Raw genomic sequence first — 57671 nt, forward strand, 5'->3', positions numbered from 1 at the left:
GCTAATCCGCGATGAACCAATTAAAAGCCCAACGATATCGTTGGGCTTCATTTATAAAACTTTAACCTTCAAAGTGTTACTCATCTGGCTGCTTGGTTCTAAGGTCTACATACGGCCAATAATGATGTCCAACACGAATCAACAATGTTGCCGCGGCCAAGATAAATGCCGCTAAAGATAACCAAACGATCAATACCGCATCGAGTTCTTTCATGCCCAAAGTGATGTAACGAGCAATCGCCATCATCGCGATATAGATCGGGTATCGCACTGGAATCTTACCGTTCATCACAAACTGCTGAACCATCGCCAACACTTCTAAATAGATGAACATCAGCAGAATGTCGGTCAATTGCACTCGGCGTTCAGCGAAGACATGCATGAACTCTTCGACCATCGCAAACAAGGTCGCGAGCGTGATCGCCACCAGCAATACCGCTTCCATAATGTGGAATACTTTTAAAAACGGCTTACTAAAAGATTTAGGTAAGTGAGAAGGCATAGTCACTCTTCAAAAAATAATTAATCCAGTCTCTACAATAGCATGCATCAATATAAGTCGCGTACTGTCAAAGCACCGACTTTAGGCTAACGCCATCAACTCATCGGTAACCAACATTAAGAAGCAACGGTAAAAAGCAACAAATACAAAAATGGCCCCGCATTCACTGCAGAGCCATCTGTTTGTCTTTTACTTAGCGACTTCTTAGTGACTAATTAGCCTTAAAGCAGAATCAGGTAAGTTAAGAACACCACACACAGTCCGTAGATAAGCGGGTGTACTTCTTTGCGCTTACCTGCCACAACCATTGTGAATGCGTAGCTGATGAAGCCCATCGCCATACCGTTCGCAGGAGAGAAGCTTAGCACTGTGAACATGATAGTGAAGAAGGCTGCAATGCGTGACTCTTTCTTTTCCCAGTTGATCTGACCAAGACGACCTACCATGTAGATGCCGACTACTACCATCGCAGGCGCAACCATAGCTGCTGAGAAGATAGAGAAGATTGGGTATAGGAATAGCGAGATTAGGAACAGACCAGCCACCATGACTGCTGCCAAGCCCGTTTTCGCACCTTGAGAAGAAGCGATGCCAGACTCAGAGAATGCGGTAATTGATGTGGTACCAAGAATAGAGCCAATCACAGTACCGCCCGCATCTGCTACTAGAGCCGATTTCGCGTTTGGCACCTTACCGTCTTTATCGATGATGCCCGCATCACGGCCAACGCCGACAATGGTGCTCAAGCCATCAAAGAAATCGACAATCAAGAATATAAGTACGATGAACAGTAGGTCGAACATTTTCTCTGGCGTGAAAGCAGAGAAATCAAAGATAGCGCCGAAGCTGCCTGCCATGCTTGGTGGCATAGCAATGAACTGCTCTGGGATTGGTGCGTTTGAAGTGCCCATGAAGACGTCAGCAAGAATCGTCAACACGATAGCAGAAACGAATGAGATGAACGTTGCTAGCTTGATGTCACGAACCATACAACCCAGTGCGATGAAGATGCTCACGTAAGCGATGATCACTTTTGGATCAGAAATGTCGCCTAAGCCTACCAATACGAATGGGTTAGAAACGATGATGCCCGCATTCTTAAGACCTAAGAAAGCAATGAACAGTCCGAGAGACACGGTAATCGCCAACTTCAAATCTTCAGGAATCGATTCAATCATCGATTTACGAATATTGGTCAATGAGAACGCAAGGTACAAAATACCAGATAGGAAGATACCGAACAGCGCTTCATTCCAAAGCACGGCAACAGATCCACTTAACAGCAGACCTTTGAAAAAGCCGTTCATACTCATGCCCGGCGCTAGCATTACAGGGTAGTTGCCCCAAATGCCCATAATTAGGGTTGCGATTGCCGCAGACAGAGCCGTTGCAGTAAACACGGCACCTTTGTCCATGCCTGGAATATCACCCAAAATTGCTGGGTTAACCGCCAGAATGTAACTCATCGCCAAGAAAGTAATGAAACCCGCATACAGCTCAGTGCCAATCGTGGTTTTTCTTTCAGTGATTTTAAACATCGAATCAAGCGAGCCAGAGGTGTTCTGGGCTTTCAGGGTGGAATCGGTACTCACAACAAAACCTTTGCAATAAATTAAGAATTTGGTGATTCAAATGCTGTGAGAATAGAGAGGTCTCTACACTAAAAACTGTAGTCACCAAGGTAGGCTCGGTAGTAGAAACATCTAGTCCATATCACTAGATATATACAGCATTTAATCGTTTGCGCGGATTGTAAGGATTGAGATTAAAACTTCAACAAATTTTGTCCAGATCACATAAAAAAGTACCGATGACGAGTCATTACATTTATACAAAGATCTTTGAGAAGATCATTTGCTGATAAATAACGATCAAGCCAGTTGTTCTCAATCATCTAAATATGCTACTCTTCGCCTCCATTTTTCTGACCTAATTTTCACCAGTTGCTTCTATTAGTTTTACTCGTTATCTCTTTATAGACGTAACCAACGGCACAATTAGTAGATGCGCCATCGGAACAAAAATTAGAGTCAGTGCTATCTTTTAAAGTGTAGGTTTATTGCCTTCACTCAATCCAACCAACAGTGGAAATATACAGATGGGCAAAGGTACTCTTTACATCGTATCTGCACCTAGTGGCGCAGGTAAGTCGAGCTTGATCTCAGCAATGCTAGAAACCAATCCAACCTACGCAATGAAGGTATCTGTTTCACACACCACTCGCGGTATGCGCCCTGGTGAAGAAAATGGTGTTCACTACCACTTCGTAGAGAAGCATCATTTTGAAGACCTTATTACTAAAGGTGAATTCCTAGAGTACGCTGAAGTGTTCGGCAACTACTACGGTACTTCACGCGTTTGGATTGAAGAAAACCTAAACCGCGGTATCGATGTATTCCTAGATATCGACTGGCAAGGTGCTCGTCAGATCCGTGAACAAATGCCTCAAGCGAAGAGTGTATTCATTCTTCCACCATCAAATGGTGAACTAGAGCGTCGTTTGAATGTTCGCGGTCAAGACAGCGACGAAGTTATTGCGAAACGCATGAGCGAAGCAAAATCAGAGATTTCTCACTATGCAGAATATGATTATGTGATCGTGAATGACGACTTTGATGCAGCCCTAATGGACTTCAGAGCTATCATTCGTGCGGAACGCTTAAAAGAAGATAAGCAAGCAGCGAAATACAGCGGCATGCTTACTGCTTTATTAGCGGAATAATCTAGATCCCCTAGATTTTCTATTGAGATAAGTATACGGTGATCTAGAAAGTATCTAGTTAAACTTGTATACTTTCTCGTCATCAAAAATTTATTAGTTAATTACTATTTGGAGTCCTCATGGCACGCGTAACTGTTCAAGACGCTGTTGAAAAAGTTGGCAACCGTTTCGACCTAGTTCTTATTGCGGCTCGCCGCGCACGTCAAATGCAAACTGGCGGTAAAGATTCACTAGTGCCTGAAGAAAACGATAAGCCAACGGTTATCGCTCTTCGCGAAATCGAAGAAGGTCTTATCACTAAAGACGTACTAGATGCTCGTGAACGTCAAGAGCAACAAGAGCAAGAAGCGGCTGAACTTGCAGCAGTAAGCAGCATCGCTCACACTCGTTAGCTCATATTCGCAAAAAGCGTCATTCGAACTAATTAACCTTCCGGGCCTTTAATTTGTATCTATTCGATAGCCTCAAAGACGTTGCCCAAGAATACCTAACAGAGCCTCAAATTGAGGCTCTGCGTCAATCTTATGTGGTAGCGAGAGACGCCCATGAAGGGCAAACCCGCTCAAGCGGTGAACCATACATTATCCACCCTGTAGCTGTTTCAAGAATCCTGGCAGAAATGCGTCTGGATATCGAAACCCTGCAAGCTGCTCTGCTTCATGATGTCATCGAAGACTGTGATGTCACTAAAGAAGATCTAGAGGAAAAATTTGGCAATACCGTTGCTGAATTGGTTGATGGTGTATCTAAGCTGGATAAGCTTAAATTTCGTGATCGCAAAGAAGCGCAAGCAGAGAACTTCCGCAAGATGGTTCTCGCCATGGTGCAAGACATCCGCGTTATCTTGATCAAATTAGCTGACCGTACTCACAACATGCGCACGCTTGGGGCACTTCGTCCTGACAAAAAGCGTCGTATTGCTCGTGAAACCCTAGAGATTTATTCTCCACTAGCTCACCGTCTTGGTATTCATAACATCAAGACCGAACTAGAAGAGCTGGGCTTTGAAGCCCTCTATCCTAACCGTTATCGCGTACTTAAAAACGTAGTGAAAGCTGCGCGTGGTAACCGTAAGGAAATGATCCAACGTATCCATAGCGAAATTGAAGGCCGCCTTGAAGAGGTCGGTTTGCCTGCTCGCGTACTTGGTCGTGAAAAAAACCTGTTCTCCATCTACAACAAGATGAAAACTAAAGAGCAGCGCTTCCACACCATTATGGACATCTACGCTTTCCGCGTCGTGGTTGATACCCCAGATACTTGTTATCGCGTACTTGGTCAGGCTCACAGCCTGTACAAGCCTCGCCCTGGCCGCATGAAAGATTACATTGCGGTACCAAAAGCCAACGGCTACCAATCTCTGCACACGTCAATGATCGGCCCTCACGGGGTGCCAGTTGAGGTTCAGATCCGTACTGAAGATATGGATCAAATGGCAGACAAAGGTGTCGCAGCGCACTGGTCTTACAAAGGCAACGGCTCACGCAGCAGTAATGGCACAACCGCACAGGTTAAAGCACAACGTTGGATGCAGAGCTTACTTGAGCTGCAACAAAGCGCGGGTAACTCATTCGAATTCATTGAAAACGTTAAGTCTGATCTGTTCCCAGATGAGATCTTCGTGTTCACGCCGAAGGGTCGCATTGTCGAGCTTCCGGCAGGCGCAACAGCGGTCGATTTTGCTTACGCGGTGCATACCGATGTCGGCAACATGTGTGTAGGTGCTCGTGTCGACATGAACCCTTACCCACTCAGCAAATCGCTGAAGAACGGTCAAACTATTGAGATCATCAGTGCTCCGGGCGCACGTCCGAATGCAGCATGGCTCAACTACGTGGTGACATCGCGTGCACGTACTAAGATCCGTCAGGTTCTGAAAACGATGCGCCGCGAAGAGTCGATTACCTTAGGTCGCCGTCTACTGAACCACGCACTTGGCGAACACTCGATTGGTGATATCGGCCAAGAGAACGTTGAACATGTATTGTCTGATCTTCGTCTCGACAGTATTGAAGACTTGCTAGCGTCAATTGGTCTTGGTGAGCTGATGAGTATCGTAATTGCTCGTCGTCTGCTTGGTGATGCTGACGAACTGACTGAAGTGGAAAACAACAGCGACACACCAAGGAAGAAATTGGCTATCCGTGGTGCTGAAGGTCTACTACTGACGTTCGCTAACTGTTGTCACCCAATTCCAGATGATCACATCATTGCCCATGTATCGCCAGGTCGTGGCCTTGTGGTTCACCGTGAAACGTGTCCAAACGTTCGTGGTTACCAGAAAGAACCAGACAAATACATGGCGGTTGAATGGTCTGACGATTACGACCAAGAGTTCACTGCTGAACTTCAGGTTGATCTGCAGAACCACCAAGGTGCACTGGCTGAGTTAACTAACGTTATCTCAAAAACAGGCTCTAACATTCACGGTATTTCAACCGAAGAACGTGATGGACGCCTGTACACAGTGACTATCTTGCTGACCACCAAAGATCGTGTTCACCTTGCAAGTATTATGAAAAAGCTACGTGTGATGCCACACGCGCTGAAAGTAAGACGTCGTAAGAACTAACGTTTAAACTTGATAATAGTTTTGCCAAGAATTTAAATCCCCTTAATGCTTTATCGCTTAAGGGGATTTTTATAACCGTAATCCTAGTATTTACCGCGCTCCCTCCCATTCCTGCCTGTACAAAAATCCAGTAAAATGCTTGAATAGATCATCTCTCTTACGTTTATGAGCCTTGTTATGTCACAGCTTTTATCTGCTATCCCTCTCAACTCTTTATCTGGAGTCGGCGCTAAAGTCGCAGAGAAACTGGAAAAGGTTGGGCTTAACAACGTACAAGACCTACTGTTTCACCTACCTTTACGATACGAAGATCGAACACGCATCTACCCAATCGTAAAACTGCACGCTGGCCTTTGGGCTGCAGTACAAGGCAAGGTCATGCATGTCGATACCATTTTCGGTAAACGTAAGATGTTGGCGGTAAAGATCTGTGATGGTAACGGCACCATTACTCTGCGCTTTTTCAACTTTACTGCCGGTATGAAGAACAACTTTGCCGAAGGCAAACAAGTCCATGCCTACGGTGAAATCAAGCGCGGTAATATGGGACTTGAGATCGTCCATCCTGACTACAAGTTCTTTGCACCAAGGCAACAACCAGATGTGGAAGCGAACCTAACTCCGGTGTACCCAACCACCGAAGGGCTAAGACAAGTCACGCTGCGTAATCTTACCGATCAAGCCTTAGAGCTAATCGACAAGGCCGCAGTTAACGAGCTTCTCCCATCAGGTTTATACGACCACCAAATTACCCTCGCACAAGCACTGCATACCATTCACAGGCCGCCCCCGGGCATTGACCTAGAGCTGTTTGATGAAGGCAAGCACCCTGCGCAACTGCGCCTAATTATGGAAGAGTTACTGGCTCAAAACCTGTCTATGTTGTCTGTTCGTAGCAAAGGGCAGCAAGACAAGGCAATGCCTTTTCCTCCAGTAAACACCCTTAAAGATAAGCTACTGGCTCAGCTGCCGTTTTCACCAACCAATGCCCAAGCACGAGTGACCAAAGAGATCGAAGCTGACTTGGAAAAGCCGCATCCTATGATGCGTTTAGTGCAAGGTGATGTGGGCTCTGGTAAAACCTTAGTCGCTGCACTGGCGGCGGTTCGCGCATTGGAACACGGTCAACAAGTAGCACTTATGGCACCCACTGAACTACTCGCAGAACAACACGCGATTAACTTTGCCAACTGGTTTGAGGCAATGGGTATTCAAGTTGGATGGCTAGCAGGTAAGCTCAAAGGCAAAGCTCGTGAAACTGAACTAACACGTATTGCCAGTGGCGAAGCGCAAATGGTGGTCGGTACTCATGCCCTGTTCCAAGAGCATGTCGAGTTCAAAAACCTTGGTTTAGTGATCATTGATGAGCAACACCGATTTGGTGTCCACCAGCGATTAGAGCTACGTGAGAAAGGCGCAAAGCAAGGCTACTACCCCCATCAGTTGGTCATGACCGCTACCCCAATCCCACGAACGTTAGCAATGACGGCCTATGCCGACCTCGAAACTTCGATTATTGATGAACTGCCACCGGGACGAACCCCAATTCAAACCGTGGCAATTCCTGATACCAAGCGCGATGACATTGTTGAACGTGTGAAAAATGCGTGTCTCAATGAAGGCAAACAAGCCTACTGGGTATGTACGCTAATTGATGAATCCGAAGTATTAGAAGCGCAAGCCGCGGCCGACACTGCAGAAGAGCTGCAACGCAAACTACCAGATGTAAAAATTGGCTTGGTGCACGGCCGAATGAAACCCGCCGAGAAACAGGCGGTGATGAGAGAGTTCAAAGAGAACAAGCTGCATCTATTGGTTGCGACAACCGTGATTGAAGTGGGCGTGGATGTTCCGAATTCGAGCTTAATGATCATCGAGAACCCAGAACGTCTTGGCCTAGCGCAACTGCACCAACTGCGTGGCCGTGTCGGCCGAGGTTCGGTCGCAAGTCATTGTGTATTGTTGTATCACTCTCCGCTGTCTAAAACCGCTCAGAAACGCCTAGGTGTGCTACGTGAAAGTAACGATGGCTTTGTGATTGCACAGCGCGACTTAGAAATCCGTGGCCCCGGTGAATTGCTCGGTACCAAACAAACTGGCTTGGCTGATTTCAAGATCGCCGATCTAATTCGTGACCAACGTTTGATACCTGAAGTGCAGCGTATTGCGCGTCATATTCACGATAGCTACCCAGACAATGCTAAGGCGATCATCAACCGTTGGTTGGGTGAACGCGATGTTTACTCTAAGGCGTAGTTAACACTAAGGCGTAGTTAACACTGAGACCGTGTTCAAACGTAAAAAAGGCTTCCTCAAGGAAGCCTTTTTAGTGTGCGTTACTTTCATCAAGCAAGAGCGAGATTCCCTATTCGCTCGTTCCTCACGATAGGGAATGACGATCAAAGTAAACTTTCATCATCAAAGTCCATGGTTAGCAATTCGTCATCCTCGGAGAGGGAAGAATGACCGAGTCGGGGATCTCTTAACCGTTCCCCGAACCGAACTTATCGTCATCAAACGGACCGATGATAACTAGGGCTTAACCGGGAAACTGATCTGCGCTTTTAAGCCACCTTCACTGCGGTTATTGACCACAACAGCACCTTGATGCTGGCTAACGATACGTTTCACAATTGCTAAGCCCAAGCCCGTTCCTTCGCTACCACGAGCCGTGTCACCACGCGTGAAAGGTTCAAACAGCTTTCCGATCTGGTCTTGTGGAATACCCGGCCCGTTATCTTCTACCGTCACCCAAGCAAGCTTGTTATCCGCCGTCATACCAGTTGATACCTTGACCCAACCATTACCGTAACGCAGCGCATTCACCACCAAGTTGCTCACAGCACGCTTCATCGCGATCGGATTACCTAGCGCTGGCTTCATCGATTCTGGAATATCGGTTTCAATCTGAACCTCGTAGCCACCCTCAGAGCTCGATACCTCACGAGCAATATCATCGACAAACACCGCTTGGAATGAATCTCGGTCGACAGGCTTTAGGTAATCCATGAACTGGCTGATGATTTCATTACACTCTTCGGTATCACTGATAATCCCCTCAGCTAAGTAGGCATCCTCTGGTGACATCATCTCAGTCGCTAAGCGAATACGCGTTAACGGAGTACGTAAATCATGGCTGATACCCGCCATCAACAAGGCGCGGTCTTCTTCTAGCTCTTGGATGCCTTTCGACATCTGGTTAAAGGCTCGAGTTACCGAGCGAATCTCTTGTGCGCCTTGAACTGGCAATGGCGGTGGAATATCACCTCGCCCGACACCTTGCGCCGCTTTCTCTAGCGCTATCAACGGACGGTTTTGCAATCGGATAAACAGCCAACCACCTGCGACAATCAACAGCGCCATGATCAGACTGTTACGAAACAGTGGTGCAAAATCCTCTTCTTGCAGCTCTGATAACGGAATACGAATTAAAGAGTTGGGTAACTGCGCAATGTCCATCCAAAGCACATAGCTCTCTTTACCCAAGATCAGCCGCACTTCAGTTTCAGAACCCAGCTCCTTGGTCATCTCCTCACTCATCAGGTCGATTGCGACCGCATGGTAATACTCACCCGCCGCTTCGCTGCCCTTGGCGTGAACGGTTACCCCGAGCTGTTCAAGCACACGCTGACGCAATGGCGCATCGATCTCGATATCACTGCCTTGGTCCAATACCAGGTTTAGCTCGTGAGCCAAAATCTTATTAAACTGCTGCAAACTTGGCATCAACGCATAGTTAAACACCGCGTAATAAGAAAAAATTTGGCTAGCGACCAATAGCGTTAAGAAAAGCACTATCGACTGAGTAAAGGAGCTACGTATACGCATGGGGTACCCGAATAAAGAAAGTGTTATATGACTATAACTCTAAACCATTGTGCTGAATAGAAAACGGGCCATCGCATATTAATGAGATGACCCGTAAGATTCACAGAATCGATAAAGCTACTGTAGAGCTTATTAAGCTGAATTACACAGCTTTGCCATCTGGAACGAATACATAACCCAAGCCCCACACCGTTTGGATGTAGCGAGGTTTGCTTGGATCTTCTTCAACTAGACGACGCAGACGTGAAATCTGAACATCGATAGAACGTTCCATTGCTGAATACTCACGGCCACGAGCCATGTTCATCAGCTTATCGCGAGACATTGGCTCACGAGCATTCGTTACCAAGGACTTAAGAACCGCAAATTCTCCCGAAGTAAGCGGCATTGGCTCTTCACCGCGGAACATTTCGCGAGTACCTAGGTTCAAACGGAATTCACCAAATTCAACCACAGACTCTTCTGTACTTGGTGCGCCCGGCGCTTCAATGACTTGGCGACGCAGTACCGCTTTAATACGAGCAAGCAGTTCACGTGGGTTAAATGGTTTTGGCAGGTAATCATCAGCACCCACTTCCAAGCCCACAATGCGATCCACTTCATCACCCTTTGCTGTAAGCATCAGGATTGGTAGCGAGTTGTTTGCGTTTCGTAAACGACGACAGATCGATAGACCATCTTCGCCCGGCAACATTAAATCCAATACCATCAAGTGAAAATTTTCACGGGTTAACAGGCGGTCCATCTGCTCACTGTTTGCCACGCTACGCACTTGAAAGCCCTGCTCTGACAGATAGCGTTCTAACAGTGCACGTAAACGAGCATCGTCATCGACCACTAAAATTTTGTAGTTTTCTTGCATGTAATGGTTCCACCTATTAAAGCTTAAACCTAAGGTTAAGCATTCTTGGTAAATTGTATATTGGTATAAGACATTAAAAATGTAACATTATTGGAGAAAAAGTCGCCTAAATAATTGTTAACGTATGTTGCCTTTCTATATATTCTATCTTAGATCATCATTTCATTAAGTCAGATTTATGAAAACCAAACTTATCACCCGAGAAGGTTATAACAAACTCAAAGCAGAACATGACCACTTATGGCACGAGAAGCGTCCAGAGATCACCAAAATAGTCACTTGGGCTGCAAGCCTAGGAGATCGTTCAGAAAACGCAGATTACACCTTCAATAAGCGTTTGCTTCGTCAGATTGATCGCCGAGTGCGTTTCTTAAGAAAGTTCCTACCTGATGTCACGATCGTGGATTACTCACCTCAACAAGAAGGTAAGGTCTTTTTCGGTGCTTGGGTCGAAATTGAGAATGATGATGGGGAAATTAAGAAGTTTCGAATTGTCGGCCCAGAAGAGATCTACGGCGATGCTAAAGGCTATATATCTATCGACTCACCAATGGCTAGAGCTCTGCTCAAGAAAGAAGTAGATGACGAGTTTACGGTAAAAACACCGGAAGGCGACAAAGAGTGGTTCATTAACTCGATTCGCTACGCAGACAACGAATAACCAAACTTAATAAACACTTAGCGATAAACTGAGTGTTCAGCAAACCCAAACTCCAGATAAAAGAAAACCCCGCAAGGCTTTCGCCTAGCGGGGTTAAGTCTCTATCGCAGCAATCCGGCTACTGTTTATCTCTTCGAGATAAGGTGCTCCCTGCATCTTTCCTTGATAGTGGCTAAATCCTTTAACCAATTTCCTTTTTGTTCATCGCCATCCTAGCGGTGTCCATTCTAGCCTGTCATCCTGACTGGCGAATCTCATCCAGAGATTATCACTTCCTTGCTGACCACTCATCCTAAGTAATCAAATCTTCATCCTGAAGATACCTAGTCCATTAGGCTTTTTCCTGTTCCTGCCAACTCCCTGTCGACAAGTTAAATATTACGGCAAATGGCCGTGTTTCCTAGATAGTCTTAAAAAACATTTCAGGTGAGAAATACGCCCACAAACACACAATCAAATAAAATCAGCAACTTAGTGTAACATCAAGACGATTTCATCGGTCTAAAGCGACTTAGTCTCACATCACTTGTAAGAGATCTCGCACAAAGCGGGTATCACAAACGGAAATTCGACTTCTGACAGGATAATTACACAGTCATAGCTAGAAAAAGCGTACGCTCACCCCCATGTATTTGTCACGATATTAAATAAGAGATTCATCGGATGAGCCAAGCTATCTGTCGACTGATTGCTGAAGAACTGAATGTTCGTTCAGAGCAAGTCACTGCCGCAGTAAACCTAATTGACGACGGTAACACCGTTCCCTTTATTGCCCGCTACCGTAAAGAAGTTACGGGTGGCTTAGACGATACCCAACTACGTAACCTTGATAGCCGCCTTTCATACCTTCGCGAGCTAGACGATCGTCGCCAAACGATTCTTAAGTCGATTCAAGACCAAGGAAAACTCACGCCAGAACTCGAGCGTGATATCACTCAAGCAGACAGCAAGACTCGCCTAGAAGATTTATACCTACCATACAAACCAAAGCGCCGTACCAAAGGTCAGATCGCGATTGAGGCAGGTTTAGAGCCACTTGCCGATACGTTATGGAATGCACCACAGCACGATCCGGAAACGGAAGCCGCTAACTTCATCAGCAGCGATAAAGGCATTGCCGATACCAAAGCTGCACTCGATGGCGCACGCGCGATCATCATGGAGCGCATTGCGGAAGACGCAAACCTGCTTGAAAAGATTCGCCAACACCTAAATCGTAATGCAGAGCTTGGTGCTCGTGTTGTGGCTGGCAAAGAGAACGAAGGTGAGAAGTTCAAAGACTACTTCGAGCATAACGAAGCTCTGAGCAAAGTACCGTCTCACCGTGCACTTGCCATGTTACGTGGCCGCAATGAAGGCTTCCTAACACTGGCAATGAACGCAGACCCAGAGCAAGAAGAAGGTGTACGTGGTTCATACTGTGAGAACATTATCTCTGATCACTACGGCATTACTCTGAGCAGTGCTCCTGCGGATGCTTGGCGTAAGCAAGTGATTAGCTGGGCATGGCGCATCAAGGTTTCTATGCACATGGAAACTGAATTGATGGGCGCAATGAAAGAGCGTGCAGAGATCGAAGCGATTGAAGTATTCGCAACCAACCTAAAAGACCTACTCATGGCAGCGCCAGCTGGTCCTCGAGCAACCTTAGGCTTGGACCCAGGTTTACGCACCGGTTCGAAAATCGCTGTCGTGGATTCAACCGGTAAGGTTTTGGCAACAGAAACTATTTACCCTCACCCACCTCAAAAGCAATACGACAAATCGGCACACGTGGTTGAGCAGATGGTTCGTCAATTCAATGTTGATTTGATTGCGATTGGTAACGGTACGGCTTCACGCGAAACCGACAGCTTTGTGGCTGACGTAATTAAACGCGGCAACCTAAAAGCGCAAAAGATCATTGTTAGCGAAGCGGGCGCATCGGTTTATTCCGCGTCTGAGTTAGCTGCAAAAGAATTCCCGAACATGGATGTATCAATTCGTGGTGCGGTGTCTATTGCTCGTCGTCTGCAAGATCCACTGGCAGAGCTAGTGAAGATTGACCCTAAATCGATCGGTGTGGGCCAATACCAACACGATGTGAGCCAAACTATGCTCGCTAAGCGCCTAGATGCGATTGTCGAAGACTGTGTAAACGCCGTAGGCGTTGATGTGAATACAGCGTCTGCCGCGCTACTTACTCGCGTAGCCGGCCTTTCTAGCACCATCGCTCAGAACATCGTGGATTTCCGTGATGAGAATGGTCGCTTCGAAGCACGTACTACGCTAAAGAAAGTCGCTCGCTTAGGGCCAAAAGCCTTTGAACAGTGTGCTGGTTTCCTACGTATTATGGATGGCAAAAACCCACTGGATGCATCATCGGTTCACCCAGAAGCTTACCCAGTAGTGAAAAGCATCGCTGAGAAAAACCACAAAGACATCAAATCTCTGGTGGGTAACACCGACTTCTTACGTGGTTTGCACGCGGTTGATTACACCAATGAAAACTTTGGTGTTCCAACGGTCACCGACATCATCAAGGAGCTGGATAAGCCGGGACGCGACCCTCGCCCTGAGTTCAAGACTGCAACCTTCGCCGATGGCGTAAACAGCGTTTCAGACCTAGAACCAGGCATGATTCTAGAAGGTGTGGTATCGAACGTGGCTAACTTTGGTGCCTTCGTTGATATTGGTGTTCACCAAGATGGCTTAGTTCATATTTCAGCACTCACCGATCGCTTTGTCTCTGACCCACGTGAAGTGGTTAAAGCGGGCGACATCGTGAAAGTGAAGGTGATGGAAGTGGATGTTCAGCGTAAACGTATTGCACTGAGCATGCGTATGAAGGACGAGCCTGGACAAGACAACCGTGCTCAACGTTCAAGTGCACCTCGTACACAAAACCGCTCGAATCAAAACTCGCAAGTTGGCCAACGCCGTCGTGAAGAGCCGCAACAAAACGCTGCAATGGGTGGAGCATTCGCTGCCGCTTTTGCTAAAGCGAAAAAGTAATCCATTAGCTCATCTAAAAAGCTGATGTGCTTAAAACAGAAAACCTGCATCCCTTAGGGTATGCAGGTTTTTTTATTATGTGTTCAAAAAAGACATCGAAGCTTGGTTGACTCGTAAACTTTTGATTTATAAGACCACCAACATCTCTGATGGAGCATGAGGCGCAACAGCATGACCATAATGATACTTTATGACCTTACGTCGTTTCTCCATCTGTCCTTCCTGAATCGCCGCATCTAAAACATGCTTTGGCAGGCGGAAACGCATGGTATAACCTTTGCCTTGATCAGCACTGTATGTTTTCAGTGCCAATAAGCTGAACAGCCGATCAAAAGGGTCTTGTGGCTCTTCTTGGCTAACCGAATTGGCCTCTGACTCGTTCTCCATTTCATAACCTGGATGGTCTGAAGGATCCCAAGCCGACTGCTGCCTTCGTTTATCGTCTGATTTTACCTTACGCTCTGCATTGGTTCTCGCCAATGCTACTGCGGGAGCAATAGGTTCTCGGACTCTATTATCACGCGCAACTTGCTCTGTTTGCACATTAACGGACGGGGCGATTAGTGGCACACTCACTGCAGTTGCAGGTGACACAATCATCGCGAACTCTCCTCAAGAATCGCCCATCAATATTGCCATAACACTGTTGTACCGAGAACGCACAACAGGCATAGCCCAACTTAGCGCAATCAGCTCTGGAGAGAGTTAGGTCTGAGTATCATGCAACACGTTGGTGTTATACCAATCGTAGTAAATAACTGATCATCCTAGCTTGTTAAAATGCTCGATAACGGCGTTAGATTTTTTGATTGTAGAATAACTACTTATCGAAACTACTTGTCAAAAAAAAGCTGCCTTGTTCTCAAGCCTTTTACCTACGCTATTTTTGAACACTTACTTACTGTGATTGGTATTAGCTTATATATCGACCAAGCCGGATATATATTTAGCAATTATTTTTGTGCGAAGCTGACAAGCTCACTGCAAAAGGCATCCGCTTCGGTCATAAACGGTGCATGCGAAGACTGGGTAAATATGTATTGCTCGGTATGAGGCAAGGCTGTGCCTAAGTCTTTCGCAACCTTGATTGGCACCAATCCATCTAATCGACCATACAAGCGTAGCATTGGTACTGAAATCTCAGGCAGTTGTTCACGCAGATCGACATCCGACAGCATCTTTAATCCTGCCAATAATGAGTCAGGGTTCGGCAACGGGCGAGACAGCACCGCTTGCTTGAGTTGTTTTACATCTTGCCTTGCTGAAGGGCTGCCCATGGCTTGCAATGCCATAAAGCGTTCGATGGTGGTTTGGAAATCTTCAACCAGTTGCTCGGTGAATGCGCTTAATACGTTGGGCTGAATGCCTCGCCATAACACGGGCTCTTTTGCAGCGGCGAATTTGGGAGAACTGGCGACAGTCACCAGCTTGCTCACGTAATCTGAGTGATGGAGAGCCATGTGCGTTGCGACCAAGCCTCCAAGTGACCAACCCACCCAAATCGCTTGCTTTGGTGCTTCGGCCAAAAGCTGCTGAGCAATCTCTTCAAGATCTTGAGCGTGGCAGTGCGCGCTGTGTCCATACCCTGGTAAATCGACAACATGCACTCGAAAATCAGCTTGTAATGCATTAACGGTTTGTTGCCATACCGCACCGTTCATTCCCCAGCCGTGAACCAGTACTAAATCAGGCCCTTGCCCAGAAACATGCCAATATAACGCGTCACTCATTCTCAATATTCCCTACTTTTTCCATCAGCGATAATCCGCGCTTTTCAGTATGGTGAGCAAAAGGAACACCATAACCCAAAAGCATCACGAGCTATGTTATCCGATTGGCTACAAAAACACACACCACGTCTGGTCACACCTCAATGCCACCTGTGCAAACTTGATAAACTGCCCAGTGATACACATCCTCGATGGTGCAATTCTTGTCTCAAACTCTTTCAGCCAGTACCACGCTGCCAACGATGTGGTTTAAAAACACTGCTCACAGTAGAGCAGTGCGGACAGTGCTTATCTCAACCTCCACCTTGGCATCGCCTCTACTGTGTCGGCGATTACACCTTCCCTACAGCAGGTTACATTCAGCAAATGAAGTACGCTGATAAGTTTTGGTTTGCACGTGATCTATCTAAGCTATTGGCATCACGTATCGAATATCCTGCTCCGCTGATCACCAGCGTGCCGCTGCATTGGCGTCGATATACTCATCGCGGCTTTAATCAAAGTAAGCTGCTAGCCGACTACACGGCTCAAGAGCTTGGCGTTGAAAGTGATGTGCTCTTTCGTCGAATTCGCTCAACGGCTTCCCAGCAGGGGCTGACTAAATCCGTACGATTACACAATCTAAAGAGCGCTTTTGCGCTGCGAAAACAAGACGTTCAAGGAACTATCCCCTCTCACGTCGCGATAATTGATGATGTTGTAACCACCGGCAGTACTGTGTATCAATTATGCCAATTACTACTTGAAGTGGACGTTAAAAGGATTGATATTTACTGCATCTGCCGCACTCCTGAGCCCTCTGGATAAAAGCTGTGAATCACTACTTGTACAGCAATCCAACAAAAAAGGGCTGAATTACAAATCTGACAGGAGTAGAATGGCGCTAATAACCTACAAATCTACTCAGGTATTCGTCGTGTCAAATATTACTATTACAGAAACAGCTCAAACTCACTTTGCCAATCTGCTGTCACAGCAGCCTGAAGGTACAAACATTCGTGTGTTCGTGGTAAACCCAGGCACACAAAACGCTGAGTGTGGTGTTTCTTACTGCCCAACAGATGCTATCGAAGCGTCTGACACAGAGCTTAAATTCGAAGCTTTCTCTGCATACGTAGATGAGCTAAGCCTACCGTTCCTAGATGAAGCTGAAATTGACTTCGTTACTGACAAAATGGGCTCTCAGCTAACGCTTAAAGCACCAAACGCTAAGATGCGTAAAGTCGCAGACGATGCACCACTTCTAGAACGTGTTGAATACGCAATTCAAACACAAGTTAACCCACAACTTGCTGGTCACGGCGGTCACGTTAGCTTGGTAGAAATCACTGAAGACGGCGCAGCTATTGTAGCATTCGGTGGCGGCTGTAACGGTTGTTCTATGGTTGATGTAACGCTAAAAGAAGGCATCGAGAAAGAACTTCTTCAACAGTTTGAAGGTGAACTGACTGCTGTTCGTGATGCAACTGAGCACGATCGTGGTGAGCACTCTTACTACTAATCACTGATTTAGTGTTAGTTGTTATTTGAAAGGTTGATGCGCAAGCATCAACCTTTTTTGTTATGTGGATAAGCAAGTTAGGACTATCGCGTTCTCTCTATACTCTTTTGCTATACAACCATATTTTCACCTCGTTACCATCTTGAGTAAGGTATTCAAGTGATCGTAATCGATTCCTGCTTCAATAATTTTCGGATATGAAAACTCGGATCTAGGAACTCAAGGTCATTTCCCCTATATTAGAATGACTTTATAAGAAAGAATTCCAATGAGCTAAGGAGCGAGCGCAATGACGAAAAGGACCAAGCCAGAGATTTTGGCTAAACAAACTGTCGCTCAATCAAGACTATTCTCTATCGAGTCTCTCGACTTACGCTTTTCAAACGGCGAAGAGCGCACTTACGAACGCATGAAGCCCAGCGGGCGCAACGCAGTGATGATGGTTCCTATTACTGAGCAAGGCGATATTCTATTAGTACGTGAATATGCAGCGGGAACTGAACGCTACGAACTTGGCTTTCCAAAAGGGCTGATTGATCCAGGTGAGCAGCCAAACGAAGCCGCCGTTCGCGAACTCAAAGAAGAGATAGGCTTCGGTGCCAACAAGCTTACTCCGCTGAAGGAAGTGATCCTTGCACCCTCTTACTTCTCTAGCAAAATGACGCTGTTTATTGCAGAAGACCTCTACCCAGAAAAGCTAGAAGGTGATGAGCCAGAGCCTCTCGATATTGTGCGCTGGCCACTTGCTCAAGCCGAAGAACTGTTAACACATCTCGATTTCTGTGAGGCTCGGAGTATTACAGCCCTGCTTTTAAGCCTTCGTGTATTAAACAATAACTAGAACATTCAGGCTCGCTCTAAGAGTAAGAGAACATTTATGCCAATAACAAAAGATTTGTCTCACCTCCTACCCTCTGTCATTGAGATTGCTCGCTCTGCTGGTCAACTCATCTTAGAGATCTACGAGAAAAAGGATTACGAAGAGTTCATTAAGAGTGATGACACTCCAGTAACCAGTGCCGATCTTGCAGCACATAAGCTGATATTAAAAAAACTCAGTGAATTGACGCCTGATATTCCCGTATTATCCGAAGAAGACGCCGACATCAGCCTAGAGCAACGCTCTCAATGGGATCGCTACTGGTTAGTTGACCCACTGGACGGCACCCAGGAGTTCATCGCACGAAGTGGTGATTTCGCGACAATTATCGCCCTAATCGAGCATAACAAGCCAGTGATGGGCGTGGTATACGCACCCGTTTCAGGTGTGAGCTATTACGCTTACAGTGGCAAAGGCGCTTGGAAGATCCCAGACCTTAATGACAGCGTGAAAATCAAAACGCATCGTCACGAGCTGCCAAACCAGTCAATCGCCATGGCGATCAGCCGTCGCCAGGACATCAATCGCATCACTAGCCGTATGAGCTCAGCATGGAATTATGATTTGGTTCCTCTAGGCTCAGCAGCGCTTAAGGCCTGTTTAGTCGCAGAAGGCGCTGTGGATTGTTATCTGCGCCTTGGACCAACCGGAGAGTGGGATACCGCCGCAACGCAGTGCATTGTTGAAGAAGCTGGCGGACGTATCTTAAGTACTCAACTAGAACCGCTTTCGTACAATGAAAGAGAAACGCTAGAAAACCCGAACTTCATTGTACTCGGTGATGCAGATTTACCGTGGGTAGAAATTTTGCAAGGCAAAGACTAGGCGAGTTTGCTCCCTTTAACTGTCAGATATCCTCTAGATTCTCAGAACAAACAAAACGGGCACCTCAGTGAGGTGCCCGTTTTTTATATCTCGTAATTTAGTGACCCTTAGCCGTTTAGCTAAAAACGACCTTGATAAGTAAACTGGTACTTACCTTGGCTATCAGGATTACCCAACCATTTAAGCTGATTTTGCATCGTTGGCGGGAATTCAACACCCGGTTTAAACCACGCTGCAGATGTGTAGCGCTGGTTAGATGTTAGACTCGCTGAGAATTCACTGTCTACTTGAGTGCTCTTCTGAACGCCTTTGGCTGCAATTGTACTGTCTTCACAGGTTATGTCCGCAATCACAGGACCAAGGTCTAACGAACCAACAGGTGAATCGACTGCAGCACCAGACCAAGCCACAGTACCTTCACCAGACTGACACCAAGGTTGAGTATGAACCGCATGCTTGATCGTCAGCTCAACCTTTCCACCAATTGAAACCGGGACTGGAATGGCTGGAGCATATTTCATCACGTTAGCAGCGGGCATTGATGCGACTAAGTTTTCCGCATACGCACCACTCATGCTGTACCCAACACGCCCTTTTCCTGACAAGTTCATGTCGCTATTACGACCAAAACGAACCGCTAATTCAGCTTTGGCTTGGAAGAGTTTAGAGAACTGAAAGTCCCACTGTACTGAACCGTAATTAACACGCTGCCAGGCGATATTATTGGCGCTGCCCTGCCAAACCGTTCCTTCAACACCTTCAATATTCAAGCCACGCACAGCCGGTGCATGTTTGAGTACAAAAGAGGCCGGTAGATGCAGCAACAGACTAACCGAGAAAAAGACAATAAAGATGCCGCCAAAAAGTAAACCTAACTTCAAAGATAAACCGCGTTTCACATTAACCTCGTTTAAACTGTAGTCGGTTGACCTCAATAACCCCTGGGTTATCGGAGCGATCAATGTCCATAAACTCAACTTCGACACCCTGCTTCTCTTTCAAGTATGTCAGCCAATCTAAGAACTGATTAAAAGGCACAGGTTTCACCCAGACTTGCAGCATCTCGCCACGCGGCTGAACTCGAATTAATTCAATCTTGAAACGACGCATAGAAGCTGGCACAGATTGGTTTAAAGGTTGGCTAGCAACAATCCCACCACTGCCTCGCAGCTCCACCACTTCGTTGGCTTTATTGGTTACCCAAGTCAGCAGTTGCTTCTCACTTTGAATACGGGTCTGCGCAAGTTCAGCTCGCTGACTGAGTGGCTGGATTAGCCCCCAATAAACGACACCGACCACCAATAAAATTGAGCAACCAATCACTAATCGTTGCTCTCTTTGACTTATTGAAGTCCACCACGCTTGGAGTGGCTCAATCATATTTCTCATCACTGATCTCCTTACGCAGTTTATTGACGGGGTTTAAGGGTAAAGCTACCAAATACGGCATCACCATTACGATTCAATGGCCCTTGCTCAACGGTAAACTTCTCTTCAAGTTTCACTCGCGCAGTCTCGAAATATTGGAAGTCAGTACTTTTCGCTTCCAATCTCACCTCTGAGCGGTTGCCGTCGTAGCGAATACTATTCACTTCGATGGCTTTCACTTGTCCTAAAGTTTCTGGCAGTAACGCTAGCCATCCAAGTAAGGAATCACCATCACCCGAGCCACCATACTTCTTAGCTTCGTCGTTCATCTGGCGCTTAAGGTAGCTGACCGTCGGAATACGTTGCTTGCCCGGAAGTACGCTTCTAAAAATACGTTCACTCTCCGTTCGGTACGCTTCGGCTTGTGCTTCGTACTGCTGAACCTTTAAGACTTGCTGAGTGACGATCACCGCCACCAGCAAACAAGCTGCGATCGCTACTTTTTGCCATACACGCCAGTACTTACTGAATGAAGATTTGGTTTTAAAGGTGCCAGTCAGTAAGTTTACGCCACTTGTAATGGCTTGTTGGCTCAGTAAAGACATCACCAGTTCCGCAGGTTTAGCTTGCCACTCAATGCCACTTTGCAGTTGAACGTCATCACTTGGCAGTGCGGTGTAGCTAAAAATCGTTGGTGATTGCTCTTCGTCATCTAAGGCAACCCAATCGCTTTGTAAGAACATCGCTAGCCACGCCTCATTGATCGACACTGCTTGATAGTTGCTTTGACGCAATAACCAATGTTGGTCGATCTGCAGCGCACTGATGCCCTGATCTTCTAAAGGCAACGCTAAGGTATCAGGCAATACTTTACGAAAGATAATGTTCGCTTCGCGGAAAGTATCCAGCGCCTGCTTAAGCCAATCACGTTCCACACCACACACTGTCGCGTGCGTTGCGTCTTTCTCTAAAATAGTCAGGTGTAAGTCTTCGATATCTTGTGCGACTTCGTCTTCTAATAAAAACGGCAGCATAGAATCGAACTGGCGAGCAGCACCTTTCGGGATCTCAACACGCTTAATTAAGCATTCATTTCCCGGCAATAAAGCGATACAGCTACGCTTTTCAGCGTAAGGCGTTAACTCATCCAGCTGCTCCCAGCTAGACAGTTCGCCACTTGCTATCACTTCTTGTTGGCTTGTCGACCAAACTAACCACTGCACAGGGCTTTGTGGTTCGCTACTCAGTCGAACGGTCAGAAACTCGCTCACTGATTCCTCCAAAACGACGGCGTACTACCGTCACTGTTTCTCGATTACTACTATAGAAAAGCGTCCGTATACGTACACGTGACTGCTCAACTAATACCTCTGCATCTAGCTCAAAATAGGCGCTATCTACAGTTAAATATGCTTTCGCTTTTTTGCTGACTTCGGCACTCACACCCACAATAGCAGGCTCAGCCATAAACGCATCCACCGTATCCCAACCATCGAATGGGCGTTTGTCTATCAGCTGTTTGGCATCCGATTCACTTAAGCCGGGGGCAAACATCGCTTCCAATAACGGCGCCTGCTTTTCCGTAAGAGTATTCACATTCAAACGGAAATCATCGCTCGGCAGAGCACAAACAAAGGGGCGAACCTTATTCATCACCTCACCAGTGACTTGATAAACCGAGCGTAGCTCGGACTCATCGGCCATTAAGCCATTCGCTGCCAAATAAGATGGCTTCATCGCCTCATAAGTACTGTCTTCTACACCAGCTGAAGAGGTGGTTCGGGTATCACTATCAACAAATTCCCAGCTTGAATGTGCAATAACCTCGGCCTGATAAGGCTCAACATCTTGGTTTTCCAACAAGGTTTGCCAAACCGTAATTAAATAAGGTGTTTGGTTACTTGAAGTCGTCGCCACACCAGCCAACGCATTGAGATTAAAACATGCCTGAGCATCAACAATACGGCCTTTAACTTGACCATAATCCAACGGGTATACCTGTTCTTCTAACGCCCATGGTTGACTCAAGTTGACGGTATCACTGTCTTTGTAGCTTTGCCTAATGCCGTCTTGCACCAGCGCTTCGACACCAATGCTGTACCAGTAAGCCTGTTGGTAATTCAGTTGATTGCCCACGCGCTTAAATTGAGTAAACAGGCGTTCCGACATACTGCCTGCGATGGTTGCCATTATCGCCAGTAGCATCAGGATAATGATCAGCGCAACACCTCGCTGCTTGCGCCCCATGGCAGACCTTGTCAGTGCAAACTTATTAGTTCGATGAGTCATTATTCCCCTCATTACTACTTGAAGAGTCACTGTTTGAAGAATCATCGGCCTGATCTAGCGTGCCACCAGGGGTGAGATAAATACGCTCTATCTCACCATAATCTTTCAAGGTTAGCTTTAACCTTACCGCTTTCGGTAGCGATTTGTCGGCTTGCCACTCTTTCCCCCAGCGGCTTCCGTCATAAAACTCGAATTCCAAGCTTTCAACATCATCAAGCAAAGGCGTAATCACACCTTCTTGTCCTGCAGGAGTATCGGGGTAGCGCCACCACACACGCTCAAGCGTTTCTTCTTTAATGCGGTAACCCACTTTGGTGACTTCTCCGCGAGGAAACTGCTGCTGTGGGTTATGCCAGCCAAGGCGAGTAAACATGATGCCAACGCTGTCGGAATCCAGTAAATACTCTTTAATTAAGATCAGCTTAGATGATGCTTCTTCACCGTTGGTACGAAATTGTCGCACCGCCATCTGGCGAAAATCATTATCTAAAATGACTAAGCTACGTTGCAGTTGATTTAAACGAGCACTGCGCTCGATTGAAAGCTCGTTGCTGCGCTGAACCTGATTTACTACCTGATAAGCCGCCATGCTTAACGTGGCAAAGATAGCGATCGAGACCAAAACCTCAATTAAGGTAAAGCCTCTCCCTTTCGAAGATAGTCCTTGTTTACGAGGCACACGCTTATTGGCGGACATGCTCTTACTTAGCGACTTGCTCTGAGCTAACGACACGCTTTTACTTGACCACATAGCTGCGCACCGTGACCACTGGAGAAGCTTGTTTACTGGTTGCCACACTCACATCAAACGCCTTTAATAAATCATCGCTAGTATCGATTGGCGTGACCTTCCAAAACCACTCTCTCTCGGCCAACTCTTGTGTGCCCTGCGCTTTTTTTAGCTTCTCAGGATGCAGCATCACCAAAGCCATTTGATTATCAACGACCATAGCCGCGAAGGTTTTTTCTTCGAGATAACTGAGGGTATTGATGTGCTGAGTAACAGCACGAATCACACTGATCGCCGCAGTCGCAAAGATAGCGAGCGCAACCAATACCTCAAGCAGCGTCATTCCTCGAGAACCAAGGGGCATACCACGAAAACGATAAGGAGAACGGTTATTCCTCTTCATCTTCTTCTCCCGGTTCTAGCAGTCGAATCACACCATTGTCCAATACTCGAATACGCCAACCATCTTGTATGGTGTCTCCGGTATTTGGATAAAACGACAATACAAATGGCGTCATTTCAGCACTCGACAAGATGTAGATCTGTGGTGGTTTCGGCTTCTTTTCCTCTTCAAGATCAGCAAACATATCTTCATCAAACAAGCTTCCTGGATTGAACAACCGATCATCGTCTTCCCATGCGCCACCACCTAAGGTCAGTGACAATACGAGTTCTTCCGGTAGTTCAGTTAAAGAGGGGATTTTTTCAAAATCGACTTCTTGCCAGCCTTCAGACTTAAGCGCCATCAGTACATAGGTCGATTTCTTTTCATCAACTCGAACGCCAAAATCTAAGCCGCTCAAAATAGCCTCTTCATTGAGTAATTGAACTCGCTGATAAAAGCTTTGAGCGTATTTTTTAGCAACATCTTTGCTATTGGTAGGAATGGTCGCGATCACCGCAACCGCCGTTACTGACAGTAGTACCAACACCAAGAGAATCTCAATCAAGGTGAAACCTGGCTGTGTTTGCTTAGTTTTCACCTTTAGACTCCATCTGTTTACGTCCTACCATCAATAACGTATCAAGCATCAATAACGTATCAAGCATCAATAACGAATCAAACAATAAGCTGAAGCTTATTGGAAATCCTGCATGTTCCAGTTGCCGATATCCGCCGCAATACCTTCACCACCTTCTTGGCCATCAGCACCAAGAGTGAAAATATCAATAGTGCCGTTATCACCAGGGCTTAGGTATTGGTACTCGTTACCCCATGGGTCGTTTGGCAGACGCTTGATGTAGCCACCGTCGCGGTAGTTACGAGGCTCTGGGCTGCTTGGCTTAGAAACCAATGCATCAAGACCTTGATCCGTTGTTGGGTAAACGCTGTTATCCAGTTTGTACATATCTAGCGCGTTCTCTAGCGCCACAATATCAGTGATGGCTTTTTGTTGGTCAGCCTTCTCTTTGTTACCCAATAGGTTAGGTACAACAAAGCTCGCCAATACGCCAAGGATAACCACAACAACCATCACTTCTAATAGGGTAAAGCCTGATTGTTTCTTCATTCTGTTTTTCATTATTTTCTCCAAATTACAGACAGCGAGTTGAAGGTAATAATGTCCTTCTTCTCGTTAATCCAAAAACTAACGTCTTATGAGCAGTTGATTAACCACTCATCAAATTATTCATTTCAAGCATCGGCATCAGAGTCGCCATCACAATGAACAGCACTAAGCCTGCCATCAAAGCGATAAGTGCTGGCGTAAAGATACCTAACGCGATATTCACGGTCGATTCAAAGCTTTGATCCTGGTTATCTGCCGCTCTTGTTAGCATTTGCTCTAACTGACCACTCTGCTCACCACTGGCGATCATATGCAGCATCATTGGAGGGAAGAGTTTGGTTTGATCGAGCGCTTTACGCAGGCTTGCCCCTTCTCTAACACTGTCTGACGCCTGCAGTACTTGTTGCTTCACGTGGTGATTCGACATTACATCAACCGCAACCTTCATCCCCTCAAGGATAGGAATCGCACTCGAGGTACAGATAGAGAGTGTTCGTGCAAAACGAGAGGTATTAATTCCTTTCGCGATCTTGCCGATCAGTGGAATGCTTAATAGCTTGCGATCCCAACTCATGCGAACACCCGGCTTTTTCAGAGCGGTCTTAATCAACACAATCACACCGATGATCAACAACAGTAATTGGATGCCCCAATTCTGGATAAATTCACTCGATGCCAATAAAAATTGTGTCGATTGAGGAAGTTCTTGGCCCATTTGGATAATCGGTTCAACGATCTTAGGTACCACGGTTGCCAGCAGGAACGAAACAATCGTCACCGCAAACACCACCAGCACCACAGGGTAGATCATCGCTTGCAGCAACTTAGAGCGCATCTTCTGACGGTTTTCTGCGTAATCAGCCAGTCGCTCCAATACCGCATCTAAGTGACCCGATTTCTCACCAGCCGCGACCATGGCTCTAAACAGTTCATCAAAGATATGTGGGTAATCAGCCAAGCTATCGGCTAGCGAATAACCTTCCGTTACCTTCGAACGAACCGCCAGTAACATGGTTCGAATACGTGGCTTTTCAGATTGCTCCGCCACGGCTTTCAAGCACTCTTCTAGCGGCATGCCTGATTGCACCAAGGTGGAAATTTGGCGAGTAATCAAAGCAAGGTCTGGCGTGCTGATACCACGCTTAAAGCTGGTCGAAGGCTGTGCACCTTTCGTCGTTTTAGCTTTAGCTTCGGTCATCTCAACCGGCATCAAGCCTTGTTCTTTTAAGCGCTGGCGAGCCTGACGAGCGTTATCCGCTTCAATCGAGCCCTTTTTGCTCTTACCCTTGGCATCCAGCGCTTTGTATTCAAATGCCGCCATACTAGACTTCCTTGGTCACTCGCATCACTTCTTCTAAGGACGTTACCCCTTTCAGAACTTTGCTCAAGCCATCATCTCGAATACTTGGTGTTGTGCCACGAATTGCTTTCTCAATCGCCTGTTCGCCAGCCTCACTGTGAATCAGCTCTTGTACCGAATCGTCAATCATCAATAGCTCATGAATACCAGTACGGCCTCGATAGCCTTTGTGACTGCAGCTTTCACACCCTTTGGCATGGTAAAGCGTCAGGCTGTCTTTCTTCTTCAACCCAAACAGTTTCTTCTGCTCTTTATCCGCTTCGTAAGGTTCTTTACAGTCGTTACACAGGGTGCGAACCAAGCGCTGAGCCAAAACACCCAGCAGCGAAGAAGAGATCAAGAAGGGTTCGATGCCCATATCACGCAGACGCGTAATTGCACCGATTGCCGTATTGGTGTGAAGGGTCGACATCACTAAGTGACCGGTCAAAGAGGCTTGAACAGCGATCTCTGCGGTCTCTAAGTCACGTATCTCACCAATCATTACCACATCGGGATCTTGACGAAGAATCGCACGTAAACCACGCGCAAAGGTCATATCAACCTTAGGGTTCACTTGTGTTTGACCAATGCCATCGATATCGAATTCGATCGGGTCTTCAACGGTTAAAATGTTTCGTTCATTGCTGTTGAGTTCTTGCAGGCCTGCGTACAGGGTCGTCGATTTACCTGAACCTGTCGGGCCGGTCACCAAGATAATGCCGTGTGGGCGCTGAATCAGCTTACGGAAGTTTTCATGGTTTTCTGCTGTCATACCTAAACTGTGCAAGTCTAGACGAGTGGCGTTTTTGTCCAACAGACGCATTACCACACGCTCACCGTGCGAAGAAGGCATGGTTGAAACACGAACATCAACCGCTCGGCCACCAATACGCAGAGAGATACGGCCATCTTGTGGCACGCGCTTTTCCGCAATATCCAATTTAGCCATAACCTTGACACGTGAAACCAATAGCGGAGCCAGTTTACGGCTTGGCGCTAGAACATCACGCAGCACACCATCAACTCGGAAACGGATACAAAGTGACTTTTCAAAGGTTTCGATATGAATATCCGAAGCACCTTCTTTGATCGCCTCACCCAGCATCGCATTGATTAACTTGATGATTGGTGCATCATCTTCTGATTCAAGTAAGTCTTCGTCTTGAGGCAGTTCTTCCGCTAGTGAGAAGAAATCATCACTATCAGCACCAATGTCTTCCATGAGCTGACGAGCTTCCGACGAGTCACGCTGATAAGCATCGGTCAGTTTTTTATCAAACTCATCGAGAGTAATCGCTTGTGGCGTGAAACCATTTTTCACAACACGACTCACTTCAATGATCGCCGCCGATTTCAGTGGCTCAACATAATAAAGTATCGGTGCGCGCTCTGGATGTTGATACTCCAACACCATCTTATAGCGATTCGCAAAGCTAAACGGCAAGCGCTGATAAGTACGTGCCGCCCCTACCAATTCAGCCATTATTCTGTTTCCATCTGATCAATGAAGGCTTGAAGTTCAGCCGGGTAATTCATGCTTTCGCCAAATTTAGGCAGTACTGGAATATTATCGTCATCCATCAGCTTCAGGCCCTGCTCTGACTTATACAACTGCTCAGCACGAATAAAGTTGTATTTACGCTGAGTAATACCATCGGCCGTCATACCATCACGAATAATGGTCGGCTTGATGAATACCATTAGGTTCTTTTTCTCAACCTGAGTACTGGTTGATTTGAACAGGTGTCCTAGAACAGGGATATCGCCCAAGAACGGCACCTTAGATTCACTTTCCAGCGCTCGCTCGTCAATCAAGCCACCCAGCACCAGCATTTGACCGTCTTGAACAATCACTGACGTATTTAGCTGACGCTTAGCAAAACGAACATCTACTGCCCCGTTTGCGCCTAATACGTTCGATACTTCTTGTTCTATTTGCAGCTGAACTGAGTCACCTTCATTGATTTGTGGCACGACTTTTAGCTTGATACCCACTTCTTTACGTTCAACCGTTTGGAATGGGTTATCGTTACTTGAGCCTGCGGTCGAGCCAGTTAAAACAGGCACCTCTTCGCCCACAATGAACGACGCTTCGCCGTTATCCATCACGGTGATACTTGGAGAAGATAGGATATTTGAATTTGAATCGGTCGCTACTGCACTGATCAAGGCAGTCCAGTCACCCATCACTACGCTCATTGCCGCGCCATTAACGCCAGAAAGAGCAGAAGCTAACGTTGAGTAGTCACCGGATTCTGTGGTCGTTTCATTACGCAAAAAGGCGCCATTATCATCATAGACTGCGGTGGTCGTTTCAGTGTCTTTCGCTTCTTCTAAACCAACCATTACGCCACCGATTGACGCACCTGTGTTGCCATACTGAATCACAGCACCAGTATCAAGGTTACCCCATTGCACACCAAGGTTAATGCCATCACCCTCTGCCATCTCGACAATTAGGGCTTCAATCAATACTTGAGCACGACGAATATCCAACTGTGCGATCACATCTTGAAGCGCATTCATGATGTCCGGTTGTGCGGTAATCACCAACGAGTTGGTATCACTGTGAGCGGAGATCATCACTTGGTTACGTTGCGATGAGCTGCCTTTGGTTGAAGATTGCTTTTCTGATTGCAGGTTGTCCGACACGCCTTTCAGCACATCGACTAAATCTTCTGCTTTGGCGTATTTAAGGTAAATTACTTGGTTGTTGCCCTTGGTTGCCATTTCCACATCAAGCTGTTCAATCAACCTTCTTAAACGGCTACGTACCTTAGGGTCACCTGAGATAAGAATCGCATTGGTACGTTCATCGGCAACTAATTTAGGTTGTAGAAATGCAGGTGTGTTTTTCACATCAGTGGTTTTGCTTAACGCATCAACGATACGTACCATTTCTGCCGCAGAAGCATTCTTTAGCTCAACGACTTCAATCTCTTTATCACCCGCTTGGTCAACACGCTTGATGATTTCAGCTAAACGGTTTACTACCGCCGCTCGGCCTGTAATAAGGATGATGTTGGCTGGGTCGTAGTGCACAACGTTACCCGCGCCTGCATTGTCGTTTAGTTGACGAAGCAGAGGAGAAAGTTCACGCACCGAGACATTACGAACCGTCACAACACGTGTCACCACGTTGTCGCCTTTGATCGTATCACTGTCTCCAACGACTGGAATTGCCGATGTTTTCGAATCCTTGGCTTTGATGATCTTAAGAACACCCGAGTCCATTTCAACGACCGCGTAGCCATACACCTCTAATACGTTTAAGAAGAAGCTGTAATATTGCTCTTCATTGAGTACGTCATAACTGCGCACATCAATTTTCCCGCGTACCGAAGGTTCAACGATGATGGTCTTCTCTAAGTTGCGGCCAACAATATTAATAAACTCTTGAATGTCAGTGCCCTTAAAGCTGGCACTAAAATCACTCGCGATGGCTGCGGGTGTGCAGATCAAGCTTCCTGCCAATAACCATGCACTTTTCTTAAACCAATGCTTCACGTACTTCTCCTACACTTTCGTCCTTCGTTAGACGCAAAGTTTTAAAATTCAATAAACACTTCATGTTGTTGACCATCTCTCTCGACCACCAGATTTAGCTCTGTTAGTTCTGAGATGGAACGGAATATGTTGCCCATAGCAGCAGGGTCTGTCAGGTCTTGTCCATTTAACTGAGTGGCAATATCTCCGTTTTGGAGCCCAACAGAGTTAAAAAGTTCTGAATCTTTGCCAGGGCTCACACGATAACCGATCACTTTATCGTCACGCTTCACCTGAGACAGTCGAACATATTGGAAGATTTGTTGCGGATCTTTCATTATCTTCGCTTTAATTTCATCAAGCTTCTCTTCTGCTGAAGCCGGATTATTACCACGAACCGAAGAAGAGCTACGAGGTGGCGCAGGCGCTGATACAGCCAAACGCTTGTACTCAATACCTTCAAGCATCAAGGTTTCGTCTCGTCCTGAGTTATCAATGATAACGCGGTCGATTAATACCGCTTTTAACTTGGCTCGAGTGCCTTCAATCTCTTCATTAATTCCGTAGGTCGCTTGCGTGCCGCGATTGGCGATCACCGCTAAGCTCAGTTTTGGATTCGAGCTCGCGACTGCACCCACTAAAACGAGGTTTAATCGCGTCTTAGGCGCATCTTGGATAACTTGCTGTTCAACCACAGCGGGCGTGCTTGGGTTGTAAGCACCAAACATGTTGCTCTGCTGCAAAGAAGAGATATCAAGGGTCGATTGAGGTGCTGAATACGATGAAGCCGTTGCTGTCCAAGGCGCGATAGTTTGCTCAGCAGGTTCGATAAACCATGCAAGCTGCCCTAAGATCCATGCGGAAGCTGCAATCAATACACAACAGGTCGCTAAGCTTAGTTTCTGCTGAAGTACAAATCCATTCTCTAATAAGCGGCTCAACATAGGAGAATTCCCTACGCGATTTTTGAGCTCTAAAAAGTTCACTTTCCTAGTCCCTTTTCATGACGACAAACGCTGCAAATCATTAAACTTTCAGCTTTTTTATTCATTCGTTCGATACCAAGCTTATTTAAGCAATAAGATCCTGAACTATATCATAGCAAATCGATAAATCGGCATAACATGGCTATTTTGTATTATGACTTGAAAAAAATGCCAACCGCCTCCACTTTAAGCTTCTACTTAATGTGATAAGCATCATCAAAAACATGTTGCGCACTGTTCGTTACAGTTAAACCGCATTCATTTCTCACTTAATAAGGCACAGCCCTATATGAAAACTGCTAATGAAGCTGTCAGACTCGATAAATGGTTGTGGGCAGCTCGTTTTTACAAAACCCGGTCTATTGCTCGCAACATGGTCGATGGTGGCAAAGTCCACTATAATGGTCAGCGCAGCAAGCCAAGTAAAATTGTCGAACTTGGGGCTGTGATTACACTGCGCCAAGGTAATGAAGAAAAGACGGTAACGATCGAGAAAATCTCAGCCCATCGTGGTGGAGCCCCGATCGCTCAAACCCTCTATGAAGAAACCACCGAAAGCTTGGCAAAAAGAGAAGAGTTTGCACAACAGCGCAAGCTAAATGCTCATAGCCCAGCACCAGAACGTCGCCCAGATAAAAAGCAACGTCGTGACATCATCAAGTTCAAGACTCAATAAGCTAGAAGGAATAGCCAAATGGCAGACCCAATGTCTACAAGTAATGTTTTAAATCGCTACCTATTTGAAGACCTATCAGTACGTGGTGAATTGGTACAGATGGACGAAGCGTACCAACAGATTATTTCTAGCAAGGAATACCCAGCTCCAGTACAAAAGCTGTTGGGTGAGCTACTGGTTTCAACGACGCTACTAACGGCGACCCTAAAGTTTGAAGGTTCTATCACGATGCAGCTGCAAGGTGACGGCCCAGTATCTCTAGCAGTTATCAATGGCGATCACGATCAGAAGATCCGTGGTGTTGCTCGCTTTGAAGGCGATATCGCAGACGACGCAGGTCTACACGCCCTAATGGGTAAAGGTCATCTAGTGATCACTATCGATCCTAAGAAAGGTGAGCGTTACCAAGGTATCGTTGGTCTTGAAGGTGACACGCTTGCACAAGTGCTTGAAGGCTACTTCGCTAACTCTGAACAGCTTAAGACTCGTCTATGGCTGCGCACTGGCGAGCATGAAGGCAAAGCACACGCTGCAGGTATGTTGCTACAAGTAATGCCTGACGGCACCGGTACTCCAGACGACTTCGAGCACCTAGAGCAACTAACAGACACCGTGAAAAACGAAGAGCTATTCACTCTAGAAGCGAACGAACTGCTTTACCGTTTGTACAACCAAGAGAAAGTACAGCTATTCACACCACAACCGGTTGAGTTCTTCTGTGGCTGTTCACGTGATCGAAGCGCTGCGGCTATCATTACTGTTGCTCAAGAAGAGATCTACGACATCCTAAGCACCGAAGGAAGCGTTGGTCTACACTGCGATTACTGTGGCACAAACTACTCGTTCGACAAGAATGATGTTGATGCACTGTACGCAGAAGCAGCAGATAAAGGCAGCAATACGGTTCATTAATTTACGGCGTACCAAAAACACGTAATTTACCCCAAAAAGGTCAGCCCTCAGCTGGCCTTTTTTGTGATCAAAATAGCGCAAACTCCGTAACATCTCGTAATAAAATCACCGCTTAATTTTAATCAATTAATAATGTTCTCGCCCCTAGCGCAAAGGTTTGCGTACAGGATAGACTAGTTGGGCCAATATGTGACGAGACGCTTAAAACCCCATGGCTAATATGGATATTTTTTGAGCTATATCCCTGTTTCCCCCGAGTCTCGTTGCTAGCATGGTGAGCAGATAACAATAAAAAATTAATACAAAATCCCTACAAAATATCCTACAAGGAGCACCTATGACCGTTATGGAACATACAAAGGCTGCACAAATTGATCTAACTAAGCACGGACTGACTGGCGTTACTGAAGTTCTTCGTAATCCTAGCTACGAGCAGTTATTCGTTGAAGAAACACTGCCAGGTTTGGAAGGCTACGAAAAAGGCGTAGTAACGGAACTAGGCTCTGTTGCGGTAGACACTGGTATCTTTACTGGCCGCTCACCAAAAGATAAGTACATTGTTAAAGATGACACGACCCGCGATACCATGTGGTGGTCAGATCAAGGCAAAAATGACAACAAACCGATTACAACTGAAGTATGGAATGAGCTGAAAGAGCTTGTGACAACTCAGCTATCTGGCAAGCGCCTGTTTGTCATCGACGGTTATTGTGGTGCTAACCCTGATACGCGCTTAAGCGTGCGTATTATCACTGAAGTAGCGTGGCAAGCGCACTTCGTTAAGAACATGTTCATTCGTCCAACTGACGAAGAGCTAGCAACGTTCGAACCTGATTTCGTGGTAATGAACGGTGCTAAAACAACTAACCCTAACTGGGAAAAGCAGGGTCTAAACTCTGAAAACTTCGTTGCTTTCAACCTAACAGAGCGCGTTCAAATCATCGGTGGTACTTGGTACGGCGGTGAGATGAAGAAAGGCATGTTCGCAATGATGAACTACCTGCTTCCTCTGCAAGGCATTGCTTCAATGCACTGTAGTGCAAACGTCGGCGAGAAAGGCGATGTAGCCATCTTCTTCGGTCTATCTGGTACAGGTAAAACTACGCTTTCAACCGATCCTAAGCGTGAGCTAATCGGTGATGATGAGCACGGTTGGGATGACGATGGTATCTTCAACTTCGAAGGTGGTTGTTACGCGAAGACGATTCGTCTATCTAAAGAAGCAGAACCTGAAATCTACAATGCAATCCGTCGTGATGCACTACTAGAAAACGTAACAGTTCGTGGTGATGGTTCTATCGATTTTGATGACGGTTCAAAAACTGAGAACACTCGTGTTTCTTACCCGATTCACCACATCGATAACATCGTTAAACCAGTATCAAAAGCCGGTCACGCTCAAAAGGTTATCTTCCTGACTGCTGATGCATTCGGTGTACTGCCACCCGTTTCTAAACTGACTCCAGAGCAAACGAAGTACCACTTCCTATCTGGCTTCACTGCAAAACTAGCGGGCACTGAGCGTGGTATTACTGAGCCAACGCCAACGTTCTCTGCTGCATTTGGTGCGGCATTCTTAACTCTCCACCCAACTCAGTACGCTGAAGTGCTTGTGAAGCGTATGGAAGCAGCCGGCGCTGAAGCTTACCTAGTGAACACAGGTTGGAACGGTACTGGTAAACGTATCTCTATCCAAGATACGCGAGGCATCATCGACGCTATCCTAGATGGCTCAATCGACAACGCTGAAACTAAGGTTATCCCTATGTTTAACCTAGAAGTGCCACTAGCGCTGCACGATGTTGACCCAGCGATCCTTGACCCACGCGATACGTACACTGACCCTCTACAATGGGAAAGCAAAGCGAAAGATCTAGCCGAGCGCTTCATCAACAACTTTGATAAGTACACAGACAACGCTGAAGGTAAGTCACTGGTTGCAGCTGGTCCTCAACTGGACTAATCCAACCATCTGCTCGGGCTTAGCCAAAAGCAAACGCCCAATTTAAAATGATATTTTTGTAGCAAGCCCCTCTTTTGAGGGGCTTTTTTGTTGATGCTTGACCCTTTTTGTTCCACTCTGTTTTAAGACTATTGAAATTTAAGGCTTTCAGGGAATGAAAAAGGTATTCATGGTGTTCGGCATTGTGTTGGCTATCGCCGTTGCAACTATCGCAGCGCTGCTATTAAGCCTGCAGACCCAATACCGTGCGGATGTTGCCAACTTTTTTATCAAACATACGATTGAACAACCTGTATTCATTGAAGATGTTGAGTATCAGGCGCCTTATCACATCACCTTAATGGGCATTACCCAAAGCCAACCAGAAAAGCAAACACCTCTGTATATCGACAAGATCGATCTTTGGTTCAGCCCCAGCTCGATGACAGAGGCCAAACTGGTCTTTGAATCTGTTTTGATCAGCGGCCTACAATTAGAGGCAGACGATCTAAAAACACTGACTTCTTTATTTACCCAACCAAACATCAAGCTCCACCAGCTGGCCATCAACAATCTCGACTTTTCGACGCCAGAGTTTAATGCGCGAGGCATCGACCTGCAGATCTCCGCCCCAAAATGGAACAACGACAACTCACTTCTCCCTTATGGAAAAACCCAACTCTCTGCCTCACAACTGTATTGGCAAGGTGAAGCATTCGATAATCTGTTGATTGACCTAGACTTAAAACCTAGCGATAGCACGCTTTATGGTGCTTCATTTGACTGGCGTGGCGCCAAGATTTCCGGTCAAGCAGAGCAGTATCAACAAGATTGGTCGTTGGTGAACGTGACCGTCGATGGATTACGACTCAATCAGAAGCAGACCCAAAACCTACTAAGCAAAGAATGGGATGTGGCAGGTATTCAGATCAATCACATCAATAGCTTAGATATTCTACGCAGCGACGTAGAGTGGCAAGATGGGCACCTCGCTGCCTTTGATGCCTCACTAGAAAATATCCAACTGCCTTTTGAAATCTGGAAACAACAGAAAGCCATTTTTTCTCTGCAAGCTGAAGGAGTGACCATTGATGATGACATGTTCATCGAGCCAAGCCTCAAGCTCAATCTAGAAACAAACCAGATTCTGATTGAAGATTTCTATACTCAATTCCTGCAAGGCACTGTTCAGCTCAATGGCGAAGTCACCCCTAGCAGCATTGAATTAGCGCAACTCGACCTACAAGGCATCAAGTGGATTACCGAAAACCAAGATAGCCCTCTAGTCGCAGCTCGACTAATACCTTGGCTTACACAACTCCAGAACGTCGAGATTAACCGACTTAATATAGAACGCAGCCAACTTATCCAACTAGCACAAACGCCTTACTGGCAGGTCTCTGGATTACATGTCGAGGGGCATCAAGTTCAACTGCTGCAAGATAGAAAACTGGGCTTATGGCAAGGGAAGCTGATGGCGAGCGCCAATGATGCCAGCTACCAAAATATTCTCAGCGCACAGCCTGTGGTTGAGATGAATAGCGAACAAGGAAAATGGACGCTGACTCGTCTGTTTGCACCACTCAGGAATGGCTACATTGAAGCCAATGCAACGCTCGATTTTAACCAAATCAGCAAGCCATGGAGCTTAGATATTTCTGCCGATGGGTTACCCATTGCGCCTATGCTGCAGCGACTTGAATTACCACTCGATGCAACCGGCTATGGCGAGTTTGAACTTCAAGCCGCAGGTTTATATGGCGACTCACTGATGCTCGGTTACTCAACCACAGGGCAACTCACTGGCAGCGTTCGCCAGGGTGTGATGACCTTTAATGACAAGCTTTCTGAAACATCGACTGATAACGTGTTTGAAATTCCAGAGCTTAATGCGCATTTTGACCGTGGGCGCTTCACTCTCGAACCGATGCATATTATTGGTGCATCATCAGCAGAGCAAGGCGAACAAAGGGTTCAAACGCTCAATGGCGAGGCTTCTGGAGAACTCGACTTGCTTAAAGCTGAGCAACACACCCTCTCGATTACCCTATCGGACCCATGCCATCAAATCTCAGGAAAGCTCACCCAAGCTGAGTATTCGGAGATTAACGACTGCCAACAAAAAAACGCCACTCCTCAGGAGTAGCGCCTTGTATCTTTAATCTGTATCTGTTAGCCAGTGTCAGCTATACGTTTACGTTGGAGTCTGTTGATAATCGCTTTTTGTAGTCAGGGATCAGCATATAGGTTCCCGTAAACTCTACCGCTTCCACATCGCCGCTATGAATGGTCACGTGAATGATGATACGTGCCTTTCTTCCTGACGCAAGGCGGTCCAAGTCACCACTGATCCCATCCAATGAAGTAGAGGCAACAGGGTTTTGCTCAACCGGGTGACGATAACGAATATTACTGTCTGCCAGCACGATATCACCGGTCAGCCCGCGTTCTTTCATCAATAACCAAGTCATCCCCCAACCAGTTAAGGTCGCTAAGGTAAAGGCAGAGCCTGCAAACATGGTGTTATGAGGGTTAAGGTTGGGATTCAACTGAGCGCTACACTCAAACTGATAACCCGTGTATTGGTTGATCTTGATGCCCATCTTGTCACTGATCGGGATCTGATGTTCCCAGCGCTGCTGAAGCTCATTACACCACTCAGGCTTACGCAGAACGTCTGCCATTGGGTCAAGATGCTTAACCATCTGTTGGTGACGCACAGGGCCACGTTGATCGTTAATCTCACCGCGACGTTCAAATTCATTCTTCTCATAGAATGAGATCGCATCTTCACGTGCATTACACACCAAGCGCTTAGCACCTTCTTGGCGAGCCAATGACTCAAGTGCGACTAGAATCAACGAACCCATGCCTTTACTTTGGCGAGATTTCTTCACCGCCATGTAGCGGATCTGACCTTCCAGATCTGGGGTGATATACAGACGACCAATCGCCATCGGGCGACCCCGACCATCAACGATCATGCGATGGTGACTCATTGGGTCATATTCATCGCGCTCAGAACCTACCGGCATTCGCCAAGGTTCACGGAGCATCTGCCAACGAAAATGGTAATACTTGTTTAGCTGATTTTCGGTGGTTGGTGTTATGAGTTTAAACATGCTTATTCCTTTAAGCCTAAACCTGCAGCCAGAATGTCACTGGGCCATCATTAACCAAAGACACTTTCATGTCGGCTGCGAATCGGCCACGTTCCGTTGGTAACACTGATTCACACTGGTCAGAGAAATAGTTATAAAGACGCTCAGCATCTTCTGGGTGAGCACCACGAGAGAACCCTGCTCGAGTCCCTTTCTTGGTATCGGCCGGCAGAGTGAATTGAGACACCACTAATACCTTACCTTCTACTTGCTTCACGTTGAGGTTCATTTTATCGTCTTCGTCTCCAAAGACACGATAAGTGGTCACTCGTTCCATCAAACGTTTGGCTTTGGCTTCGTCGTCACCTTTTTCTACGCCTAACAAAACTAATAAGCCTTGTTCAATCTCACCAACTACTTCGCCATCAACACGGACGGCAGCTTCACTTACTCTCTGGATCAGTGCTATCACTGTTGTTTCCTTGCTCTGTGATTTTGTCGTTATCCGAAGAGTGTACCATTTCTTTCGAGTCACTCCACTGTTCCTGCTCACCCAATGCAGCGGTCACCTCAGCACCCACCAGCACAATCAACCAGCACAAATAAACCCAGACAAAAAGAATTGGTATTGCCGCCAATGCGCCATAAATCAACTGGTAAGAAGGGAATTGAGTAATGTAGGCCGCGAAGCCTTTCTTACTGAGTTCGAACAACAGAGCCGCCACTAGAGAACCTGCAGCCGCATGGGAAAAGTGTATCTTTTTGTTGGGAACCAACAGGTACAGACCGAAAAACGCAAAGAAAGAGAGAATCAAAGGCAGTTTGCGAATTACGGTATTAAAGGCGCCAGATACGACTTCATTTTGTAGCAGACTGAGCGATGTCACATACGAAGTGGCAGCAATACTCGCCCCAACCAAGATCGGCCCAAGTGTTAGCACCATCCAGTACATTGAGAACGACAATACCGCACGTCGCTTCTCATTAACACGCCAGATGTAGTTTAGGTTCTTATCGATATTCGAGATCAACATCAGTGCCGCAATGAACAAGAACACACTACCGACCGCCGTCATCTTACCCGTGTTGGCAACAAACTCGAGCAAGGCACCGTGCACCGCATCTCCTGACGCTGGAACAAAGTTGATAATAACGAAGTTTTGAATCACGATACCAACATCAGCAAAGATGGAAAATGATGACAAGATAGAGAGCAGAACCGTCAACATCGGTACGATCGAGAGCAAAGTAATGTACGCCAAGTAGCCCGCATTCACGTTGACTCTATCGTGCGTCATTCGCGCCAAAAGATAGCGAGAAAACTGAATACTGAGTGTGGCGACCTTTTTTATCTTCAACTTGTAACTCCCTTGTAACTCGTTCATAGTCCTAATTAATATTCCGTTACTTAACTATAGGAAACTAGGATGCCTTATTTAATAGTTATAGTCCTCTCTATTTTTACTCTTACTGGATGCCAGTCAGCTTATTACTCCGCCATGGAGCAAGTGGGTTACCACAAGCGTGACATTATGGTCGATAGAGTGGAAGACGCTAAAGAGTCGCAGCAGGATGCTCAGGAAGAGTTTACCAGCGCACTTGAAGCCTTGAGTAGCCTGACTAATTTCAGTGGCGGCGACCTTGAAGACATGTACAACCAAATCAATGATAAATACCAAGACAGCGAGAAAGCCGCGCAAAATGTCAGTGACCGCATTGCTGCGATTGAAGATGTGTCGGATGCGCTGTTTGAAGAGTGGCAGAGTGAGTTAGATCTCTACACCAGTGATTCACTGCGCCGCTCGAGCGAGCAAAAACTTCGTGAAACTAAATTGTCTTACCAAACGATGCTGTCAGCAATGAAGCGCGCCGAGAAGAAAATGGACCCAGTGCTCAATACCCTTCGCGACAACACGCTTTACTTGAAGCACAACCTCAATGCGAGCGCTGTCGGCTCGCTGCAAGGTGAGTTTATGAGCTTAGAAAAAGACATCGCCTATGCAATAGAGCAGATGAATGCGGCAATAGCAGAGTCGGATAAATTCCTAGCTCAACTCAATCAGAAGTAGTGCCATTAGAAGCGAATTAAGATAAACCCGTATGAACCCAATCATTGTTACTGGCGGCCCAGGCGCTGGAAAAACCACACTAATTAATGCCTTGGGTGACATGGGTTACCCGATATTCGCTGAGTCCTCTCGCCAGTTAATCGAACAGCAGAGTCAACTTGAGAACGGTATCTTACCTTGGTTAGACCTTCCAGGCTTTGCTCGCCTATGTTTAACCGTCATGAGCGAACACAAAGACCAAGCCAGTCAGCATCCTGTTGCCTTTCTCGATCGTGCCATTCCAGACATTTGTGGCTATTTGGCTCAGGCGAAACTAGAGATAAACACAACCTACCGAGAAGCGAGCCAAGGTTATCACCCCCAAGTGTTGTTCTGTCGCCCTGAGGCTTCAATTTATGTACAAGATGATGTGAGACCTTATCCGTTTGAGGAGGCGCTAGAGATTCACCACGCGTTAGAAAGAGTCTACCAAGAACTTGGCTATGAGGTGGTTGAAGTGCCGTTTATGCCAGTCGAAGAACGGCTTCAATTCGTTGAGCGTTACTTATGTATCAAAAGCTAGATCCCCAACTCGGTCGTTCCTCCCTCTTGAGGATGACGAAGACTTAAACACTCTTCGTATCTCGTTTAACCGTATCTAAACAAACTAAAAAACAAAAGCCCCGAGCAGCTAGGCTACTCGGGGCTTTCTTACTTATTCTAAAACGTATTGCTTGTTAGCTAGAAGCTAGTCAGCTGGCAATTAAGCCTTAGCTGGACGTGCTGCACGCTTACGTTCGTTTTCAGTAAGAAGCTTCTTACGGATACGAATGCTTACTGGCGTTACTTCTACTAGTTCGTCTTCGTCGATGAACTCAAGAGCTTGCTCTAGAGTGTGACGGATAGGTGGCGAAAGAACCTGTGCTTCATCAGTACCAGATGCACGAACGTTCGTTAGCTGCTTACCTTTCAGACAGTTTACTGTTAGGTCGTTTGAACGGTTGTGAATACCGATGATTTGACCTTCGTATACTTCATCCGCGTGCTCAGCAAATAGACGACCACGTTCTTGTAGGTTGAATAGTGCGTAAGTCAGAGCTTTACCAGTTGCGTTCGAGATTAGAACACCGTTGTTACGTTGACCGATTACGCCGCCTTTGTGAGGACCGTAGTGATCAAATGAGTGGTAAAGAAGACCAGAACCAGACGTTAGAGTTAGGAACTCAGTTTGGAAACCGATAAGACCACGAGAAGGCATCATGAAGTCCATGCGAACACGGCCTTTGCCATCTGGAGACATATCAGTTAGCTCACCTTTACGTAGACCGATGTTTTCCATGATGCCACCTTGGTGCTCTTCAAGCACGTCGATAGTCACAGTTTCAAACGGTTCAGTTAGGTTGCCATCTTCGTCTTTCTTGATGATAACTTCTGGACGAGATACAGCTAGCTCGAAACCTTCACGACGCATGTTTTCGATCAGGATAGATAGGTGAAGTTCACCACGACCTGAAACACGGAAACGATCTGGGTTATCAGTTTCTTCAACACGTAGTGCAACGTTGTGTACTAGTTCTTTCTCTAGACGCTCAAGGATGTTACGTGAAGTAACGAACTTACCTTCTTTACCCGCGAACGGAGAAGTGTTTACTTGGAACGTCATTGTTACTGTTGGTTCATCAACAGAAAGCGGAGTCATTGCTTCAACATTGTTTACGTCACAGATAGTGTCTGAAATTTTCAGCTCACCAAGACCAGTGATTGCAATGATGTCGCCAGCGTTAGCTTGCTCAACTTCGTGACGGTCAAGACCTAGGTAACCAAGAACTGTACCTACTTTACCGTTACGTTTTTTGCCTTCTGCATTTACGATAGTTACTTGTTGGTTTGGTTTAACAGAACCACGAGTAACACGAGCAACACCGATAACACCTACGTAAGAGCTGTAATCAAGTTGCGAAATTTGCATTTGTAGTGGACCGTCAAGGTCAACTGCAGGCGCGTCTACTGTATCAACAACAGCTTGGAACAATGGTTCCATGTTCTCGCCAGTTTCGCCTTCAGTCATTGTTGCCCAACCGTTCAGAGCTGAAGCGTAAACAACTGTGAAGTCTAGTTGCTCATCAGTAGCACCTAGGTTGTCGAAAAGGTCGAATACTTGATCCATAACCCAATCAGGACGAGCGCCTGGGCGGTCAATCTTGTTGATTACAACGATTGGCTTAAGACCGTGTGCGAATGCTTTTTGCGTTACAAAACGAGTTTGAGGCATTGGGCCATCAACTGCGTCAACGATAAGCAGAACAGAGTCAACCATAGACATGATACGCTCAACTTCACCACCGAAGTCCGCGTGTCCCGGAGTATCTACGATGTTGATGCGGTAATCATTCCAGTTGATTGCTGTGTTCTTAGCAAGAATGGTAATGCCACGCTCTTTTTCGATGTCATTCGAATCCATGACACGCTCTTCAGCTTCACCACGAGACTCAAGAGTGCCTGACTGTTGTAGCAGTTTATCAACCAAAGTCGTTTTACCGTGGTCAACGTGCGCGATGATCGCGATATTTCTTAACTTATCAATCTGTGGAGTAGACATGGATTCTCGATTCACTCATAAAAGTAGCCGTCACTTATCTCAAAAGTTTGGATAATAACCGCTAGCTTGATTTAAAAAACGGTCAATAATATACCAGATTCTAGACAAAAACCCAGAAATATGTGATCTGAACCGGGGCTTTTTTCTTTATTAGCGATTCATATCCGCTTAACTTTGATTCAGTACAGTGTTGAACAGCCCAATTCGTAGGACTCTAAAAAAGTATCACCTGCGAGTGGCGAACCAAATCTCCCGCAAAATAACAAAAGTGGATTGACAACTTAGGCAATTCATTGCTGAATGGTGCTCGCTTATGTCTCATATTGGTGCACAGACAAATAATTGCACCAACAAGGTGCGCCCGGAGATCATTTTGGTGCAAAAACCAAATTAAGCAAAACCGAAAAACAAGTAAATCATTGAAATTAATGGAATAATTTTTTTGGCACGTTTTTGGCTATAGATAAATCAGCATCGATTAATGCACTTATAGACATTAATCAATGCTAGTTTCAACCGAATCGAGCTAATACCGAATTAATAACACTGGAGGTTATCCAAGATGTCAGTAGAAAATGTACTATCCCTGATCCAAGAGAACGAAGTTAAATTTATCGACTTACGTTTTACTGATACAAAAGGTAAAGAGCAGCATATCTCTATTCCTTCTCACCAAGTTGATGCAGACTTCTTCGAAGAAGGCAAAATGTTTGACGGCTCTTCAGTAGCTGGTTGGAAAGGCATTAACGAATCTGACATGGTAATGATGCCAGACGCAGCATCTGCTGTACTGGACCCATTCACAGAAGACGCAACACTAAACATCCGTTGTGACATCCTTGAGCCTGCAACAATGCAAGGCTACGACCGTGACCCACGCTCTATCGCTAAACGTTCTGAAGAGTACCTACGTTCTACAGGTATCGCAGACACAGTTCTAGTTGGTCCAGAGCCAGAATTCTTCCTATTTGACGACGTTAAGTTCTCAAACGACATGTCTGGTTCTTTCTTCAAGATCGATGACGTAGAAGCAGCTTGGAACACAGGTTCTGACTTCGAAGGCGGTAACAAAGGTCACCGTCCTGGCGTTAAAGGCGGTTACTTCCCAGTAGCTCCAGTAGATTCATCTCAAGACATCCGTTCAGCAATGTGTCTAGTAATGGAAGAGATGGGCCTAGTTGTTGAAGCTCACCACCATGAAGTAGCAACTGCGGGTCAAAACGAAATCGCTACTCGCTTCAACACGCTAACAGCGAAAGCTGATGAAACTCAAATCTACAAGTACGTTGTACACAACGTTGCTCACGCATTTGGTAAAACAGCGACATTCATGCCTAAGCCACTAGTTGGTGACAACGGTTCTGGTATGCACGTTCACCAATCTCTAGCAAAAGACGGCGTTAACCTGTTTGCTGGTGATAAGTACGGCGGCCTATCTGAAATGGCTCTTTACTACATCGGTGGTGTAATCAAGCACGCTCGTGCAATCAACGCGTTTGCTAACCCATCAACTAACTCGTACAAGCGTCTTGTACCTGGTTTCGAAGCACCTGTAATGCTTGCTTACTCAGCACGTAACCGTTCTGCTTCTATCCGTATCCCAGTAGTACCAAGCCCTAAAGCACGTCGTATCGAGCTACGTTTTGGTGACCCAGCAGCTAACCCATACCTATGCTACTCAGCAATGCTTATGGCTGGCCTTGACGGCATCAAGAACAAGATTCACCCAGGCGAAGCTATGGATAAAGATCTATACGACCTTCCTGCAGAAGAAGCAGCTGAAATCCCAACAGTTGCAGAATCTCTACAAGAAGCTCTAGCAGCGCTTAGCGAAGACCGTGAGTTCCTAACAGCTGGCGGCGTATTCTCTGACGATTTCATCGATTCTTACATCACTCTGAAATCTGACGACGTACAACGCGTGAACATGGCTACACACCCACTTGAGTTTGAACTGTACTACTCAGTTTAATCTCCTGTAGAGATAAGCCATTTCTTACTGCAACCTTGTAAGAATCGCTGACTAAATATTAGGCTCGCCTCGCAGGCGGGCCTTTTTTATATTCTCCCTCCCCCCGCTTCCTCGTACCATACCTTAGACAAAAGCCCTCAGAGGCTGTCGCGCTAAATACAATAAAACCAACGCCAAACGTGAAATCACCTAGCGGTGAAAAGAGGCTAAAGATATGAAAAACATACTGTTCCTAATCGGGTTAACAGTCGCGCTCTCGTGCTCTGCTCAAACTGTGTATACCTGGGTAGATGAAGATGGCGTGCTCCACTTTAGTGATAACCCTAGCGCTCAAGATGCCGAGGCTCTTCGCCTGCCAGATGTGCAAGCTTCAGCACCCGCCCCTAAATTTGAGGCCTCGACTCCGGTTGACGCCGCAGCTTCCTCTACAACTAAAACGCCAGCTAAAACCCAGGCAGAAACCGAAACCACAGAGCGCGAGGTTCCCACTCAATTAACCCTCACCATGCTGACTCCAGTTCATGATCAAACCATTCGCAACAACCGCGGCTTAATCCCGATTCAGATAGAGCTCAACCGAAAACTTGGTATTGGGGAGCAATTACAATTGATGCTTGATGGCCGTCGATATGGCGCCCCACAGACCCAGCCTATTTGGGAATTAAAAGGTATCGATCGAGGTACTCACACCATTGCAATTCAAGCACATAGAAGCGGCAAGCTTATTGCATCTACTAGTCCAGTCACCGTGTATTTACATCGAGCGACGCTCAAGTAGGCCAATGTGTTAAAAGAGGCCAAATAACCTCTACTTTTCACCTAATCGAAGCAGCTTTCAGCGACTCTAATGAATTATCTTTAGCTTCTGGTTGATATGCGCCATACTTGAACTTAGCTACGCACCAATTTGGTGCGGTGAGAAAAACACCAGTTCAAGGACGAAATAGTGAATCGATCAGCCAAAAGCGACAGCATAGATACACACCATCTTTCCAGCGCCATTCTCGACAATATGGTGACTTCGACATTAATGCTCGATGAGCAATTGTATGTCCGATACGCAAATCCGGCGGCTGAGCAGCTCTTTTCACAGAGCGCACGACGCATCGTTGATCATCCACTGAGCCAACTTATCCAACACGCTTCACTTGATTTGGCACTGTTGACGCAACCGCTACAAAGTGGCCAGAGCATTACCGACAGTGACGTTACCTTCGTTGTTGATAACCGCCCACTGATGCTTGAAGTCACGGTTAGCCCAATATCTTGGCAGCGAGAGACGCTGTTATTGGTTGAGATGCGCAAGATAGACCAGCAAAGACGCCTTAGCCAAGAGCTCAACCAACATGCACAACAACAAGCGGCTAAGTTGCTGGTACGCGGGTTAGCACATGAGATCAAAAATCCACTCGGTGGCTTAAGAGGTGCGGCGCAGTTACTTGGGAAAATGCTTCCTGATCAGTCTCTTAATGAATATACGCAGATCATTATTGAGCAAGCCGACCGCTTAAGAGCATTAGTTGACCGTCTGCTTGGCCCACAGAAGCCGGGGACTAAATCAGAAGAGAACCTTCACCAGATACTTGAGAAAGTCAGACAGCTCGTGGAACTCGAGTCGGGTTCAACGCTCGCCATCGAACGAGATTACGACCCGAGCTTACCGGACATTCTGATGGACTCAGCACAAGTTGAACAAGCGATGCTCAATATCGTGAGTAACGCGGCACAGATTTTAAAGGCCCAAGAATCAGGGAAAATCACCATTCGCACCAGAACGGTGCATCAAGCCAATATTCATGGGCAGCGACACAAACTCGCAGCGCGCATTGAGATCAGCGATAACGGCCCCGGCATCCCCGATGATTTAAAAGATACGCTGTTTTACCCAATGGTCAGCGGACGAGAGGGTGGCACAGGGCTGGGGCTATCGATTTCTCAAAACCTGATCGATCAACACAATGGGAAAATTGATGTTGAAAGCTGGCCAGGCAACACCACATTCACGATTTATCTACCGATTTAGGTCATAAGAACCTCGCTATTGGACAGCGAGATGAAAGGCTTAGCTCGGTAACACAAAGATTAAGACATCATAAAAACAACAATGATTATCACAATAGATTTGGCTGCAAAGGAATTGAATTATGAGTAAGGGATACGTTTGGGTCGTCGATGACGACAGCTCTATCCGCTGGGTAGTAGAGAAAACACTTTCATCTGCGGATATTAAGTGTGAAACATTTGCTGATGCTGAGAGCGTGTTGCTTGCGCTTGAGCGCGAGACACCGGACGTATTGGTGTCTGACATTCGCATGCCCGGTATTGACGGGATTGAGCTGTTGCATCAGGTTCATCAACGCTCTCCCGACCTGCCCGTGATCATTATGACCGCGCACTCAGACCTTGATGCGGCGGTGAATGCTTATCAAAAAGGCGCCTTTGAATATCTTCCAAAGCCGTTCGATATTGATGAAACACTGACTCTAGTCGAACGAGCGATCGCGCACAGCCAAGAGCAGAAACGCGAACAAGCCAGTGAGGTCGCTGAAGACACCAACGCGCCAGAAATCATCGGTGAAGCACCGGCAATGCAGGAGGTTTTCCGAGCGATTGGCCGTTTGTCTCGCTCATCCATATCCGTGCTGATCAATGGTGAATCGGGTACCGGTAAAGAATTGGTCGCTCACGCTCTGCATCGTCACAGCCCAAGAGCTAAGAAGCCCTTCATTGCCTTGAACATGGCAGCAATCCCCAAAGATCTGATCGAGTCTGAACTGTTTGGCCACGAAAAAGGTGCCTTTACCGGTGCTAACAGCGTTCGCCAAGGACGCTTTGAACAAGCCAACGGCGGCACCCTATTTCTGGATGAGATCGGTGACATGCCACTCGATATCCAAACTCGCTTGTTGCGTGTACTTTCTGATGGTCAGTTCTATCGTGTCGGCGGTCACTCTGCAGTTAAGGTAGACGTTCGTATCGTTGCCGCAACCCACCAAGATCTTGAGCGCTTAGTGCATGAAGGCGACTTCCGTGAAGACCTTTTCCACCGACTCAACGTTATCCGAATCCATATCCCGGCACTTCGCGAACGTAAACAAGACATTGAAAAGCTGACTCATCACTTCCTAGCATCCGCCGCCGAAGAGCTCGGTGTTGAAGTGAAGACACTGCATCCTGAGACCATTTTGAAGCTCAACCAGCTCAATTGGCCTGGTAACGTACGTCAGCTTGAGAATATTTGTCGTTGGTTAACGGTGATGGCTAGCGGCAGCGAGATACTGCCTTCCGATCTACCACCGGAATTGTTGGAAGAAAAAGTCGTGACCACCTCAGGAACTGGAGATAACTGGCAACAACTGCTCGCGAATTGGGCGAAATGTGCGCTTGATTCAGGAGAAAAAGAGCTGCTAACTTATGCTCTGCCAGAATTTGAACGTATACTGCTAGAAGCTGCACTCCACCACACTAATGGTCATAAACAGGATGCAGCTAAGGTTTTGGGATGGGGAAGAAACACCCTAACTCGTAAACTCAAAGAACTGTACTAGACCTTATATGATTCTCGATGCAGCTACTTTTTAACCAAAAAAGTGTCGCTTGGTTTGAATAGTGTCGGTACAATTACAGTGCGCTATTCACCAAAGTTGTAGCTAAAGATGTCTTTGAAAACACAAATTACTTTGAGAACCGCTGTGGTTCTGCCATTCGTGATGATTTTTCTGTTCACTATGGGTGTAATGGTTTTCACTCAAAAGCTAAGCTACAAAGAGATGGTGAGTGATGTTAGTGCACGCCAGCTGACATCACTGACTGACAATGTTCATCAAAGCCTGTCTAATTTTTTAGAAAAGCCATTTCACGCCAACCTCTCGCTCAGCCATAACATCGGCTACCACCATCTTTATCAAGCAGGCAATCTTAGTAAGGTCCAAGACTATATTTTTTATACGTTTTCAGACCATTACACTGCTGTACCTCAACTCGATGCGATCGGCTTTGGTTCTGAAGATGGTAACTACGTCGGTTTCCGCAAAGAAGCCAACAAAGGCTACACCTTGATGGTGCAAGACGAACGCACCAATGATCAGCTGGTCATTTACCGTGGCAGCAAAATTAGTGAAGACATTCGATCGGTGATTTCAGGTTACGATCCTAGAATCCGTCCTTGGTACACACCCATTGCGACACAGAAAAAACCGTTATGGTCACCAATTTATGCCAATGCTGACGAACGTCAAGAAATCACCTTATCTGCTCTAGCGCCTATCTATGATGATAATGAATTCAAAGCCGTCGTAGTCAGCGACATCAAAATCAATACCTTCAATGCGTTTCTCAGAAAGCTCAAAGATAGAACGGATGCCTCTGTTTACATCATCGATAAGCAGCAACGCTTGGTCGCGCACTCAGGCGGAGGCAGTGTCGTTTCATGGGGCACAGGACAAACCAACAAAGGGCAACGCAAACTAGCAACAGAGAGTGCTAATCCAGTCATACGTGAGAGTGCTAGCTACGTAGAGCAATTCCACCTAATCGAGAATTTGGGCGAGCAGCGCTTTAGTTTTAGCCTAGACAACGAACGCTACTTCAACCAAATCACCCCATACGAAGATGAGCACGGGCTCACGTGGTTTATTGGGGTGTCGATCCCTGAAAGCAATCTGCTCGGTGAATTGCCAGAAAATCAAAGAAACAGTTGGTTGCTTGGGCTAGCACTGAGCTGCATTGGGGTCATTGCAGGATTAATTGCCTTTAATCGCGCAACCCAACCCATCACCTCGACAGCGGATGCGGCAAAACGCCTTGCTAAGGGCGATTGGGACGCGAGCATGCCAAAAACAGGGCATATATATGAAACCAGCATGTTGGTCGAGTCATTCAATGAAATGACCAACAACTTAAAGGCTTCGTTTCATGCATTACAGTCTCAACTTACCTATGACTCATTAACCAAGCTATACAGCCGTGAAGGCTTTATTGACGCTGCCAAGAAACACCCCGACAACGAAAAAGGCACACTGTATTTGATTGGTATTGATCGCTTCCGAGACATCAATGACAGCCTAGGTCATTACAATGGCGACCAGCTACTTATCATTGCGGCCGCTCGTTTAAGAGGCACACTGCCATCCGAATACCTACTAGCTCGCACTGGTGGTGATGAGTTTGCCATCTACGCGCCAAACGTAACGCAAAGCGATGATGTTCAGCTGCTGACTAACCGCTTACTTCAAACCTTCGCTTCCCCATTTTCAATGGAATCGGAAAGCGTGGTGATTAAGGTATCGATGGGGATAGTGAATGTCTCGAATCTTCACGACATTACACTCCTGCTACGCAGCAGCAGCATTGCATTGAGCAATGCGAAACAAGACAAAACCAGTGTCTGTATTTATAGCCTTGAAATGGGCAAAGCATCGAGACATCGCACCAAGATGTTAGCGCGGATGAACCGAGCGATTGAGCTTCAACAGTTCGAACCGTTTTATCAGCCTATTATTGATCTGGAATCTGGCTCGACCATAGGAGCAGAAGCTTTAGCTCGCTGGATAACGGATGAAGGGGTGATCTCGCCACTCGAGTTCATTCCTCTCGCGGAAGAGAGCGGGCTCATTGACGATATCGGAAAACAAATTCTGCATAAGTCGTGTCGAGATACAGCCATCGCGATTGAGTCAGGAAAATGGAGCAAGGACTTCTCGATTCACGTCAACCTGTCGGTCGATCAACTGAGTGAAAGTGGCTTTGTGGAACAAGTAAAAGGCACGTTGCGAGACACAAATCTGCCAGCAAGCAACCTGACACTAGAGATCACCGAATCACGCATCGTCGACAACGACCCGACCATCATCGATAACATGCTGACTCTAAAAGCACTAGGGATATCAATTGCGATTGATGACTTTGGTACCGGCTATTCGTCACTGGCTTACTTACACAAACTGCCATTCGACTGCCTTAAGATCGACCGCAGCTTTGTCAGCAAACTTGATAAAGAGAACCTAGATAGCTCGATCGTCGCGGCCATCGTTAACATCACTAAGGGCTTCAAAGTAAGCTTGGTGGCAGAGGGCGTTGAAACACAGCAACAGGCTGAACTTCTCAAGCAGCTGCAGTGCCCGCTTGCTCAAGGCTTCTTATACAGTCGCCCAGTTCCGTTTGACCAATGGCCTACCGACCTCATCAACTCCAAGCAAAGTGCCAAGGTCAAACAAAATACCACTGAGAGTCTCACCTAAACCAGGCAGAAATCGAATGAGTCAGATACAAAAATGCCAGCATGATGCTGGCATTTTTTATTGTTCTATTCTCTATCGAGCGATTAGATAACGCGAGAGAATTGCTGTTGGCGAGCCTTGGCACGTAGGTATTTATCAAAACACATACAGATGTTACGGATCAGCAAGCGGCCACGCAAAGTCACGCGGATTTCTTTATCATCGACTTCAACCAACTCATCGTTGATAAAAGTTTGTAGAAGCTCTAAATCTTCTTTGAAGTAGCGATTAAAGTTAACCGAGAACTCAGATTCGATCATTGTTTTATCAAGCTTGAAGTTACAAATCAGCTGCTTGATCACTTCACGACGTAGAAGGTCGTCACTGTCTAGAGCAACACCTTTCCAAAGTGCATGACGCAGGTCATTCACCTGAGCGTAGTACTTCTTCAGCTCTTTCTGATTTTGTGCGTAAGCATCACCAACCATAGAAATCGCAGAAACACCGAAACCAATTAAGTCAGCTTCACCTTGGGTGGTGTAGCCTTGGAAGTTACGATGCAGAATACCTTCACGCTGTGCTACGGCTAGCTCATCTTCAGGTAGTGCGAAGTGATCCATACCAATGAACTGGTAACCCGCTCCCGTTAGCGTCTCGATGGTATCTTGCAAGATAGCCATTTTCTCTTTCGCTTCAGGTAGATCTTCGTCTTTAATCTTACGCTGCGCCGCAAACAGCTGAGGCATGTGTGCGTAGTTAAATACCGATAAACGGCCCGGCTTCATTTCTAACACTTGCTTCAATGTTTCAGCGAACAAAGCTTGAGTCTGCTTTGGTAGGCCGTAGATCAAATCCAGATTAGTTGAACGGAAGCCTAGCTCTTTCGCTCGTTTAACCATCGCAATGATGAACTCTTCATCTTGCTCACGGTTAACCAGTTTCTGCACTTCTTTATTGAAGTCTTGCACGCCAATGCTCAGGCGGTTGAAGCCTTCGTTACGCAGGTGGTCAAGTACGTCTAGCTCAATCTCACGCGGGTCAACTTCAATACTGATTTCAGCGTCAGCGGTGAAGTTAAACTCTTCACGCAAAATACTCATCAAACGAGTGATTTGTGTTTTGGTCAAGAACGTTGGCGTACCACCACCGAAGTGCAATTGCGTCACTTCACGGCCATTCAATAAAGAGGCGCGTTGGCGGATTTCATGTTCAATCACATCAAGGTACTCATCCGCTTTATGCGAGTGACGAGTAATGACTTTATTACAACCACAGTAGTAACAAAGCTTGTGGCAGAACGGGATATGCACGTAAAGAGAGAGTGGACGCTCAGGATATTGAGTACACGCCATGTCGTAATCAGCGACGGTAAACGCTTCATGAAACTCCAACGCAGTTGGGTATGAGGTGTAACGAGGTCCCGAATAGTTGTACTTGTTTAAGATCTCTTGATCCCAAACGATTTGCTGATTCGTTGTTACTGGCTTGCTCGACATAGCGGTATTTCCAATTTAGATCCGCGAGAACCTAAGGTCTCTCAAATCATTTTACATACATTAAAATATAGACGGGTTATTTTGCCACACGACCTGTAAGGTCGTTCCAAGACAAAATCAATTTTTTAGACAAAAACTCAGAACTGCTAGCTTGATCACTAACAAAGCGTCGGGATTAACGAGACGCAAAAGGTAAGAAGGCTCATTTAACACTATCTATAAAGATAAGGTGTCTCAAGAACACCCTGTATTAAACAAGCCTCTATTTTAAATAGTCTTAGCGACTAGATCATCTGAATGTTGATTTGGTTGTTGAGAGGTTTAACCTTCTCTTGCAACCTTTTCAGATCTTCAATGACCGCATCATTCAAGCGAGTCTCTGCCTTATGGCGCGTGAGATTCTGCTGCATGCGCTCTTTCTTCGTCAGTTCCTGTCTTGCCTCTCCGCGAGCCATATCTTTTACGATATGGTACAGCTCAGAAAGAGCAGGATACTCAGAATCAAAATCGACACGCTCATCACCCTGAACATTATCCATAATGATACACACTCGGATACTGATCTCAGGTAAGTCACATTGCCCTTGAATGCCCGCTAAGCACAAAGTATTTACGTTTTCGTAAATCGTCGCGTTGCGTTTTTCAATGGCTAGTGCTTGATGCTGCTTTTGCAACTCCGTCTGCTTCTTCACTTGAAGTAGAAGGTAACCTGCGTAAGAGCCCAAGCCGAGAATGATAATTCCACCAGCAATTGCTAATAAGGTTACGTTCACTGGCTATTAACCTTTAAAGCTGTCTAAATCGAAATCTTCGAATTGAGATAGCAAGTCTTCGTCAGAGCTCGCTTTCTTCTTAGAGGCAACCGGTGCTTCTTCGAAGATCTCTTCTTCATCGTCTTCTGGCTCTAGTAGACCTAAGCGTCCCATTAGGTGTTCGATACGATCAAGTTTCTCATCAACAAACTTCTGTAGACCAGCACCTAGGTTTTCACCATTTTCGATACGATCTAGGAGTGTGTTCAGTTGAGCGTCATTCTCAAGCATCTCTAACTCTTGTTCGTTAGATAGCTTGCGCTCTTGTTTAGTCGGCTTCTTCGCTGGTTCAACGATCAGCGGAATTTTTTTCTTGCTGCCTAAACGTGGATCACGAGCTTGTGCAGCTTTACGCTGTTTTGCTTCGCTACCATCTGAGTGACGGCTGCCAGACTTAAGGCCTTTACGCTTTTTAACACGCTTACGTTCACGACCTTCAACATCAGATTCACTACGGTTACGAGTAACCATAGGCTCCGGAGCGCCAAGTGCTCCCGGCTTTCTTGATTTCTTACTACGACCCATTACTGCACTTTCCTCAGTAAAATTACATCATTTCCAAAAAATTCTAGTTCGAGCTTATCCCGCTCTGCCAAAAACTGGAATGTTTGACGACTAAAGAAGACGACATGTGTCGGGTCATTCTTGTAGTGCCAACCAGCAAACGCGTCTACGTCTATTACTAGTTTAGTCATAAGACCAATCCAGCCCTTGGGTTTAACTAAATTCAACCATTGCTGCCACACTTTGTCTGGGTGATAAAGATGCTCTATCACCTCCGTGGCAGTCATAAAGTCATACGTTTTTTCCAACACAGAGGGTTCTGGGTGGTAATAGATATCGTACAACTCCATGGTGTGTCCGGCTTCTTCTAACATAATAGATAGCGTAGGGCCTGGGCCACAACCAAAATCCAACCCGTGTGAGTTAGATGAAATTTTGTCTGTTAGTGGATCCGCGATGCGAGATAAAAAGCGGCGATAGCCTGCATCACTAGGATCGTTCTCATGGAGATCATAGTGTGCTTTTTCTTCTTTTGCTTCTAACCTTTGTTCAGGTTTAACAAATACCAGTTCACATTGCTGACACTGCAGATAGGCTCTGCGTTTGTCTTCAAAATAGTGATTCACGCCTTGGTGATGGCATAAGGGACAAGTATACATAGCACATCCTTAAACAGGGATGCGAAACATACCAGAAACTGAGTTTATAGTGGAGAGGTATTGGGTGTTTTTTCATCAAATCAATAAAAAAAGCGATAGGAAAACCTATCGCTCTCTAAATCTGCCTATATCGGCCAAAATTTGCATACTCAACTTGGTACACAAATCTCCATTTGTTATTGGTGCTTTCCATGCCAAATTTGTTTGTTGTTCATCGTCCTGATGAGTTTTGGCTATCCTTTTCTAACACCTTGTTGCTGGGCTGTCCTAGCCTGATCCATTTCTGTCTATACCGTTAGACTAGATGATCATCCATATCTAAGTCAGCTCCTAGCTGATGGCGGTTACTTTACCGTGTTACAAAAAGACTACAAGAGTGCGACTTCACACTTTTGTACACAAATCGATCACACATTGATAAATCAGACATAAACACAAAACGCATTAATAAAACCAATACAAAAGAAAACGCCCCGACCATTACTGATCGGGGCGTCTCTTCAATCTCGCTCGAACGTACATTCCTTTACTCTGGCTAAGAGCAAGAAACCGACAAATTAGTGTAAACCACCAACGTACTTCGATAAGGTATCAATATCAGCGTCTGTTAACTTTTTAGCTACATCACGCATCATCGCATTCATGTCGTTATTACGGTCACCATCGCGGAATTTTTCAAGTTGAGCCTTGATGTAATCTGCGTGCTGACCTGAAATCTTAGGGAAACCAGAAAGTTCGGTACCATTACCACGAGGGCCATGACAAGCAATACACGCCGTTACGCCGCGTTCTGCGTTACCCGCTGTGTAAAGAACCTTACCTTCATCTACTACATTTTCAGGAGTAGAGTTACTAGAGATAGGTAGAGAGGCGTAGTATGCCGCTAGGTCAGCCATATCTTCTTCAGATAAAGGCATCGCCATTGCACCCATTACAGGTTCGTAACGACCTTGCTTACCACCACTTGTCATACCTAGCTTAAGCTCTTTTAACTGCTTCTCTAGATACTTCTCATGTTGACCAGCCAGCTTAGGGTACTGAGTGATCAGGCTGTTGCCGTCAGCACCGTGGCAGGCAACACATGTTTGTGATTTGGCTTTACCAGCTTCAATACTACCTTGAGCCCATACTGAGCAGCTGGCTAAAAGACTCAAAATTAGCGCTAATTTCTTCATGACATTCCATTATAATTATCAAGCTTCCAGTACCACTCTATGTTGCCACTCATGGTACAATAGGCGACCTTATGCCGAGCACGGTTATTTTACACAAATTCACAAAAAAGTAATCAATCGACTACACAAAGTCGAGATGGAGTTAACAGTGAGCGTAAAAATTCATTATCAAAACACGCATTTCATTACCAGTGCACCTGATATTCGTCATTTACCAGAAGACGAAGGGATCGAAATTGCGTTTGCAGGACGCTCCAATGCTGGTAAATCTAGCGCGCTAAATCGCGTTACAAACCAAAAAAGCTTGGCGAAAACCAGTAAAACACCCGGTCGAACTCAGCTAATCAACCTATTTAAGGTAACGGACGGTTGTCATATCGTCGATTTACCTGGATATGGCTTTGCTCAAGTACCACTTGAGATGAAGAAAAAATGGCAGAAGTCGCTAGGTGAATACCTACAACGACGTGAAAGCCTGAAAGGTTTAGTGGTATTGATGGATATCCGTCACCCAATGAAAGACCTTGACCAACAAATGATCTACTGGGCTATCGATAGCCGCATCCCAGTACAGGTTTTGTTAACAAAAGCAGACAAACTGAAAAGTGGTGCGCGTAAAGCACAGCTACTGAAAATCCGTAACGATGCAAAATCTTTCGGTGGTGATGTTGCGGTTGATGTCTTCTCTTCAATGAAGGGCATCGGCGTTGACCAACTGCGTGCCAAGATGGATGAGTGGTTTGCGCCTGCGCTTGCTGATCAAATCATTGATGAGTTAGCAGACGAAGAGCACAACGACTCAGAGTAGTTCCTCTACTTATCGCTATAGGTTAGAGCACTTACAACACGTGATTTAGCCTTATCAATGCCCCTCCTTATATAGGTGGGGTATTTTTTTGCCCAAAAATGAGTGAGTTAAGCATAAGTTTTTAGTGTTAAAAATCGGATTTAGCCACTAAAACCAATAGAAGTGAACCATACTAAAAGACACATCTAAATAATCAGAACAATGAGAAAGGAATACTCATGTGGAAAACACCATTGGCCATCATTGCACTTATGTTGGTCTCACTGACAGGGTTTGCCTCTGAAGCAGAACAAGAACAAGAACAAGCCCCACTGATCAATGTCGATATGACCTTAGACCTCGATGGCATGGAAAAGTACGCCCAAGACGCGAGTGAGTCTCTTGAGGTGATATCGCAATCTTTGCAAGCGATAGTCAACAACCCCAACCTAAGCGACGACCAGCAACAAGCCCTCAATCAAACGGTTGAAAGTATCAATAAGCTTGCGAGCTCCACCAAGACATCACTCAATCAACTGCCACAAGCCTTAGACCAATCTCGACTCGCCTTTAAACAAACCAGTCAAATGCTGTTGGATGATATTCAGACCAAGATCATCATTGCGCTGGCGGCCGTTATCGCCGTCATTATTATCGCTTTGACCGCTATCTATCTGCTTATCCTGAAACCCATGCAGCAAACCTTGGTAAAAGCGACCAACAATATCTCTTCGATGGCGCAATCCATCCAGATCACCGCCGAAGCACTGAAATACAGCACCGAGAAACAACAGAAAATCATGGATTACATTGAGCATTCACCGACTCAATACACTGATAAATAAGGCGTGATCCATCAATCCTTTATCGATAACTTGTAAAATAAAAGTTATTTCAAGTGATAAAACAATCGACTTAGAGACGGATTTAAATTACCAAAAGCTGATCGAATTTCAGATCTAAGGCAAATCAGGGGTTTATCACTGTGCTTGAGAAAGTGTAATAAAAGGCACTAAAAATGAGAGGTTTTACGGGGGAATGATAGGTTGGAAATATTTTTCTTTCGCACAAGAAAAAACGCCCCAGTCAAATACTGACTAGGGCGGCTGAATCAGCCTAATCCAATAACGTGAAACAAAAGGTCTGAAAGATAGAACATCTTACCTCTGTACCCTACGAGATTTAATGTACAACAATTGCTCAGAAATGAAAACAACTTTTGTAGTTTTTTTTCATGAATGTTTTATTAAAACACCTAAATTCTTATTACGACTTAACTTTATTTGAGACAAAAAAAAGCCAGTGTTTGTGCACTGGCTCATACTAATTTGCTTATTAAGGTCAAAAACTGATTAGTGGGCTTGATCCCAGTTGTCACCGTGGCCAGCTTCCGCGACAAGCGGCACTTCTAGCTCTGCAGCGGATTCCATCAATTCTTGTACTTTACTTTCAATTTCGGCTAAAGATGACTCTTCCACTTCAAACACCAATTCATCGTGTACCTGCATAAGCAGTTTTACACGACCATCGCCTTCCGCTTGAATCCACTCATCCACCAACAACATCGCTTTCTTAATGATGTCCGCTGCTGTGCCTTGCATTGGCGCATTGATCGCCGCGCGTTCAGCAGCTTTACGACGCATGCCATTACGAGATTGAATCTCAGGAAGGTGCAGTCGACGACCGTAAATGGTTTCAACGAAGCCTTGCTCTGAAGCAGCACTGCGCGTGTCTTCCATATACTGCATTACGCCAGGGTAACGCTCGAAGTAAGTGTCCATGTAGTGCTGTGCTTCGCCACGAGGAATACCCAGTTGCTTAGCCAAGCCAAAGGCACTCATACCGTAGATAAGACCGAAGTTAACGGCTTTAGCACGACGACGTTGTTCAGTGGTCACACTCTCAATATCAACACCAATGATCTCAGCAGCCGTTGCCGCGTGGATATCTTTGCCTTGTTGGAATGCTTCCAGAAGCGCTT

51 protein-coding genes and 1 riboswitch (1 of these 52 running past the window's edge) are annotated in these 57671 nt (G+C 46.1%); of the genes, 23 read left to right on the top strand and 28 right to left on the bottom strand.

The annotated features are described in order from the left end of the window. Positions 1-76: 76 nt before the first annotated feature. A complete protein-coding gene (locus AB4482_RS18285) occupies positions 77-502 on the bottom strand; it encodes a phosphate-starvation-inducible protein PsiE (RefSeq protein WP_017062464.1) in 426 nt (141 codons plus the stop codon). Between the two features lie 221 nt (positions 503-723). Then, on the bottom strand, positions 724-2094 hold the full coding sequence (locus AB4482_RS18290) for an NCS2 family permease (protein ID WP_017062465.1): 1371 nt from the start codon (positions 2092-2094) through the stop codon (positions 724-726). A 58-nt stretch (positions 2095-2152) separates the two neighbouring features. After that, positions 2153-2252: riboswitch (purine riboswitch) on the bottom strand. 348 nt (positions 2253-2600) lie between these two features. On the opposite strand from AB4482_RS18290, the gene gmk reads away from it, so the two are divergent. From gmk to recG, 4 genes are all read left to right on the top strand, one after another. After that, the gene (gmk, locus tag AB4482_RS18295) at positions 2601-3224 is read left to right on the top strand and encodes a guanylate kinase (protein WP_017062466.1); all 624 of its coding nucleotides are present in this window, start codon (positions 2601-2603) and stop codon (positions 3222-3224) included. Positions 3225-3343: 119 nt separating this feature from the next. Continuing rightward, positions 3344-3616, top strand: coding sequence for a DNA-directed RNA polymerase subunit omega (rpoZ, locus tag AB4482_RS18300; RefSeq protein WP_009848003.1), 273 nt, complete (start codon positions 3344-3346; stop codon positions 3614-3616). Between the two features lie 53 nt (positions 3617-3669). Further along, the gene (gene spoT / locus AB4482_RS18305; RefSeq protein WP_372181394.1) at positions 3670-5796 is read left to right on the top strand and encodes a bifunctional GTP diphosphokinase/guanosine-3',5'-bis pyrophosphate 3'-pyrophosphohydrolase; all 2127 of its coding nucleotides are present in this window, start codon (positions 3670-3672) and stop codon (positions 5794-5796) included. A gap of 177 nt (positions 5797-5973) precedes the next feature. After that, positions 5974-8052: an ATP-dependent DNA helicase RecG gene (gene recG, locus AB4482_RS18310; protein ID WP_372181395.1), complete on the top strand. Its 2079-nt coding sequence runs from the start codon at positions 5974-5976 to the stop codon at positions 8050-8052. A 276-nt stretch (positions 8053-8328) separates the two neighbouring features. Here recG and envZ read toward each other — a convergent pair whose 3' ends face one another. Beyond that, on the bottom strand, positions 8329-9624 hold the full coding sequence (gene envZ / locus AB4482_RS18315) for a two-component system sensor histidine kinase EnvZ (protein ID WP_102398527.1): 1296 nt from the start codon (positions 9622-9624) through the stop codon (positions 8329-8331). 142 nt (positions 9625-9766) lie between these two features. Further along, the gene (gene ompR, locus AB4482_RS18320; protein WP_008218409.1) at positions 9767-10486 is read right to left on the bottom strand and encodes a two-component system response regulator OmpR; all 720 of its coding nucleotides are present in this window, start codon (positions 10484-10486) and stop codon (positions 9767-9769) included. 178 nt (positions 10487-10664) lie between these two features. On the opposite strand from ompR, the gene greB reads away from it, so the two are divergent. After that, positions 10665-11147 carry a transcription elongation factor GreB gene (greB, locus tag AB4482_RS18325; protein ID WP_017062470.1) on the top strand — a complete coding sequence of 161 codons (483 nt, stop codon included), beginning with the start codon at positions 10665-10667 and terminating at the stop codon, positions 11145-11147. A gap of 663 nt (positions 11148-11810) precedes the next feature. Then, the gene (locus tag AB4482_RS18330) at positions 11811-14141 is read left to right on the top strand and encodes a Tex family protein (protein WP_372131249.1); all 2331 of its coding nucleotides are present in this window, start codon (positions 11811-11813) and stop codon (positions 14139-14141) included. Positions 14142-14267: 126 nt separating this feature from the next. On the opposite strand, the gene AB4482_RS18335 is transcribed toward AB4482_RS18330, so the two are convergent. Beyond that, positions 14268-14741 (bottom strand): hypothetical protein, encoded by a 474-nt coding sequence (locus AB4482_RS18335; RefSeq protein ID WP_017066129.1) that lies wholly within the window; start codon positions 14739-14741, stop codon positions 14268-14270. A gap of 353 nt (positions 14742-15094) precedes the next feature. Then, positions 15095-15871, bottom strand: coding sequence for a pimeloyl-ACP methyl ester esterase BioH (gene bioH / locus AB4482_RS18340; RefSeq protein ID WP_017063077.1), 777 nt, complete (start codon positions 15869-15871; stop codon positions 15095-15097). Between the two features lie 93 nt (positions 15872-15964). Between bioH and AB4482_RS18345 the strand changes: the two genes are divergently transcribed. The 4 genes from AB4482_RS18345 to cysQ all read left to right on the top strand — a co-directional run bounded on the left by AB4482_RS18345 (position 15965) and on the right by cysQ (position 19077). Then, positions 15965-16678, top strand: a complete 714-nt coding sequence (locus AB4482_RS18345; protein WP_170962350.1) for a ComF family protein — start codon at positions 15965-15967, stop codon at positions 16676-16678. Between the two features lie 109 nt (positions 16679-16787). Beyond that, a complete protein-coding gene (gene nfuA, locus AB4482_RS18350) occupies positions 16788-17372 on the top strand; it encodes a Fe-S biogenesis protein NfuA (RefSeq protein ID WP_004741449.1) in 585 nt (194 codons plus the stop codon). A 289-nt stretch (positions 17373-17661) separates the two neighbouring features. Further along, positions 17662-18213 carry an ADP compounds hydrolase NudE gene (gene nudE, locus AB4482_RS18355; protein WP_017062476.1) on the top strand — a complete coding sequence of 184 codons (552 nt, stop codon included), beginning with the start codon at positions 17662-17664 and terminating at the stop codon, positions 18211-18213. 36 nt (positions 18214-18249) lie between these two features. Continuing rightward, a complete protein-coding gene (gene cysQ / locus AB4482_RS18360) occupies positions 18250-19077 on the top strand; it encodes a 3'(2'),5'-bisphosphate nucleotidase CysQ (RefSeq protein ID WP_017062477.1) in 828 nt (275 codons plus the stop codon). Positions 19078-19196: 119 nt separating this feature from the next. On the opposite strand, the gene AB4482_RS18365 is transcribed toward cysQ, so the two are convergent. The 12 genes from AB4482_RS18365 to gspC form a co-directional block, all read right to left on the bottom strand. Then, positions 19197-19976, bottom strand: coding sequence for a type II secretion system protein N (locus AB4482_RS18365; protein ID WP_372181397.1), 780 nt, complete (start codon positions 19974-19976; stop codon positions 19197-19199). A gap of 1 nt (position 19977) precedes the next feature. After that, complete coding sequence (locus tag AB4482_RS18370; RefSeq protein WP_171732293.1) at positions 19978-20466, bottom strand: type II secretion system protein M; 489 nt, start codon at positions 20464-20466, stop codon at positions 19978-19980. 20 nt (positions 20467-20486) lie between these two features. Further along, positions 20487-21716: a type II secretion system protein GspL gene (gspL, locus tag AB4482_RS18375; protein WP_136977379.1), complete on the bottom strand. Its 1230-nt coding sequence runs from the start codon at positions 21714-21716 to the stop codon at positions 20487-20489. Beyond that, positions 21685-22734, bottom strand: a complete 1050-nt coding sequence (gene gspK / locus AB4482_RS18380) for a type II secretion system minor pseudopilin GspK (protein WP_017062481.1) — start codon at positions 22732-22734, stop codon at positions 21685-21687. The genes gspL and gspK overlap by 32 nt, the downstream gene beginning before the upstream one ends. Beyond that, the gene (gene gspJ, locus AB4482_RS18385) at positions 22718-23485 is read right to left on the bottom strand and encodes a type II secretion system minor pseudopilin GspJ (RefSeq protein WP_017063073.1); all 768 of its coding nucleotides are present in this window, start codon (positions 23483-23485) and stop codon (positions 22718-22720) included. The genes gspK and gspJ overlap by 17 nt, the downstream gene beginning before the upstream one ends. Then, positions 23472-23867 carry a type II secretion system minor pseudopilin GspI gene (gspI, locus tag AB4482_RS18390; RefSeq protein WP_017062483.1) on the bottom strand — a complete coding sequence of 132 codons (396 nt, stop codon included), beginning with the start codon at positions 23865-23867 and terminating at the stop codon, positions 23472-23474. Before gspI ends, gspJ begins: the two co-directional genes overlap by 14 nt. Beyond that, a complete protein-coding gene (gspH, locus tag AB4482_RS18395; RefSeq protein WP_372181399.1) occupies positions 23854-24447 on the bottom strand; it encodes a type II secretion system minor pseudopilin GspH in 594 nt (197 codons plus the stop codon). Before gspH ends, gspI begins: the two co-directional genes overlap by 14 nt. Before the next feature lie 96 nt (positions 24448-24543). Then, positions 24544-24987, bottom strand: coding sequence for a type II secretion system major pseudopilin GspG (gspG, locus tag AB4482_RS18400; RefSeq protein WP_017062485.1), 444 nt, complete (start codon positions 24985-24987; stop codon positions 24544-24546). An 88-nt stretch (positions 24988-25075) separates the two neighbouring features. After that, positions 25076-26296 (bottom strand): type II secretion system inner membrane protein GspF, encoded by a 1221-nt coding sequence (gene gspF / locus AB4482_RS18405; RefSeq protein ID WP_102320993.1) that lies wholly within the window; start codon positions 26294-26296, stop codon positions 25076-25078. Position 26297: 1 nt separating this feature from the next. Then, positions 26298-27800: a type II secretion system ATPase GspE gene (gene gspE, locus AB4482_RS18410; protein ID WP_065585034.1), complete on the bottom strand. Its 1503-nt coding sequence runs from the start codon at positions 27798-27800 to the stop codon at positions 26298-26300. Continuing rightward, a complete protein-coding gene (gene gspD, locus AB4482_RS18415) occupies positions 27800-29824 on the bottom strand; it encodes a type II secretion system secretin GspD (protein WP_372181401.1) in 2025 nt (674 codons plus the stop codon). Before gspD ends, gspE begins: the two co-directional genes overlap by 1 nt. A 41-nt stretch (positions 29825-29865) precedes the next feature. Beyond that, positions 29866-30747: a type II secretion system protein GspC gene (gene gspC / locus AB4482_RS18420; RefSeq protein ID WP_372181403.1), complete on the bottom strand. Its 882-nt coding sequence runs from the start codon at positions 30745-30747 to the stop codon at positions 29866-29868. 331 nt (positions 30748-31078) lie between these two features. Here gspC and hslR point away from each other — a divergent pair, with 331 nt between their 5' ends. The 4 genes from hslR to AB4482_RS18440 all read left to right on the top strand — a co-directional run bounded on the left by hslR (position 31079) and on the right by AB4482_RS18440 (position 36465). Next, entirely contained in the window at positions 31079-31465 is a 387-nt protein-coding gene (hslR, locus tag AB4482_RS18425; protein WP_017062490.1) for a ribosome-associated heat shock protein Hsp15, read from the top strand. 18 nt (positions 31466-31483) lie between these two features. Next, entirely contained in the window at positions 31484-32377 is an 894-nt protein-coding gene (gene hslO, locus AB4482_RS18430) for an Hsp33 family molecular chaperone HslO (RefSeq protein WP_017063067.1), read from the top strand. Positions 32378-32714: 337 nt separating this feature from the next. Then, positions 32715-34340: a phosphoenolpyruvate carboxykinase (ATP) gene (gene pckA / locus AB4482_RS18435; protein WP_017062492.1), complete on the top strand. Its 1626-nt coding sequence runs from the start codon at positions 32715-32717 to the stop codon at positions 34338-34340. Positions 34341-34494: 154 nt separating this feature from the next. Further along, entirely contained in the window at positions 34495-36465 is a 1971-nt protein-coding gene (locus tag AB4482_RS18440; RefSeq protein ID WP_372118367.1) for an AsmA family protein, read from the top strand. Positions 36466-36505: 40 nt separating this feature from the next. Here AB4482_RS18440 and AB4482_RS18445 read toward each other — a convergent pair whose 3' ends face one another. From AB4482_RS18445 to AB4482_RS18455, 3 genes are read right to left on the bottom strand one after another with little or no spacing between them, the layout of a single operon-like run. After that, positions 36506-37441 carry a bifunctional GNAT family N-acetyltransferase/hotdog fold thioesterase gene (locus AB4482_RS18445; protein ID WP_017065806.1) on the bottom strand — a complete coding sequence of 312 codons (936 nt, stop codon included), beginning with the start codon at positions 37439-37441 and terminating at the stop codon, positions 36506-36508. Positions 37442-37457: 16 nt separating this feature from the next. Next, complete coding sequence (dtd, locus tag AB4482_RS18450) at positions 37458-37892, bottom strand: D-aminoacyl-tRNA deacylase (protein ID WP_004735590.1); 435 nt, start codon at positions 37890-37892, stop codon at positions 37458-37460. After that, positions 37864-38805 (bottom strand): virulence factor BrkB family protein, encoded by a 942-nt coding sequence (locus AB4482_RS18455; protein ID WP_229648024.1) that lies wholly within the window; start codon positions 38803-38805, stop codon positions 37864-37866. The genes dtd and AB4482_RS18455 overlap by 29 nt, the downstream gene beginning before the upstream one ends. A gap of 42 nt (positions 38806-38847) precedes the next feature. On the opposite strand from AB4482_RS18455, the gene AB4482_RS18460 reads away from it, so the two are divergent. Both AB4482_RS18460 and AB4482_RS18465 read left to right on the top strand, forming a co-directional pair. Continuing rightward, positions 38848-39489: a DUF2959 domain-containing protein gene (locus tag AB4482_RS18460; protein ID WP_029235101.1), complete on the top strand. Its 642-nt coding sequence runs from the start codon at positions 38848-38850 to the stop codon at positions 39487-39489. Between the two features lie 31 nt (positions 39490-39520). Beyond that, a complete protein-coding gene (locus AB4482_RS18465; RefSeq protein WP_136981801.1) occupies positions 39521-40051 on the top strand; it encodes an AAA family ATPase in 531 nt (176 codons plus the stop codon). A gap of 180 nt (positions 40052-40231) precedes the next feature. Here the strand turns inward: AB4482_RS18465 and typA are convergent, their stop codons facing one another. Next, complete coding sequence (gene typA / locus AB4482_RS18470) at positions 40232-42067, bottom strand: translational GTPase TypA (protein ID WP_017059220.1); 1836 nt, start codon at positions 42065-42067, stop codon at positions 40232-40234. A 562-nt stretch (positions 42068-42629) separates the two neighbouring features. Between typA and glnA the strand changes: the two genes are divergently transcribed. From glnA to AB4482_RS18495, 5 genes are all read left to right on the top strand, one after another. After that, complete coding sequence (glnA, locus tag AB4482_RS18475; RefSeq protein WP_017059221.1) at positions 42630-44039, top strand: glutamate--ammonia ligase; 1410 nt, start codon at positions 42630-42632, stop codon at positions 44037-44039. Between the two features lie 214 nt (positions 44040-44253). Further along, positions 44254-44817, top strand: coding sequence for a DUF4124 domain-containing protein (locus AB4482_RS18480; protein WP_102394311.1), 564 nt, complete (start codon positions 44254-44256; stop codon positions 44815-44817). Between the two features lie 168 nt (positions 44818-44985). Beyond that, complete coding sequence (gene glnL / locus AB4482_RS18485; protein WP_017079339.1) at positions 44986-46062, top strand: nitrogen regulation protein NR(II); 1077 nt, start codon at positions 44986-44988, stop codon at positions 46060-46062. Between the two features lie 121 nt (positions 46063-46183). Next, the gene (gene glnG, locus AB4482_RS18490) at positions 46184-47587 is read left to right on the top strand and encodes a nitrogen regulation protein NR(I) (RefSeq protein ID WP_017059224.1); all 1404 of its coding nucleotides are present in this window, start codon (positions 46184-46186) and stop codon (positions 47585-47587) included. Positions 47588-47695: 108 nt separating this feature from the next. Beyond that, the gene (locus AB4482_RS18495) at positions 47696-50278 is read left to right on the top strand and encodes a GGDEF and EAL domain-containing protein (RefSeq protein ID WP_017063058.1); all 2583 of its coding nucleotides are present in this window, start codon (positions 47696-47698) and stop codon (positions 50276-50278) included. Positions 50279-50361: 83 nt separating this feature from the next. Here the strand turns inward: AB4482_RS18495 and hemN are convergent, their stop codons facing one another. From hemN to AB4482_RS18520, 5 genes are all read right to left on the bottom strand, one after another. Next, positions 50362-51753, bottom strand: a complete 1392-nt coding sequence (gene hemN / locus AB4482_RS18500) for an oxygen-independent coproporphyrinogen III oxidase (protein WP_017065810.1) — start codon at positions 51751-51753, stop codon at positions 50362-50364. 284 nt (positions 51754-52037) lie between these two features. Then, positions 52038-52526, bottom strand: a complete 489-nt coding sequence (locus tag AB4482_RS18505) for a DUF2489 domain-containing protein (protein ID WP_017060164.1) — start codon at positions 52524-52526, stop codon at positions 52038-52040. A 6-nt stretch (positions 52527-52532) separates the two neighbouring features. After that, a complete protein-coding gene (gene yihI, locus AB4482_RS18510) occupies positions 52533-53090 on the bottom strand; it encodes a Der GTPase-activating protein YihI (RefSeq protein ID WP_017060163.1) in 558 nt (185 codons plus the stop codon). After that, positions 53090-53728 carry a class I SAM-dependent methyltransferase gene (locus AB4482_RS18515; RefSeq protein ID WP_010433503.1) on the bottom strand — a complete coding sequence of 213 codons (639 nt, stop codon included), beginning with the start codon at positions 53726-53728 and terminating at the stop codon, positions 53090-53092. Before AB4482_RS18515 ends, yihI begins: the two co-directional genes overlap by 1 nt. Before the next feature lie 557 nt (positions 53729-54285). After that, entirely contained in the window at positions 54286-54903 is a 618-nt protein-coding gene (locus tag AB4482_RS18520; protein WP_012602993.1) for a cytochrome c, read from the bottom strand. 148 nt (positions 54904-55051) lie between these two features. Between AB4482_RS18520 and yihA the strand changes: the two genes are divergently transcribed. Both yihA and AB4482_RS18530 read left to right on the top strand, forming a co-directional pair. Beyond that, positions 55052-55711: a ribosome biogenesis GTP-binding protein YihA/YsxC gene (gene yihA / locus AB4482_RS18525; protein ID WP_017060162.1), complete on the top strand. Its 660-nt coding sequence runs from the start codon at positions 55052-55054 to the stop codon at positions 55709-55711. Between the two features lie 218 nt (positions 55712-55929). Then, the gene (locus AB4482_RS18530; protein ID WP_102428481.1) at positions 55930-56535 is read left to right on the top strand and encodes a GTP-binding protein; all 606 of its coding nucleotides are present in this window, start codon (positions 55930-55932) and stop codon (positions 56533-56535) included. A 507-nt stretch (positions 56536-57042) separates the two neighbouring features. On the opposite strand, the gene polA is transcribed toward AB4482_RS18530, so the two are convergent. After that, positions 57043-57671, bottom strand: the 3' end of a protein-coding gene (polA, locus tag AB4482_RS18535; RefSeq protein WP_017063055.1) for a DNA polymerase I. The gene runs 2170 nt beyond the window's last position; 629 of the gene's 2799 nt are visible here — the last part of the coding sequence; its start codon lies off the right edge, out of view; its stop codon occupies positions 57043-57045.

The sequence above is a fragment of the Vibrio sp. 10N.222.55.C7 genome, assembly GCF_041473335.1.
In the GTDB taxonomy this organism is placed as follows: Bacteria; Pseudomonadota; Gammaproteobacteria; order Enterobacterales; family Vibrionaceae; genus Vibrio; species Vibrio crassostreae_C.

Excerpts from the sequence above, each read along its gene's own strand:
- cysQ (WP_017062477.1), top strand. The coding sequence starts at position 18,250 with ATGCCAATAACAAAAGATTTGTCTCACCTCCTACCCTCTGTCATTGAG.
- gspE (WP_065585034.1), bottom strand. The coding sequence starts at position 27,800 with ATGGCTGAATTGGTAGGGGCGGCACGTACTTATCAGCGCTTGCCGTTT.
- hslR (WP_017062490.1), top strand. The coding sequence starts at position 31,079 with ATGAAAACTGCTAATGAAGCTGTCAGACTCGATAAATGGTTGTGGGCA.
- gspG (WP_017062485.1), bottom strand. The coding sequence starts at position 24,987 with ATGAAAAACAGAATGAAGAAACAATCAGGCTTTACCCTATTAGAAGTG.
- AB4482_RS18455 (WP_229648024.1), bottom strand. The coding sequence starts at position 38,805 with ATGAACGAGTTACAAGGGAGTTACAAGTTGAAGATAAAAAAGGTCGCC.
- gspC (WP_372181403.1), bottom strand. The coding sequence starts at position 30,747 with ATGTTGAGCCGCTTATTAGAGAATGGATTTGTACTTCAGCAGAAACTA.
- AB4482_RS18465 (WP_136981801.1), top strand. The coding sequence starts at position 39,521 with ATGAACCCAATCATTGTTACTGGCGGCCCAGGCGCTGGAAAAACCACA.
- AB4482_RS18345 (WP_170962350.1), top strand. The coding sequence starts at position 15,965 with ATGTTATCCGATTGGCTACAAAAACACACACCACGTCTGGTCACACCT.
- rpoZ (WP_009848003.1), top strand. The coding sequence starts at position 3,344 with ATGGCACGCGTAACTGTTCAAGACGCTGTTGAAAAAGTTGGCAACCGT.
- typA (WP_017059220.1), bottom strand. The coding sequence starts at position 42,067 with ATGTCTACTCCACAGATTGATAAGTTAAGAAATATCGCGATCATCGCG.
- AB4482_RS18530 (WP_102428481.1), top strand. The coding sequence starts at position 55,930 with ATGTGGAAAACACCATTGGCCATCATTGCACTTATGTTGGTCTCACTG.
- hemN (WP_017065810.1), bottom strand. The coding sequence starts at position 51,753 with ATGTCGAGCAAGCCAGTAACAACGAATCAGCAAATCGTTTGGGATCAA.
- AB4482_RS18515 (WP_010433503.1), bottom strand. The coding sequence starts at position 53,728 with ATGTATACTTGTCCCTTATGCCATCACCAAGGCGTGAATCACTATTTT.
- envZ (WP_102398527.1), bottom strand. The coding sequence starts at position 9,624 with ATGCGTATACGTAGCTCCTTTACTCAGTCGATAGTGCTTTTCTTAACG.
- AB4482_RS18460 (WP_029235101.1), top strand. The coding sequence starts at position 38,848 with ATGCCTTATTTAATAGTTATAGTCCTCTCTATTTTTACTCTTACTGGA.
- AB4482_RS18520 (WP_012602993.1), bottom strand. The coding sequence starts at position 54,903 with ATGAAGAAATTAGCGCTAATTTTGAGTCTTTTAGCCAGCTGCTCAGTA.
- gspK (WP_017062481.1), bottom strand. The coding sequence starts at position 22,734 with ATGACTCATCGAACTAATAAGTTTGCACTGACAAGGTCTGCCATGGGG.
- nudE (WP_017062476.1), top strand. The coding sequence starts at position 17,662 with ATGACGAAAAGGACCAAGCCAGAGATTTTGGCTAAACAAACTGTCGCT.
- AB4482_RS18370 (WP_171732293.1), bottom strand. The coding sequence starts at position 20,466 with ATGAGAAATATGATTGAGCCACTCCAAGCGTGGTGGACTTCAATAAGT.
- AB4482_RS18480 (WP_102394311.1), top strand. The coding sequence starts at position 44,254 with ATGAAAAACATACTGTTCCTAATCGGGTTAACAGTCGCGCTCTCGTGC.
- glnA (WP_017059221.1), top strand. The coding sequence starts at position 42,630 with ATGTCAGTAGAAAATGTACTATCCCTGATCCAAGAGAACGAAGTTAAA.
- bioH (WP_017063077.1), bottom strand. The coding sequence starts at position 15,871 with ATGAGTGACGCGTTATATTGGCATGTTTCTGGGCAAGGGCCTGATTTA.
- AB4482_RS18440 (WP_372118367.1), top strand. The coding sequence starts at position 34,495 with ATGAAAAAGGTATTCATGGTGTTCGGCATTGTGTTGGCTATCGCCGTT.
- gspI (WP_017062483.1), bottom strand. The coding sequence starts at position 23,867 with ATGAAGAGGAATAACCGTTCTCCTTATCGTTTTCGTGGTATGCCCCTT.
- AB4482_RS18445 (WP_017065806.1), bottom strand. The coding sequence starts at position 37,441 with ATGTTTAAACTCATAACACCAACCACCGAAAATCAGCTAAACAAGTAT.
- pckA (WP_017062492.1), top strand. The coding sequence starts at position 32,715 with ATGACCGTTATGGAACATACAAAGGCTGCACAAATTGATCTAACTAAG.
- gmk (WP_017062466.1), top strand. The coding sequence starts at position 2,601 with ATGGGCAAAGGTACTCTTTACATCGTATCTGCACCTAGTGGCGCAGGT.
- AB4482_RS18285 (WP_017062464.1), bottom strand. The coding sequence starts at position 502 with ATGCCTTCTCACTTACCTAAATCTTTTAGTAAGCCGTTTTTAAAAGTA.
- yihI (WP_017060163.1), bottom strand. The coding sequence starts at position 53,090 with ATGGGTCGTAGTAAGAAATCAAGAAAGCCGGGAGCACTTGGCGCTCCG.
- hslO (WP_017063067.1), top strand. The coding sequence starts at position 31,484 with ATGGCAGACCCAATGTCTACAAGTAATGTTTTAAATCGCTACCTATTT.
- glnG (WP_017059224.1), top strand. The coding sequence starts at position 46,184 with ATGAGTAAGGGATACGTTTGGGTCGTCGATGACGACAGCTCTATCCGC.
- AB4482_RS18495 (WP_017063058.1), top strand. The coding sequence starts at position 47,696 with ATGTCTTTGAAAACACAAATTACTTTGAGAACCGCTGTGGTTCTGCCA.
- AB4482_RS18330 (WP_372131249.1), top strand. The coding sequence starts at position 11,811 with ATGAGCCAAGCTATCTGTCGACTGATTGCTGAAGAACTGAATGTTCGT.
- ompR (WP_008218409.1), bottom strand. The coding sequence starts at position 10,486 with ATGCAAGAAAACTACAAAATTTTAGTGGTCGATGACGATGCTCGTTTA.
- gspF (WP_102320993.1), bottom strand. The coding sequence starts at position 26,296 with ATGGCGGCATTTGAATACAAAGCGCTGGATGCCAAGGGTAAGAGCAAA.
- greB (WP_017062470.1), top strand. The coding sequence starts at position 10,665 with ATGAAAACCAAACTTATCACCCGAGAAGGTTATAACAAACTCAAAGCA.
- recG (WP_372181395.1), top strand. The coding sequence starts at position 5,974 with ATGTCACAGCTTTTATCTGCTATCCCTCTCAACTCTTTATCTGGAGTC.
- gspJ (WP_017063073.1), bottom strand. The coding sequence starts at position 23,485 with ATGTGGTCAAGTAAAAGCGTGTCGTTAGCTCAGAGCAAGTCGCTAAGT.
- AB4482_RS18335 (WP_017066129.1), bottom strand. The coding sequence starts at position 14,741 with ATGATTGTGTCACCTGCAACTGCAGTGAGTGTGCCACTAATCGCCCCG.